The organism is Nocardia sp. NPDC001965 (assembly GCF_053594175.1).
The window spans coordinates 1-57,671 of sequence record NZ_JBSFDZ010000025.1 but is presented as its reverse complement, the minus strand read 5'-3'; the positions used below and the strand labels follow the sequence as shown (position 1 = coordinate 57,671).

Sequence of the window (57,671 nt, the reverse complement as noted above, 5' to 3'; positions counted from 1 at the left end):
GCGTCGAATACGGCAAGCGCTGAGACCCGGCCCGATCTCGTCCCGTCCCCGCCGGTTCCTTCCGGCGGGGACGGTAAACGCCTGACCCACGGTGCCCGTCCAGTCCGACCCCGTCGAACCCGCCGACGCGGCCCCACGCTCCGTCCCCGACGCCGCCCCCACCGCCGAGCTGGGCCGGCGGTGGTTCTTCGGGTCGGCTTTCGCCGCCTTCCTGCTGACCTTCCTGCAGGCCCCCGGTCTCACTGTCGCCGACACCAAATACGATCTCGCCGAGAATCCGCTCGGCTTCCTCACCCGCGCCGCCCACCTCTGGAGCAGCCAGGCCCCGATGGGCCAAGTCCAGAATCAGGCGTACGGCTATTTCTTCCCGCACGGCGCGTTCTTCGCCCTCGGTGATCTCCTGCAGCTGCCCGCCTGGATCACCCAGCGGGTCTGGTGGGCGCTGTTGCTGCTCGCCGGTTTCTGGGGCGTGGTCAAACTCTGTGAAACCCTCGGGATCGGCAGTCGCGGCTCGCGGGTCGTCGCGGCCGCCGCGTTCGCCCTCTCCCCGCGGGTACTGACCACCGTCGGCTCGATCTCCTCGGAGACCCTGCCGATGATGCTGGCGCCGTGGGTCCTGCTCGCCCCCGCCGCGCTCGGCACCGCCTACCGCCGGCACCGGCGCGGCGGAGCCCGCTCGCCCGCGGGTAGCGCCGTGGCATTGGCGCTGATGGGGGCAGTGAACGCGGTGGCGACGGTGGCCGCCTTCCTGCCCGCGTTGCTGTGGTGGGCGAGTTTCCGTCCCAACCGCACCTGGTGGCGGTTCACCCTGGCCTGGATTCCGCTGCTAGCGCTGGCGGTGGCCTGGTGGGCGGTACCGCTGCTGCTGCTCGGCCGGGTCAGCCCGCCGTTTCTCGACTACATCGAATCGTCCGGGGTCACCACACAGTGGGCTTCGCTGGGCGAGGTACTGCGCGGTACCGACAGCTGGACACCGTTCGTCTCCCCGGAGCGGATCGCGGGCGCGGTCCTGGTCACCCAGCCCGCGGCGGTGCTGGCCACCGGCCTGGTCGCCGCGGTCGGGATGGCGGGGCTCGCGCTGCCGTCGATGCCCTCCCGTGGGCGGCTGGTACTGATTCTCTGCGTCGGATTGACCGGCATCTGCGCCGGCTACGTCGGGCAATTGGGCGGACCGTTCGCCGAACCCATCCGGATCTTCCTCGACTCCGGTGGCGCGCCGCTGCGCAATGTCCACAAACTGGAGCCGCTGATCCGGCTGCCGCTGGTACTGGGCATCGCCCAGCTACTGGCCAAGGTGCCGCTGCCGGCATCGGTCCGTCCCGAGGTGTGGCGCGCGGCATTCGCCAACCCGCACCGGGACCGCCGGGTCGCGGTGGCCCTGCTGGTGCTCGCGGCTCTCGCGCTGTCCAGTTCGCTGGCCTGGACCGGCAAGCTCGCGCCGCGCGGCGCGTACGACAGGGTGCCCGCCTATTGGCAGCAGACCGCGGACTGGTTACACGACAATGCCGCCGATACCCGCGCGCTGGTCGTACCCGGCGCGCCCTTCGGCAGTCAGGTGTGGGGCCTGACCCGGGACGAGCCGCTGCAGGCGCTGGCCGAAACCCCGTGGGCGGTGCGTGACGCGGTTCCGTTGAATCCGCCCGGCACCATCCGGGCGATGGATTCGGTCCAGCGCCTGATCGCCGACGGTCGCCCGTCCGACGGACTGGCCGCCGCCCTGCGCGGGCAGGGAATCGGTGTCCTGGTGTTGCGCAACGACCTCGATCCGGACACCTCCCGTTCGACCAGACCGATGCTGGCGCACAGCGCGGTGGAGGGTTCGCCGGGCCTGCACAAGGTCGCCGAGTTCGGGAAACCGGTGGAAAACGATCCCGGCCGAGACGATTTCGTGGCCGACGCGGATCTGCGACCCGACTACCCCGCGGTGGAGATCTACCGGGTCGACGTACCGGCCCCGGGCGAACCCGCGGATGTGCGCGGCGGAACCGGTGCACCCGAACAATTCCCGGGTGCGTACACGGTTCCGCTCGAATCGGTTCCGGTGGTGCAGGGCGGGCCGGAGGTTCTGGAACGTCTGCACCGCGACCCCGCCACCTCGCACGAACCCACGCTGCTGGCTGCCGACGCCGCGGCGGCGGGACTACCGGCGAGCCCGGTCACGGTGACCGACACCCCGATGAACCGGGAAACCGATTTCGGCAAGGTCGACAACCACAGCTCCGCCCTGCGCGCGCCCGGCGACGAGCGCCGCACCCATAACCTGGTTCCCGACTACGACGTCCCGGGAGCCGAAACAGTGCAGGGCGGCTGGACCGGCGCGACCATCACCGCATCCGGTTCGGCGGCCGACGCCACGCAGATCGGGGGCGCTGCCCCCGGGAACTCGACGGCGGCCGCGGTGGACGGCGATCCGGCGACCGCCTGGATCAGCAATGCGGGCGAATACGCCCTGGGCCAATGGCTCCGGCTCGATCTCGACAAACCGTTCCGATCCGGATTGCTGCGCTTCACCACCACCCCCGCCGCCATCGGCGATCCGGTGAAATGGGTGGAGGTGCGGACCAACAACGGCAGTGTCTCGGCCCGCATCAGCGAACCCGGCGAACCGGTTTCGGTCGCGCTGCCGGTCGGTTCCACCGACTGGGTGAAGATCACCGCGATCCGCACCGAACGCGGCAGCACCGGCGGCCAGTTCGGCATCAGCGAACTGGGCCTGGACGACTACACCGTGCGCGAAGCCCCGGTTCCGGTCGATATCCGCCACCGGACCGTCCTGCCGCCGCCCCCGGCGGGCGCCGCCGTCACCGACTGGGATCTCGGTCAGGAATTCCCCGGTCGCAGCGCATGTTTCGACAGTCCCGACCGAGTCCGCTGCGCGAAAGGGCTGGCGCTGGCACCGGAGGAGCTGGGGCCGTTCGGGCGCACCCTCTCGGTTCCCGAGCCGGTCACCGTCGACCCGGTGCTCATGGTCCGCCCGCGACAGGGACCCGCGCTGGAGGCGCTGCTCACCGACCCGGCCCGGCCGGTGGCACGCGGTGCCTCCGATGTCGGCGACCTGCGCGGTTCCGCGTTCGCCGCCACCGACGGCGATCCGCGCACCAGCTGGACCGCGCCCGAGGACACGGTCCGTGACACGCTGGGACCCAAACCGTCCCTGACGATCGAACTGCCGGAACCCACGCTGGTGACCGGACTCGAACTGACCCCGTCCCTGGGCGGCCTACCCGCCGCGCCCACCTCCGTCACGGTGAATCTGGGCGACGGTCCGCAGGTCCGCGAACTCGAGGAACCCGACGAGGTCTCCCGGATCGATCTGCATCCCACGGTGACCGACCGGATCGAGTTGAACATCCGCAGCTGGGAATCCGTACTCGACCGGACCGCGCTCGGCTACCACCAGCCCCAGCCGCCCGGGCTCGCCGAGGTCGGCGTCCTGGGACCGCAGTATCCGCCGCCCGCCCCGGCGGACCGCACGGTGACCGTCGGCTGCGATAGCGGACCCACTGTCGCGGTGGGTGGTCGGCTGGTGCACACCAGCGTCACCGCCACAGTGGGCGAACTACGTTCCGGCAACCCGGTTCCCGCCCAGGTGTGTCCCGATCTGCCGCAGGACACCGAGGCGTTCCCGGCCACCGAACCCGGAGCCGTACAACCGGTCTCCCTCCCGGCGGGCGAGGTCGATGTCCTGGTCGCGCCGACCGAACTGTTCTTCGTCGACCGATTGCGTCTGGTGAACACCCCGCCGCCGGCCCCGTCCGCCGGTGCCGGCGCCCGGCTGCTGGCCCTCCCGCTGAGCACCAACGCCGGGTGGTCGGCCCATACCGCCGACGGCCGCGAACTCCGGCCGATCGTGGTCGACGGCTGGCGGCAGGGTTGGCTGTTACCGGCCGGCACGACCGGCCCGGTCACGGTCTCCTTCCCGATCGACAGCTGGTACCGGCTCGCCATCGGTGTCGGGCTGCTACTGCTGCTACCCCTCATCGCGCTCGCTGTTCCGCGGGGATCCCGGAGCCGCCCGGCCACACCCGCGCCGGGCGTGTGGTCACCACGGATACTCGCGACGCTCGGCCTGACAGCTGCGGCGACCCTGATCGCCGGGATCACCGGCACCGTACTCACCGTCACGGGTCTCGCGGCGCTACAGTTCGTGCCCCGGATTCCGCGACGCGTCCTCGCGGCGATCGCGGGCACCGGTACCGCTGTCTCGGCGGCCGCGCTGTCGACCGGCCCGTGGCGGATGCCGGGCGGTTATATGGGTGATTCGCTGTGGGTCCAGTTCCCGGCGCTGGTGGCGGTGGTGGCGGTCGGCCTGTCCGCGCTGCCGCGGATCAGGCGGGAGCCGGAAGCGGACGACGCGCCGCCGAACGGATGACCAGGGCCGCGACGAGAGTCGTGGTCACCGCCGCCACCGACGCGACCGTCGCGATCAGCTCGGTCACGCTGTTCGCCAGGGTCAGCACGAGGGTCACCTCCAGCACCAGCCCGGCCCAGGCGAGTCCGGCGAGCGCGGTACGTTTCACCGCGATGGCCGACAGCAGTGCGCCCTGGAGTACCGCCAGGATCGCGCCGTGCAACGCGAACAACCACAGCAATCCCTGGATCGGCGCGTAGTCCTGTCCCGCGAGCAGCGGGGCCAGCGGTGCAGCCACCGCCGCCCCCGCCACCGCGAACACCCCGATCCCGGACAGCACGGCGAGTGCCGACCGGACCGCCGAGCCCGACGAGGCCGGCTGCGCCATCCGCGGATACAGCACCACCCCGACCGCCTGCGGTAACCAGAACGCGATCTTGGTGGCGATGGTGCCCAGGGCGTATCGGCTCGCGTCGGTTTCGTCCAGCACGATCCGGACCACGATGAGATCCGCCGAGGACAGCGCCATCAACGCCGCCTGCACCTGCGCAGCCTGCAGCACCGCGAAAACCCCGGCGAGCCCGGCCGAGACGCTCGCCGCACCGTCGGGCACCGCCCCGGGGCCGTCCGCCGGTACCGGCCGGCCCGCCACCGTCCGGGCGTACACCGCGGCGGCGGCGATACCGCCGGCCGCGGCCCACAGCGCGGGGGTCGCGCCGCCACCGCAGGCCAGCACCACGAGCGCCGGCAGCACTTTGGCGATACCGGCGACCCCGAGCACCACGGCCAGCCCCCGGAAACGCCCCACCCCCTGCAGCACTCCCTGCTCGCCCGCCAGCACCACGAGCGCGGGCGCCGATCCCAGTGCCGCCGCCGATGCCGCGATGCCGACCTCGAGCACCGCGCTCACCACCGGCACCAGCACCACGACCGCCGCGGCCACCAGCAACGCGCACCGCAGGCGCAGCGCCCGGAGGGCGGAGATATCGGCCCCGTGTACGAGTTCGCGGGCCACCACGTTCTGCAACGCGAGCGCGGGCACCGCGCACAGCAGCTGCACCGCGAGCAGACTGGCGAATTCGCTGTAACCGGCCACGCCGAGCCAGCGCCCGGCCAGCAGCTGCAGCAGATAGCTCGCGATATTCGCGGTCATCGCCCCCGCGGTCACCAGGGTCATGTCCGCCACGGCGGGGAGACGGCGAACGAACTGCACGTGCGCAAGTGTCCCACCCGGCTCGGCACGGATACCGGTCCGCCCCGCCGCGCCGACCGGACGTAGGGTGACTGGCCGTGAGTGCGCAACGCGCAGGCCGGTGGACGGCACTGCTCCCGGCCGGATACAGCCTGCTGCTCACCCTCCTCATCACCGCCCCACTGCTGCGGCCGGGATACCTGCTGCTCCGCGATGCCGTGAGCACTCCGCGCTCCTATCCGACCGACGCCGCGCTCGGTCTCGGTGACGCCGCCCCGCGGGCGGTCCCCCAGGACGGGCTGCTCGCCGCGCTCTCCCCGGTGGTCGACGGCGGACTCATCGTGAAGGTCGTCCTGCTGGCCGCGCTGTGGGCCGCCGGCTACGGCGCCGCGGTACTCGTCCGGGAACTGCTCGGCGGCCCCGTCGTGGCGCAACTGGTCGCGACCACTCTCGTGATCTGGAACCCCTATATCGCGGAACGGCTTCTGCAGGGCCATTGGAGTCTGCTCGCCGGCTACGCCGCCCTGCCCTGGACGGCACTGGCCGCGTTGCGGCTACGCTCCGGCGGCGGCAGCCGGTTCGAGCGGGTCCGGAACTGGTCCGTCCTGGCCGGCTGCCTAGCGGCTGCCGGACTCACCCCCACCGGCGCCCTGCTGGCCGGAACGGTCGCCCTGCTGGTGGCGGGATGGCGGCGCGGTGCCGGAGTCCTGGCACTCGCCGCCGTTGCCAGCGCACCGTGGCTGGTCGCCACGGCTGCGTCCGGGGTCGCGGCCGAACCGTCCGATCCTGCCGGTGTCACGGCGTTCGCCGCCCGCGCGGAACCCTGGCTCGCCACGGTGGGCAGTGTGGCCGGGCTGGGCGGTATCTGGAACGCCGAGGCGGTACCGGTATCACGGACCACGCCGATCGCCGCTCTGGCGACGGTTCTGCTGCTGGTGATCGTCGCACTGGGTTTCCGGCGGGTGGTGGCGGCGGACGGCGATCCCGACCGCACCCGCGCCCGCCGAGTCCTGGTCGCGCTGGCCGGCGCGGCCGTACTCGGCCCGGCGCTCGCCGCGACCCCGGCCGGGCTGACCGCTATGAAGTGGCTGGTCGTCGAAGTACCCGGCGCGGGACTGCTGCGCGACACCCAGAAATTCGTCGCACTGGCCACACCCGGCTACGCCCTCTGCGCGGCCGCCGCGTGCCTCGGGCGGACCGGCCGCACCCGGAACAGCGCAGGCGACGACCCGGCCACCTCGGAGACCGCGACCGCCACCGATCCGGCACGCTGGTCACCGGCACTGGCCGCGCTGCTCATCGGCGCCCTCACTCTGCCCTTGCTCGACCTGGGCTGGGGCGTCGGCGGACAGCTGCGAGCGGTCCGTTATCCCGATTCCTGGCAAGAGATCGCCGAGCGGGTCGACGGACCCGGCGATATCGCGGTCCTGCCCGGTGGAATGTTCCGGCGCTTTCCCTACAGCGGTACCGCCCCGGTCCTGGACCCGGCACCCCGGATGCTGCCGCGCGATGTCCTGCAGACCGGCGCCTTGCCGGTCCACGATCTGACGGTGACCGGCGAAGGCGCTCGCGCGCAGATCGTGGAGGATCTGCTTCTCGAAGGCGGTCCGGCGGACCGGCTGGCCCAGCTCGGGGTCGGCTGGGTCCTCGTCGAACGGGATACGCCGGGCCCGCTCGGGAACTCCGCGGCGACCCTGGCTCAGCTGCGGCCGGTGCACAGCACCGGCGATCTGGTGCTCTACCAGGTCCATGGTGTGACGCCCCGCGCTGCCCCGGTGCACCGATCATTCGTGATCGGTGCGCATATCCTGTGGGTGTCGCTCGTGGCGCTGCTCGCCGTCGGCCTGTTCGGCGCTGCGCCCGACCGCGCCCGGCGCTGAAGCTCGAGTACCGGGTGCAGCTCAAGACGCGGCGGGGCCATCCCGATAGATGGTGCGGTTGCGGTGGACGTAGTCCAGTCGCTCGAGTGCGCCGTCGATGGCGTCATCGCTGAATCGGAGGTCTTCGAGAGCGCTGCCCATCCAGTCCGGCGTGATCCCGTCAGCGGAGTCGAGAACAGTCCGCGGGAACTGTTCACCGGCCCACTCGTCGATGAACGGCGAATAGAGCCCGAAGTCCGTACCGTCTTCCTCGTACTCTTCTCCGCTCCCGCGTAGTGGGTCCGGCGATTCGGGAAAGCTGTGGCCCAGGTCGTAGACGACCAGGTCGTCGTCGGGATGATGTTCGATGTCGCCGTCATGTCTGGGCCGGAAATTACCCTTGCTGCCGTCGGCATTGCCGATCAGAAAGTGCCCCATCGCGGTTTCGGCCCGCTGGACTTCGAGATAGGCCGTCGCGGACTTGCCCCGTTTCAGCGGAACGTACAGTTGCGCCATTCCGGGCCCATGAGGGCCGTCGACCAGCGCGCTGGGTGGCACGCGGGTGGGCGCGAGGCGCTCGAACACGCGGTAGCCGGCGACTTCTCGGATCGCCAGCTGGCCATTTTCGTGCGGAAGCCAGTTGTTGTCGCCATAGAACTCCTGATGCGACGGTTTGTAGATGTAGAGCACCCCGTCTGGGTCACGGGTGATCCAGACCCCGTTAGAGGTCGGTCGCAGCATGCCCGACAGCTCGTCGTCGATCGTCAGTCGACGTGTGCCGACATGACGTTCGAGTGGGCTCTGGGTGAACGGGCCGAACCTGTCACTGGGCGCGATCGCACCCCGCGCGCCCGGTCGCGACAGCGACCGCTCGTCGAAAAGCGCGCTGCCCACTCGCTCACCCTCGGGCAGATCTCGCGCCGAGGAGCGGAGTCCGAGACCGAGACTGTGCTGTAAGTGCGCGTATTTCGCGGCCGCCGCACTGGTGGCGCGTTCCAGACGCAGGGCGACGTCGTCGACGACGGCGGTCCACGGCCCGAGCCCACTCATCTGACTACTACCGATCCCACCGGTAGTCGACCGGCATCGCCGTCGGAGCGATCCACTGCCGTCGATTCGTGAGCTCGCAGATACCCGGCCATGTGCACCGACTCTTCACTCCCCGGGGCTTTCATCGACTACGGCGCAGTAACTCATCCTCCGTGGTTGCAGCACAGCTTCCAGGAATATCCGCCCCTCCTGCGGGGTGACCGGCCGCGACCGCCCACGCATTCGTAGCCCGCGGTCGAACCACTCCTGTGCTGTCGGGCAGCCGTCGGGCTCTTTCAGGATCAAGTCCACTGTTCCGGATTCGCGCAACCTGAACTCGGCTACACGTTCGAACGCCACGCCGACCAGTTCATAGACGGCGACCACCGACACTCGACTCTCGGTCACCCGGGGCAGCCTTCCTCGATCCGGTTCGCCGGTGGTTCGGTCAGGCTCCTACCGTGAGTTCGGCGGGCACCGAGGCAACCGGCGTTTCTTCCCCGGGCGAGATGAGTCCACTGACCCGCTCCCCCACCGCGGCCGCCGCCAGCACCCGGTGCACGCCGGCGGCGGTGTGCTCCCAGGAGAACTCGCGGGCGCGGGCGCGGGCCTTCTCGCCCATGATCGTGCGGGCGGCCGCGTCGTCCAGGAGCTCGCCGACGATCTCGGCCAGTTGATCGGCATCGTCGGCGAGTACGCCGGTCACCCCGTCGACAATCGAATCGGTGAGACCGCGGGAGGACCGGTAACCGACGGTCGGTACCCCGTGCTGGGCGGCCTCGATCACCGCCAGGCCCCAGCCCTCCTTACGGGAGGGCAGGACGTGCACCCACGCGCGGGAGAGCAGTTCGTGTTTCCGCCCCTCGTCGACGTGACCGTGGAAGGTCACCGCGTCGGCGATGCCGAGCGCCGCGGCCTGATCCCGCAGTTTGTCGGCCCACCAGCCGTCACCGATCACGTCCAGCCGGACTCCGGGGATCCGGGTCCGCAGCCGGGCGACCGCGGTGAGCGCGTCCTCGATCTGTTTGTGGGGAACGAGCCGGGACAACACCACCACCCGGGGTTCGGGTGAGCGCACGGCCGCGATTCCGGTGGGTACATGGGCGGGGACCGCTTCGGCTCCGTTGCGGACCACCGCGATCCGCGACTGTTCGACACCCAGCGTCGCCAACTCCTCGGCCGAGGGCAGCGAGACGGTGAGGTACTGGTCGGCCCGGTGCACCCGGGGCGAGAGCACCGATTCGATCCACCAGCCGATCCGCCCCACCAATCGGCCCGCCACCGGCCACTGCTCCCGGTGCCCGTGGTGGACCAGCACGATCGAGGGCACACCCGACACCAGCCGGGCGAAGAAAGGGATCCCGTTCTGCGTATCGATCACGGCTTCGGGCCGGATATCGCGCAGCGGTCCGAGGCCGACCCGGCCCAGCGCGATCGCGGCCAGCGCCCGCGGATACACCGAGAACCGGCCACCGCCCCGGCTGATATCGATACCGTCGATCCGCTCCCGCTTCGGCGCGCCCGGATAGCGGGCGGTACGCAGCGTCACCTTCACCCCGCGGGCTGCGAGTTGCGCGCCGACCTGTTCGAGGTACCGCTCGCTGCCGCCGCCCTGTGGATGACCGGTATCACGCCAGCAGAGCAGAAGTACTTCGCGCACGTGGGACTTCTCCGGTCGGCTCGGGTCCCGTGGACGGGACATGGGCATCGCGGTACACCTTAACGCTCGGGCGGGTCCGGCAAGTCGCCCACCTGCGTGTCCATTCGATATCGAAGACCGGTCACCGGGGTTTCCCGGCTGCGGAATCTGTCAGCTGTCACAATATGCGAGACTCGGCATCGTGCTCGACGCCGAGGAATCTCCTGTGGACCGGACAACGTCGGCGGCGGGCGGTGGAATCGTCACCGCGGCCCGGTCCCGTCGCGAGCCGGACGACTCCGCCGGTCCGGCCGCGCCCCGATCGAAGCCGAATCGTTTCCGGTTCGCGCGCCGGGCCACGGTGCGCCGGTCGCTGCGCCTGCTGCACAGTTTCCGGTTCGAGCAGACCGACCCCGCCCGGTTCTACGGCGGTATCGCCACCGACAGCGCCGATATGCTCGCCGATTTCTATGCCGATCTCACCGGCCGCGATCTCACCGGCGCCACTGTGCTCGACGTGGGCGGCGGCCCCGGCTATTTCGCCGACGAATTCGCTCGGGCGGGTGCCCGTTATATTCCGGTGGAACCCGATCCTTCGGAGATGCACGCCGCCGGTATCTCGGTACCGGCCGCGGTCCGCGGTTCCGGAATGGCCCTGCCGTTCCGTGACGACGCGGTCGATATCTGTTTTTCGTCGAATGTGGCCGAGCATGTACCGGATCCCTGGCGGATGGCCGACGAGATGGTGCGGGTGACCAGGCCCGGTGGGATGATCGTGCTCTCCTACACGGTCTGGCTCGGCCCGTTCGGGGGTCACGAGACCGGGCCCTGGCACTATCTCGGCGGGGAGTACGCGGCCCGCCGGTATCGGCGCCGGACCGGTAAGGAGCCGAAGAACCGGTTCGGCATCTCCCTGTTCGCTGTCCGGGCCGCCGACGGTATGCGCTGGTCGCGGCGCGCACCCGCGCACATTCGCGTACTCTTCCCGCGCTACCACCCACGATGGGCCTGGTGGCTGGTGCGCGTACCCGGCATTCGGGAGCTATTGGTGAGCAATCTGGTGGTGGTCGCGAGCAAACCCGGCTGATCTACAGCGCCACCTGGGCGCGGCTGCGCCCGATCCGGTGGCGCCAGCCGCTGCGGACCACCGGTTCGGCTCGAGTCCACGGGGATTCCTGAATCGCCAGCCCGACGGTTTCGAGGGTGGTGAGCCCCACCAGATCGGCCAGTCCGCCGACCATCGCCACCGCCTCGGCGGCCTGTATGGCCGCTATCGCCTGCTCTGTGGTCAGGGTCCGTCCCGGTAGGAAGGAAACGACCCACCCGCCGCTGCCGACGCTTTTCGCCTGATGGTCGGTCCGGTCGCTGGTCATCAACGCCCGATCGATCACTTGCACCGCCATGAACACCTCTCCCAATCGCGGGTATTCGGTTCGATGAATGGAGCGAGCTGATATCTGGCTAACATCATGCGCCTTCCAGCAACAAAACGCAATAGTGCGTTCGATGAAATACGTACCGGGAGGTCGGATTTCGGCTCGACAGCCATCTGAGACGATCCGGAACGGGAGCGTGATTCCACGAACGAATCCGCGAGTTCGGTTCGCGCACAGCGCAACACCCGCACAGGCCGAAAGTTTTTCACAGGCCGGTGTTTCCGCCGCGCAGAAACGCCGCGGGCGCGAAAGAACACTTATCGCAGACGATCTCGCGAGCCGCGGCGGAACAATTCGGGTAGCGAACTAATCGGTAGCCGGCAACGCACGCAGTACGGGCTGTTCACCACCGGTCAGCGGATCGTCGACCACCTCGACGCACCAACCGTCCGGAAGCGCCGATTGCAGCCGGCCCGCGACACGGTGCAGGGGTGTACTCACCGCGGTATCGGTGGAGAGTACCGGGGGGACATATCCGTCGGCCATATTCCAACCACCTCTCGAGGGTGATCGGCTCGGTCACGAACAGCTACGGGCATGAGCCGATCGGGCGTTTTCGAACGGTCCAATCGGGAGTGCGCGGTCGTGCGATCCACTACGCCTCCAGACTAGGGCACCCGACCTCGTCCGACACGCGCCCGTCCGGGCTGCGGCCCGGGCCGCAATACACCCGTGACCCGCGGCGAACCAGAGATTCGCCGCGGGTCACGGGTGGGAGTTCATGCACGTCACCCGGGCAGCACCCGGATGAGCGCGGTCGTCACTGCACGCGCTGTTTGAGCGCCTCGAACTCGTCGCGCACGCCCGAAGGCAGTTTGTCGCCGACGAACTCGAACCATTCCTCGATGAGCGGGATCTCGGACCGCCATTCGTCGACATTCACCGCGAGCGCGGCGTCGACATCGGCAGCTTCCACGTCGAGACCGGCCAGATCCATCTGGGCCGCGGTCGGCACATGACCGATCGCGGTGCTCTCGGCCTCGGCCGAACCCTCGATCCGGCCGACGATCCACTCCAGAACCCGGGAGTTCTCGCCGAAGCCCGGCCACAGGAAACGGCCGTCGTCACCGCGCCGGAACCAGTTCACGTAGAAGATCTTGGGCAGTTTCGCCGAATCGGCGTTCTTGCCCAGGTCGATCCAGTGACCCAGGTAGTCGCCCACGTGGTAGCCGAGGAACGGCAGCATGGCCATCGGGTCGCGGCGCACGGTGCCGACCTTGCCCTCGGCGGCCGCGGTCTGCTCCGACGACAGCGTGGCGCCCATGAACACGCCGTGCTGCCAGTCGAAGGACTCGGTCACCAGCGGCACCGTGGTCTTGCGGCGACCGCCGAACAGGATCGCCGAGATCGGCACACCCTGCGGATCGTCCCATTCCGGGGCCAGCGTCGGGCACTGCGACATGGGGGTGCAGTACCGGGAGTTGGGATGCGCGGCCAGCGTCTCGGTATCCCGCAGGTACCAGTCGTTGCCCTTCCAGTCGATCAGATGGTCGGGCTCGCCTTCCAGGCCCTCCCACCACACATCGTTGTCGTCGGTACGCGCGACATTGGTGTAGACGGTGTTACCGGCCTCCAGCGTCTCCATGGCGTTGGGGTTGGAGGAGCGGTTGGTACCGGGCGCGACACCGAAGAACCCGAACTCCGGGTTCACCGCGTAGAGGCGGCCGTCCTTGCCGAACCGCATCCAGGCGATATCGTCGCCGAGGGTTTCCGCTCGCCAGCCCGGCACTGTCGGCTGGATCATGGCGAGGTTGGTCTTACCGCAGGCGCTGGGGAAAGCTGCCGCGATGTAGTAGGCCTTGTTCTCCGGGGAGATCAGCTTGAGGATCAGCATGTGCTCGGCCAGCCAGCCCTCGTCGTGGGCCATGGCCGAGGCGATCCGCAGCGAATAGCACTTCTTGCCGAGCAGCGCGTTCCCGCCGTAGCCGGAACCGTAGCTCCAGATCTCGCGATCCTCGGGGAAGTGGGTGATGTACTTGGTGTCGTTGCACGGCCACGGCACATCGGCCTGGCCCTCGGCCAGTGGCGCGCCCACCGAGTGCAGCGCCTTCACGAAGGGCCGATCCGTGCCCAGCAACTCCAGCGCGGCCCGCCCCATGCGGGTCATCACCCGCATCGACACCACGACGTATTCCGAATCGGTGATCTCGACACCCAGCTTCGGGTCGTCGGCACCGAGGGGGCCCATGCAGAACGGCACCACGTACATGGTGCGGCCCTTCATCGAGCCCCGGTAGAGCTCGGTCATGGTGGCCCGCATCTCGGCGGGATCCACCCAGTTGTTCGTCGGCCCGGCGTCGGCGGCGGACTTCGAACAGATGAAGGTGCGCGATTCGACCCGGGCCACGTCGGAAGGATCGGATAAAGCCAGGAACGAGTTCGGCTTCTTCTTCTCGTCGAGCTTGCGGAACGTGCCCGCCTCGACGAGCTGGGTGGTGAGCCGGTCCCATTCCGCGTCGGAACCGTCCGCCCAGACGACTCGCTCCGGCTGAGTCAGTTCGGCGACCTCCTGAACCCAGGCGAGCAGTTCGCTGTGTTCGGTCGGCGCGGTGCCGTCGGATCCACGAAGACCGGGAATGGTCGCTGAGGTCATGAAATTTCTCCTGAAATGGGCGGCGAAGGTTGTCTCCGCCCTGGCCCTTGGGCCCGTGACCAGCGCGAAAACACCTAGCGCCACCATTGGCGGGTAAGGCCTCCGCAACGGTCCATCCTGTGCACCGCCGGATCGAGGCAGTGTACTCAGGGCGAAGCGGACGCCCAGGTTCCTGTCTAGAGGTTAACGCGGTATTGCGCCCCCTATGGAATCGGGTTGCCGATCAATAGGGGTGGACAAACTAATTTCCGGAAGCGGGTGTCCACTGCTCCAGTATCCGCCTGTCGCGGGCGCAGGCGGCGAGCCGGCCGGGTTGTCCGGTGGTGGCGCGGCGCAATGCCGTCTCCAGTTCGGCGACCCGGCGATCCACATCCACCATGCCCGCCGCCGCGGCCCGCACCATTTCGTCGGACAACTCGGATTCGGTCTCCACCAGCGCGGTCACCGCCCGCTGTTCGAGCTGGGCTTTCACATTCGCGACCGCGTCGACGACCCATTGCCGCAGATGATCGCGGTCGGCGAGCTGACGGCGGGCCCGCACCACCCACGCGGCGGCGCCCGCACCGAGCAGCAGCGTGACCGGGACGCTCGCCGCGTCGAGCGCCGGGACGAGCGCCAGTGGCGACACCATCAGGCGTCCCAACCCGACTCCCGCCGAGGCGCCCAGCACGATCATGAGGTGATCTTCGACACCCCCCTGTCTGGGTTGCGGATCAGGGCCGAGCGTGGGTGCGGGCTCGTACCGCAGGGCGGGCGCGCCCTGCGGTGGTGCCACGCTGGCGGGGTGCGCGGCGGCCGCCCGCACCCGCAGTTCGGTCAGCCGGGCGGCGATATCGCTGTCCACCGTCGCGGTCAGTTGCACGACGGCCTGCCGCAATCGCTCCGGGAAAGCCCGGCGGCCCGCCCGGTCCATACTGTCCAGTTCTGCGCGGGCCTCGGTATGCAGCGCCCGGACCCGCGAGCCGACCTGGGTGAGCAGATCGACCCGGGCCAGATTGATCTGCGCGCGCAGCGTGGACACCGCTACCGCGCGCCCCCCGTCGCGGTCGGCCAGCAACCGGGCCCGTTCCGCACGCAGCGACTCCGTCTCCGAACCCGACCGCAGCAGCGTCTCCTCCTGCGCAATGCGCTCCCGGGTTCCGGCGACGACCTGCGCGACCGCCGTCGCGCGGCGCGCACTCGCGGTCGCGTCGTCGGTGGTGAGCGCGATCAACCGGGCATGCAGTGCGGCGAGCCCGGACCGATCGAGCAGCGTCGAATCGGACCCGGTGCGGGCGGCCATCGCCAGACGAGCCGAAACCGGCACGATCTCGCAACCCAGATCCGCGGCGGCCAGCAGTTCGGCGCTGCGGTCGCGGACCAGCCGCCAGTCCTTGTGGGCGTGGGTGCCGTTCAGCACCAGCAGCACCCGGGCCCCCTCGGCGCTCAGCCGGCGCACGGTATCCAGTTCCGCGGCGCCGATCACCACCCCGGCATCCAGGATCAACAGCATCACCGTGCCCGGCACCGCGCTCACCCACGGATCGGCGGTCGGAGCGCTCAGTTCGACCCGCGGTTCGAGGCGGGTCAGCTCGGTGCGCAACAGCGCGGTGTTCGCATCGTCGGCGCCGATCAATGCGACCGCCGCGGCGGAGCCGGTCGCCGAGATCGTGCGCAGCAAGGCCATACCCTGCGGATTCCAGCGCGCCACCACCTCGGCGACCGGGTCGGGCAGTCCGGATTCCGGGGATACCTGCTCCGCGGCGGTTTCCGGAAGACCCACCGGTGCCTCCGTCGGGCGCCGGTCAGAGCCCGACACTGCTCATCCGTTCCCACATCCGGACATATCCGTTGTGGACCCGGACGGCCGCGCGGCGCGCGGCCGGCGACATCTCACCGGCCACCACCGCGCGCCACCGGACGGCACGCGTCAGGGCGTCGTCGGCATCCTCGGGTTCGGGCCGGGGGTAGCCCGCGGCCAGATGAGCGACCTCGGGGTCGACCAGACCGCCGCACAGGGCGAGCCATCGCGCCTCGTCGGTGTCCAGGTATTCGGTGATCAACGCCCGCGCCCGGCCACGCCCGTGCGGTACCGCGCGCGCCGCCAACCGGGTCAGGTCGTCGATCAGCGCGCCGGCCCGCCGGGATACCGCCTGCTGGTAGCGCTGTCCGAGCAGCCGCGCCACCGGATCGATCCCGCTGGCGGTGTGCAAGATCTGCAGCACGGTCGGCGGCGCGAGTTCCGGTTCGCGTTCCAGGGCGGCCAGTACGCAGGCGAGTCCGTACAGGTCCCAGTGTTCGAGCAATTCCGCACGTTCGGCGGTATCCGGGCCCGCGGTGGGGGAGACGAACGCCTCGGCGGATACCGTCGCCGCGCTACCGGATTGCGCCAACCGGCGCAGCAGTGCCAGGTCGGTTTCCCGGAAGGCACCGGAAACGGTCCGCGCGGCCAGCGATCCGACCACCGGGAAGGCGGGGAGGCCGAATTCCCGGCCGAACCGGCGGGCCGCCTCCACCGCGTCGGCCCAGCCGGTGCCGATCGCATCTGCCTTGTTCAGCACGAGGATCGTGCGTTCCGGGCGCAGCGACGCAAGAATTCGGCGGTCCCCCGGCGACGGGGTACTGGCCAGGACGTAGACGACGATATCGGCATCCAGCACCGGATCGGGGAACCCCGGTTCGTCCACCGGGGCGGTCTCCACCCCCGGCTGCAGGCCGAGCGCGCCGGCCACCGTGCTCCGCCCGGCCCGGGTGCGTCCGGTGATCTGTGCGCGGGGCAGGGTCCGCCAGCGCTGCACCGCCACCTCGATACCGCCGGCGATCCCCGCGTCCGCACCGTCGCCCATTCGGAGCGTGGAGATCAGCCGGTCCAGCGGATCCCCTGCCCCCACCTCACGCATATATCCGTCCGATCCCTCTACTGACGACACCCGCCCGCCCCCTTCTTCCGGTGCGCATTCTGTCAGAACCGGGGCCGCGACGCGGCGGACGCGGACCGAGTCCCTGCTACCAACCGGTAGCCCCTACCGGTCCGTTGCGGCCCGGAACCGGCCATGCTGGACAATAGAGCTGTGAACGACGCCGTGCACCCCAGCTCCGAGTCCGTTCCGGTCGCCCTCTCGGAAACCTCCGGTGATACCGGAGGGCAGCGGCGACGGCACGCCGGCTCCCGCCTCTACCCGCGGGTCACCAGTTTCCGCTCCCGGCGCGGTGCGCTCACCCCCAACCAGCAGAAATCCTGGGATCGCAGCTGGCCGGTACTCGGCCGCGAGGTCGCCGACGAACCGCTCGACGCCGACGCCTGGTTCGGCCGCCGGGCGCCGCTGGTGATCGAGATCGGCTGCGGCACCGGCACCGCGACCGCCGCCATGGCCCAGGCCGAACCGGATCTGAATCTCATCGGCATCGAGGTCTATCAGCCCGGACTGGCCCAGCTGGTCCAGCGGATCGAACGCGAGGAGATCGGCAATATCCGGCTGCTGCGCGGCGATGCGGTGGATGTGCTGGAGAACATGATTGCTCCCGGATCGCTGACCGGGGTGCGGGTGTTCTTCCCGGACCCGTGGCCCAAGGCCCGCCACCACAAGCGCCGCCTGCTGCAACCGGCCACCCTGGCCCTCATCGCCGACCGGCTGCGACCGGGTGGTGTTCTTCACGTCGCCACCGACCACGCCGGGTACGCGGAGCATATCGCCGAGGTCGGTGCGGGTGAGCCCCTGCTCATCGGGTTGAACGAGGCCACCGGCGGTACGAGCGCCGAGCACCGTGCCGCCGCGCCGATCGGATTCGAGCGGCCGGTGACCAAGTTCGAGAGCAAGGCACACACCGCCGGTAGTGCGATCAACGAGTTCATATGGGGCAAGATCGAATGATGAGCGTCAGTGAGATGGCCCCGGCCGGCGACGAGGTTGCCGGAAGTCTGCACGAATCCGGCGACGAGGCCGTGGGCCCGGAAGCCGACGGACTGCGGCGGGTCCTGCTGGTCTGGGACGCACCGAACCTGGACATGGGTCTGGGTGCCATCCTGGGCGGGCGCCCCACGGCCGCCTACCGGCCCCGTTTCGACGCGCTCGGCCGGTGGCTGCTGGCCCGTACCACCGAGCTCTCGGTCGGCGAGAAGCAGCGGCTGGAACCCGAGGCCACCGTGTTCACCAATATCGCCCCCGGAACCGCGGATGTGGTCCGGCCGTGGGTCGAGGCCCTGCGCAACGTCGGTTACGCCGTTTTCGCGAAGCCGAAGATAGACGAGGATTCCGATGTCGATTCGGATATGCTCGGCCATATCGCGCAGCGCACCCGAGGTGCGGGCCTGGCCGGGATCATCGTGGCCTCCGCCGACGGGCAGGCGTTCCGCGAGCCGCTCGAACAACTGGCCGACGACGGAATCCCGGTTCAGGTGCTCGGCTTCCGCGAGCACGCGAGTTGGGCAGTAACATCCGATACTCTCGAATTCGTCGACCTCGAGGACATCCCGGGAGTTTTCCGTGAACCGCTGCCGCGGGTGAGCCTCGACTCGCTGCCCGACGAGGGTGCCTGGCTGCAGCCGTTCCGGCCGCTGTCGGCGCTGCTCACCTCTCGCCCCGCACAAGGAGTCGCTTAAGTGTTCACCCGCTGGGGCGATCTGGTCTATCGGTTGCGATTCGCCGTCATCGGAGTTGTCGTCGCCGGGATGCTGGGCCTGGGGGCCTATGGTCTCGGGCTGGCGGACCATCTGAGCTCCAGCGGTCTGTTCGATCCGAACTCCGAATCCGTCAAGGCCGCCGAACTCTCCGACGGAGCGTGGGGGCGCGATCACCAGGCCGACGTGCTGGTGCTCTACACCGCGCCCGAGGGCCAGACCATCGACAGTGATCCGGCGTTCCGGGACAAGATCGTCGACAGCCTGAACCGGCTGCCCCGGGAGCATCCGGATCAGATCGCCAAGGTCAACGCCGCCTACTGGAAGACCGAGACCGGCGAGTCGCAGCCGTCGGTCTTCGGTTCCAAGGACAAGACCAAGACCTTCGCCTCCATCGCGATCGTCGGCGACAACGACACCGAGATGGTCCGCAACTTCCGGGCCGTCAAGGACGTTTTCGACATCGACGGCGTGAATGTGCAGGTCGCGGGCCTGCAGCCGGTATCGGGCACACTCAACGACACCATGGCGCACGACCAGAAGCGCATGGAGATGCTCGCCATCCCCGCGGTGGGCATCCTGCTGTTCTTCATCTTCGGCGGCGTGGTGGCCGCTGCCCTGCCGCTGATCATCGGCGGCCTCACCATCATCAGCGCCAACGGCATCATCATGATGCTCACGAAGTTCACCGAGGTGAACTCGTTCGTCGGCGCGGTGGTCTCGATGATCGGCCTCGGTCTGGCCATCGACTACGGGTTGTTCATCGTCAGCCGGTTCCGCGAAGAATTGGCCGAGGGTTACGACACCCGCGCCGCCGTCCGCCGCTCCGTGGTCACCGCCGGGCGGACGGTCGTGTTCTCCGCGACCATGATCATCGCCAGTCTCGGCGGCCTGCTCCTCTTCCCGCAGGGCTTCCTGAAGTCCATGGCCTACGGCACCATCGCCACCGTCGCGCTGGCCGCCCTGGCCTCGATCACCCTGCTGCCCGCCATGCTGAGTGTTCTGGGCAAACGGGTCGACATGCTCAGCTTCAAGCAGATCCGCAAGACCAAATCCGCCGAGGAGGTCGAGGCCAGTTTCTGGGGCCGGGCCACCACCTGGGTCATGCAGCATCCGCTGAAGATCGCCATCCCGATCTGTGTGCTGCTCCTGTTGCTGATCATCCCGGTGAAGAACCTCGCCTTCGGCGGTATGAGCGAGCGTTATCTGCCGCCGGACAACGCCACCCGCGTCGCGCAGGAAGAATTCGATCAGACCTTCCCGCTGCGTCAGTCCGATCCGATCCAGTTGATCTTCATCGGCGAGAACACCCGGTCCATCGCGAAAGTGATGAAGGAGGCCGACAAGGCCCCGGGCCTGGCCGACGCCTCCGGCTTCTCGGTTCCCTCCCAGTCGCCCGAACGCAAAGACCTCTTCCGCTCGAGCGCGACCCTGCTCGATTCGGAGAACTACGAACCGACAGTCGACTATCTCCGGTCGATCGAGGTCCCCGATGATGTGACCATGCTGGTCGGCGGTCAGCCGACACTTCAGATGGACAGTATCGACGCACTGCTGGACCGGATCCCGCTGATGATCGCCCTGGTGCTGCTGGTCACCACGGTGCTGATGTTCCTGACCTTCGGGTCACTGGTGCTGCCCATCAAGGCAGCGTTGATGAGCGCCCTGGGCCTCGGCTCCACCCTCGGCATCCTGACCTGGATCTTCGTCGACGGTCACGGCGCCGGACTGCTCAATTTCACCCCGCAGGCGATCATGTCACCGGTGCTGGTGTTGATCATCGCGATCATCTACGGCCTGTCCACCGACTACGAGGTGTTCCTGCTGTCCCGGATGGTCGAGGCCCGCGCCCAGGGCGCCTCGACCACCGAAGCGGTACGTATCGGCACCGCGCACACCGGTCGCATCATCACCGCGGCCGCGTTGATCCTGCTGGTGGTGACCGGCGCGTTCGCGTTCTCCGATCTGGTGATGATGCAGTACATCGCCTACGGCATGATCGCGGCGCTCATCATCGACGCCACCATCCTGCGCATGCTGCTCGTCCCGGCGACCATGAAACTGCTCGGCGACGACTGCTGGTGGGCGCCCGCCTGGATGAAACGGATCCAGCAGAAGATCGGTCTGGGCGAACCCATCCTGGCCGATGAGCGCCCCGGCGGCGGCGATGTGGTCGACCTGGTCAAGACCACCCCCGTCACCGATCCGGTCACCATGCAGATGCCGGCCATCGGCGCCGAGAAGCAGCGCAAGACGCCGGTACTCAAACGTAGCCGCGAGGAGATCGAGGCGGCCGCGCCCACCGCGCATATGCAGGCGGTGCCCAAGGGGCAGCGCAAAGCCGCCGACAAACAGACCCCGACCGCCGCGGCCGGCCAGGCGACAGCCAAACAGCAGATGCCCACCCCGCCGGACCCGACACGTCCGCGGGCGAACCCGCGCGCCGAGGGTTCCGGTGAATCCGGTCGTGGTACCTCCGAAGAGCTCGGTGGCCGCAGTTCGCGACCGTCCGCCGAGGGCAGTGGTCCGCAGCCCGCACCGACCCAGTCGCCCACCGAGGGCCGGCCGCCCCAGCGGAACCCGCAGCAGCCCGCGGGTGGTCCCGAGCCGGGTGCACCGGGCCGGCTTCCCGGGCGTGGTCCCGAACCGGGCCGTACGCCAGGACCGCGCAACGACTTCCGGCCCCAACCCGGGCGGGGCCCCGGTAACCAGCCCGGGCCCGGCCGCCCGCAGCCCGGACAACCCGGCCCGGACCAGCCCGCGCCCGACGCGCAGCGTGCACCCGGCACTCCGGGCCGTCCCCCGACGGGGTCGCCCCGGTCCGGTTTCGCGACTCCGAATGTGCGGGGCATGTTCGCCTCCGAGCCGACCGAGGACGGCGAAGGCCAGAACGCGAGCGGCCGCACCGTCTATCCGTCCCCGGCCGACGCTCCGCCGGTACCGCCCACCCCGCAGCAGGCCCGGACCGGCACTGCCCCCCGCCCGCAGCCGGACAGTTCACTGCGGATACCCGGCGCGCCCGGGCAGCCCGGCGGCGCGACCAGGCCACCCGCACCGCCGCGCCCCGCGGGGCCCGAAGGCCGCCCGCCCGGTCGCCCCGGGCCCGGCCAGCCCCCCGTCGGTAACCAGCCCGGACCCGGCCAGGGACCGGTGCGGCCACCACTGCCACCGCGGCGCCCCGGACCGGACGGTCGGCCCGGCCCGCTGGATGCGCGGTCGCCGCAGGATCAGGGGTCGCAACCGCGTCCGCTCCCCCGGATCCCCGATCCGGGTACTCCGCCCGGTGGGCCCGCCTCGGCCCTGCCGGAATTGCCGCGGCGGGTACCGGGAGCCCAGCCTCCGGCAGTGCCCGGCCTCTACCGGACACCGGAGCCGCCGACTCGGCCCGCCGAACGTCCGGCCCCGCGCGAGCAGCGGCCCGATAGTCTGGCTCAGCAGTCCGCCGAAGGGCCCGGCGCCCAGCAGAATCCGGACCCGCGCGAACGCAACAGCATCGAATCGTGGATGGCCGGTCTGCGGTCGGCCCGCCGCCAGCAAGCCGGTACATCGGCCGACGACAGCGGCCGGCACCAGCACGGCGAGGGCCGGTCGGTCAGTGTGAACGAGTTGCTGCGCCGACGCGAACAGGATTAGCCGTACAGGATCAGCGGCGCTCGGGTTTCACTGCCCGAGCAGTCGCCGCCAATGCGCCATGAAGGGTTGTTTGGCGGTGACCGATCCGAATCGGACCCGGCCGTGCACCAGCAGATGCAGCGGGCCGATCGGCGGACCACTGCGAACCTTGTTGTTGACACTGGATCCGACCAGTTCCAGGCCGTCGAGATCGACGGTGGCTTCCTCCGGCACCACGAGGGTGAGCGAACTCGCGTAGTCGTCGACCTGGATCTCCACCACCTGGGTGGTCATGATGGCCTGGGTGAAATCCAAGGTCACCCCGGACAACCAGCTGTTGACCCGCAGCATCGGACCGACCTGCCAGTTGCCCCGGCGGTTCACCCCGGATATACGCGGCCGGATGATCCCGCCCTGCACGACTCCCGCCAGCCCGGATCCGGTGGCGTCGCCGGGCTGTGGAAGCGGTATGGGCTTACCGTGGCCGGCCGGGCGCGCGGTGGTGGGTTCGCCGATCAACCGCACCCCGGGCAGATCGACGAGTACCGAATTCAGTTCGCCGCGGGTGCGGGAGGCCAGCGCGGTATCCATCCGCTCGGTGAACTCTCCCAGGGACAGCATCCCCAGCCCCACCGCCCGCTGCAGCAGTTGCCCGACGTGCTCCCGTTCGGCATCGGAAACACGCAGGTCCCGGTTGCCCACCTGGCCACCGGAACCCGCACCGTCGAAAACCGGATCGGGGCCGTTCATAGCTCCGAGATTACCCAGCGGCACCCGGATCCCGCATCAGGGCATTCCCGGATGCGGGGGTGGCGCGAGGTCACGGTCAGCCCTGCTCATCGCGGTTTTCCCGCCGGTCGGTGGCCGGGTCCGGATCGGGGCCGGAATCACCCCCGTGCGTATTCGGATCGGCGGTCCGGGTCAGCGGCAGCCGCCGCTGCGCTTCGGCGAGCAGGGCACCGATATCGAACCGGCCCAGGGTCTGGGGTCCGATCATGGCGTGGTCCCCGCCCTCCGGGGAATCCGGTTCGGCCACGTAGATCCCCTTCCGGTCCGGTGTCAGCTCACCCAGCAACTCCTCGGGATCCGCGGCGAGCAGCGAACGGATAGCGGTATTCAGCACCGCCACCAGTGGCACTGCCAGCAGACCGCCGGCGATACCGCCCAGCACCACACCCGCGGCGATCGCGAGTACCACAGCGAGCGGGTGGATCCGCACGGCGCGCCCGAGCAACAACGGTTGCAGCACATGCCCCTCCAGCTGCATCACCGCGACGATGATGCCGAGCACGATGAGCGCGGTGACGAATCCTTTGGTCACCAGGGCGATGAACACCGCCACGAAACCGGCCAGGAACGCGCCGATGATCGGGATGAAGGCGCTGATGAACACCAGTGACCCCAGCGGCAGCGCCAGTGGTACGCCCAGCAGCGCCAGCCCCGCACCGATTCCGATCGCATCCACCGCGGCGACCACGACAGTGGCCCGCACGAAACCGACCAGCGATCCGAAACCGAGTTCGCCCGCGGTGCGCACCCGTTCCCGGTGTGCGGTCGGTACCACGCGGGTGACGAAATGCCAGATCTGGTCGCCGCTGTACAGCAGGAAGATGAGGATGAACAGAGTGAGAAAGGTGCCCGTCAGAATGTGCCCGATCATGGTCGCGGTGGTGAGGGCACCACTTGTGAGCGTGTCCTGATTGGACTGGATGGCCCGGACCGTCGCATCGCCGGCATTGCGGATCTGCTCGTCGCTCAGATGCATCGGACCGTTGATCGCCCAGTCCTGGACCTGATGAATGCTGTTGGTGAACTCGTCCGACAGCTGCGGCACACCCACCACGAACTGCTCCACCACAAAGGTCACCACCCCGGCGACCAGCCCCAGCGATCCGAGCAATGCGACGAAGACACCGAGCCCGCGCGGCACCCCGCGCCGCTGCATCCAGTCCACCAACGGCGCGAGCAGCGCGGCGGCCAGCATGGCGATGGACAGCGGGATCACCACGGTGTCGAGCCGCCGCACCGCCGCCGCGAGCACCCCGATCAGGGCGAAGATCACCAGCAGCCGCCAGGCCCATTCCGCGGTCTGCCGGACGATGGGGTGAACGGCGTCGGCGGCAGATGGTTTCGGCTCGGTCACCCGGCCGAGCCTAGTCACGGCTGCCGGAAGGTTGCGGAGGTACACCGACCGCGTACGACCGGACGCCGACCACACCGGTCCGCCGAACGGCTTCGGCGGTCCACCTCACCGCCGATCCTGCACCGGTTCGATCCCCAACAGCGCAGCTCTGTCGATAACCCGACCCGATTCCAGATCGATGTCGAACTCGGACGGGGCGGCACCGCACCTCGCGATCATCGCTGAATCCAGGAGAGTCACACACGGTCACACTCCCAGGACAGGAGCAAAGATCATGCGGTTGCGATTCCTCGGTAAAGGCGGCTCAAATGTTGGAGAGTGCCCCTCGCTGTACGCCAGCGACCAGGACACATACGTTGTTCAGGGCTGGGTCACCGGCCAGGCGGAAACCGTGGAGATTCCACACCTGCTGACCGGTTTCGCGGAGCCGGATACATTCATCGGTGCCACGATGACCGACACGGGACGGGGAACGTTCACCCTGACCGGCCGCCCCGTCACAGAGCCTGGCACGCTGGCACAGCTCGAATTGGCTGACGGTGAGACGGCAATCGAAGTGCCGAAGCTGGAGAGGAACTACTACGGTGCTGCTGATGCAAGCTGATCCGTACCCGGATCTTCTCCGGTCGTGCGCACGGGAAGCATTCCATCTCGAGGTCCGCGACTCCTACGGCGTGGCCGTCGAAACGGCTCCGCTACAACGGTTCCTCTCCGGTGAGCAGGATTTCGACCTCGAATGGTTCCGTCCGTGGCAGTCGATAGTCGAGGAAGTGACCTCACGCGGTGTCGGTGTTCGCCGGGTGCGAGTGGTCTCCGAACCGCTGACCGACTACCACCGCTGGTCGCTGACAGTCACTCCGGAGAACATCAGGGCGGGAGAAGACATTCGGTACTTGCCGCGGCACGTGGCCGAACAGGTGCCGGCCGAAGACTTCTGGCTGTTGGACGATGAACGAGTAGCGTTCCACACCCGAGATCCCGAAGGTCGAGGGCTCGGGGTAGCGGTCACAACCGAGGCGTGGATCGTCGGCTATTGCGTCGAGATCAAGCGGCACATGTGGGAGCAGGCCATACCATTCGACGACTACGCGGCGGCCGGCTCGCCGAAGTGACCGACTCGGTTCATGAGCAGCGTGTGGCGCTCGGCAAACGCCTCCGTGAAATGCGGAAGGATGCCGGCCTCACCGGACGCCGGCTGGCCGAGTTGGCGGGCTGGCACGAGTCGAAGGTGTCCAAGATAGAAACCGGAGACCGTAGCCCGACCGAAATAGACCTACACCAGTACTGCTCCCACGCCGGTACCGGCGACCAACTCCCGGATCTCGTGGCGACCGTTCGCAATATCGAGGTTGCCCACCTCGAATGGCGGCGAGTGCTCAACGCGGGGACCAGACGCCGACAGGAACGATCGATATCTCTGGCCGAGCAAACCAGGTTGATGCGCATTTTCGATCCTTTGCTGATTCCGGGCATCATCCAGACCTCCGAGTACGCCCAGGCAGTGCTACGCCGAGGTGTCGAGTTCTATCGGATACCCGACGACGTCGACCAAGGCGTATCGAAGCGCCTGGAACGGCAGCAGGTCTTGTATCGAGGCGACCATCGGTTTCACATCCTGATCGCCGAACAGTCGTTGTCGACCACCGTCGGCGGCAAGTCGGTCATGATCGGCCAACTCGACCGGCTTCTTGCGGTCATCGGACTACCACGGGTCCTGCTCGGAATAGTTCCATCCGAGTCGGAATGGCGATCACCGGCAACGAACTTCGTCATGTTCGATGACCGGATGGTCCTGGTCGAGGCGATATCAGCAGAACTGACCGTCACTCAGCCGCGCGAGATCGCTCTCTACCATCGCGCATTCGAGACGCTTGCCGGTCAATCGGTAACCGGCTCGGCTGCCAGGGAACTCATCCGCGCAGCGCTGGAACGGCGACACACTCGACCCTGATCGACGCGGCGCGGACAGCCCTACCCTGGTCCCGGGTACTCGCGGGTCTGCCTCACTGTCTTCCATGGTTCGGATCGGAGACAGCACTGAATCGCGCCGACGCCCAGCGAGTGGTTTCGCGACTCGATAACGTGGCGGGGGCTCTGCGCTGGTTTCGGTCCTCGGATTATCGAAGATCGCACTGCGATATCTGCGGTCACTCCTTGCCGCGGCTTTTCGTCGACAGTCCCCGGGTGAGGCTCGCCCCGGGTAGTGAACACCGAGCAGGCGCGAGGTCAAGGGTCTCTCCTCGGGCGGGGCCGGGCGTCGGCGCACGTCGCCGCAACCCCGGGAGCACAGGACGGTCGGCCCCGGACGCTAGATTGGTACACGTGTCAGCGCCATTGGAAGCGGTCAAACAGACCATGCATACGCGCTGGCCCCTGTACCTGACATCGATGTTGCTCGCGAACGCGTTCGGTGCCGTGCTGGTGTGGGCATTCATCCAGTACGGGTTACCGGTCCCCGAGGGGCAGGAACCCGGTACCCGGCAGGTCGGCCTGCTGGTCCCGGCCGTCGTATTTCTCGCCGGCGGTTTCCTGAGCGTGGCCGCCTCGGCCCTGATGTTGCGGCCGGTGATGCGCTGGCAGGTCCGCGGCGGACCGCCCAGCCGCCAGGAGCAGATGGCGGCCCTGCATGCGCCGCTGCGGCAGGCGATCCTGCATCTGGCCCTCTGGGTACTCGGCGGCGGCGTCCTCGGCGCGGCGATAATCTCCGAGACCCCGGCGCTGGCCGGTGCCGTCATCATCACCGAATGCATGGCCGCGACCATCGTGTTCGGTTTCACCTACATGCTCGGTGAACGTATTCTGCGCCCGGTCGCCGCCGAGGCTCTCACGGCGGGCCGTTTCGACCACACCCTCACGCCCGGCGTCGGCACCCGGATGGCGATGACCTGGGGGATGGGCACCTTCGCCCCGACCATCGCGATCGTGCTGCTGTGCGTCACCCAGATCTCGTCGGATGTGAAATTCTCGGCGCAGTCGCTGGCCGTATCGATCCTGCTGCTCTGCGGGGTGGTGATCATGCAGGCACTGGCCCTGTCCATGCTGACCGCGTCCAGTATCTCCGATCCGGTCCGCCAGCTCAGCCAGGCCATCGACCAGGTGCAGAACGGCGCCCGCGACGTGCAGGTGGAGGTTTTCGACGGCAGCGAGATCGGGCTGCTCCAGGTCGGTTTCAACCGGATGATGGAGGAGGCGGCGACCCGGCAGCGGCTCCAGGAACTGTTCGGCCAGCATGTGGGTGCCGAGGTGGCCCAGCGTGCCCTCGACTACGGCACCGAACTGGGTGGGGAAACCCGATTCGTGGCAGTGCTGTTCGTGGATATGGTCGGTTCCACCGCGACGGCCGCCGAACACCCGCCCACCGAGGTGGTCAGCCTGCTCAACGAATTCTTCCGGGTGGTGGTCGATGTCATCGACCGCCATCACGGCTTCGTCAACAAATTCGTCGGTGACGCCGCCCTCGCGATTTTCGGCGCCCCCCTGGACCGGCCGGACGCACCCACCGCCGCGCTGGCGGCCGCACGCGATCTGCGCGAGGCCTTGCGGACGGTCTCCGGATTGGATATCGGTATCGGAGTTTCCGCCGGATTGGCGGTCGCGGGGAATATCGGTGCCGCCAACCGCTTCGAATACACCGTGATCGGTGACCCGGTGAACGAGGCATCCCGCCTCACCGAACTCGCCAAGGACCATCCGGGCCGGGTACTGGCCTCGGGTTCGGCCCTGTATTTCGCCGAGGACGGCGAGCAGCGGCACTGGACCGCGGGTGAGGAAGTGCAGTTGCGCGGCCGGCGACGCAAGACGCGGCTGTCCTGGCCTCGCGAAACCGTGGAGTAGATCCGCTTGCTGTGGTATCGGAGCAGGCAGCCGACTGCGGCCGGGGGTGTCCATTAGGCTGGGCCCCGTGACGGCCAACGGTGATGCAGCGGGCACTACCGCTGTGCCTCCGGCCGGAGAGGCGGAGCCCACCGGGAACCGCAACCGGAAATTCCGCCGGCTCAAATGGGCTGCCGTCTCGATCGTTCTTCTCGTGTTGATCGGCGAGGCTTTCTATCTGTGGCCCCGATTACACGAATCATGGCAGAAACTCACCGAAATCCATTGGGGCTGGGTGGCGCTGTGTATCGCGGCGCAAGTGCTGTCCATGACCGGTTTCGGACACGTCCAGAAACAGCTACTGCGCGCCGGTGGCGTCGAGGTGAGCCAGCACCGATCGGTGTCGGTGGTCTACGGCGCCACCGCCATGTCGGTGACCCTGCCCGCCGGTCAGGTGTTCTCCACGGCATTCACCTACCGGCAGACCCGGCGCTGGGGAGCCAGCCCGGTGGTTGCCTCCTGGCAGCTGGTGTTCTCCGGGGTCGTCTCGGCGGCGGGCCTGGCCCTCATCGGGGTGCTCGGCACCGTCCTGGCGGGCGGCCGGGTGGGTCCGGTGAACCTGATCGTCTCGGTGGCCATGGTGGTGGCCCTGGTCTGGGCGGGAAATTACGCGTCCCGGCATCCGGGCACCCTCGAAGGAGTACTGCGCCGGGCGCTGGTCCTGGTCAACCGGGTGCGCAAACGCCGGCCGGATACCGGTATCGACAAGCTCCGGGAAATGCTCGACCAGGTCGAATCGGTGAAGCTCGGCACCCGGGACGGCGCGTGGGTCACCTGGTGGGCGGTTGTCCACCGGCTGGCCGATATCGCCTGCCTGGGCGCGGCCTGCTATGCCATCGGCGGTGATCCGCGGTGGGCGGGGCTGCTGATCGCGTTCGCGGCGGGTAAGGCTGTCGGTTCGATCCCCTTCGCGCCGGGCGGGATCGTCTATGTGGACGCGACGCTGATCTACAGCCTCACCGCGGCCGCCGGACTGCCGGTGGAGCAGGCCGTCGCCGCGGCGTTCGTCTACCGGCTGGTGAGTTTCGTGCTGATCGCGATCATGGGCTGGATCGTGTTCGCGTTCCTGTTCCGCACCCGCAATGCCGAGGACGACGAATACGAGAAGGAGTTCTCGCAGCGCAATGCCTGATCGGCGGGTCCGCTCCGCGGGTACCCGCAGGCTTGCGCCGAACCCTTCGCTGCGGCCGTGCGCGGGCTGCGGATGGGCTTCGCCCAGCTGGTCATATTAGGCGTACCTCCGCCTTCGCTGCGGCCGTGCGCAGGCCGCGGATGGGCTCCGCCCAGCTGCACCAATTAGGCTCGTCGGGGTGAAGTGGTTCGTAGCGATCGCCGTCGATCTCGTGCTGGTGGTGGTGTTCTGCGCCATCGGACGCCGCAGTCACGACGAGGCCGTGCTCACCGGTCTGCTGCACACCGCCTGGCCGTTCGTGGCGGGGCTGGCGGTGGGCTGGGTCGCCGCGGTGGCGCTCGCGCGCCGCCCGGCCGGTGCCGGGCCGTTCGACGGTTCCGGCCTGTGGCCCACCGGTGTGGTGATCTGGCTGTGCACCCTGGTGTTCGGCATGCTGCTGCGCGTAGTGGCGGGTCAGGGCACCGCCTTCAGTTTCATCGTGGTGGCGGCGGTGGTGCTGGCATTGTTCCTGCTCGGCTGGCGGGTGGCCGCGGGGGCGATCAGGTCCTGATCACCCGACCGCACCCGCTGCTCATTCGTCCGGTTTGGCGAGCGCCTGCAACATCCGTTCGCCCATCCGGACGACCATATCGCCGCTGTCGACGTCTGCGATATGGATCGCGAACGTCAGATCACCCATACTCGCGATCAGCCAGCCGTCGTCGCCGGCCTTAGCCGAGAACCCGGCGACATCACGGAATCCCCGCAGTCGCGCCATCTGCGGGGCGTTCATCCCGTCGCGCAGCGCGGCGCGCAGCGCGGCGTCGACCGGGCCCGGCAGTGGTCCCATCGGGGCGTCGGTTTCGCTGGGCCGGCCGCGTTCGAGCATCGGCGGGCGGACGGTGCCGTCGGTGATGGCCGCGGCCGCGATGGCCATCCCGAAGGGGCTGACCAGCAGCGCGTCCGAACCACCGCCCTGGCGAACCGGTTCGGCGCCACCCGCGCCGGCCGGGCGGCCGGTCACTTCCTCCAGCCCGGGAACCCGGAAGTCGACCCCGACACCGAGCATGGCGGCCGCCTCGATCACCTCTTGTTCGGTGACGGCCTCGGGCGCTTTGCCCTTGGCGGCTCCGGCCGCTTTCCGGAACAGATCGATGGTGCCGCCCGCCGGGTACAGACCGGTGAAGGCTACCGGCCCCTGGGCACTGGAGTAGTTGTTCTGCGCCGCCGCGACGACCGCGCCGGTGGAGGGCTGGGTGACGACGATGGAGGCGGGCGAACCGACGCTGACCACCGCGTCCTCGGCGGCACGCTGCAACCGCTGGTCCATCGTCCCCGCAATATCGGGACCGGCCGGGCCCTGGTTGCCGGCCAGCTGTTTGACGAACCGCCCGTTCTCGAACAGTTGTACGGCCCAGCCGGAGTGCTGGTCCTGGCTCTGTTCCCAGACCTTCTTCATGGCGTCGAGCATCGGCGAGAAGATCCGGCGATCGGTGACGACGAGCCGCGGCTCCTGTTTCATCACCACGCCCGGGATCGGCGCCATCCGCGGTTCCAGAATCGCGAAATCACCCTCGCGCAGGCTGACCGCGGTGATGGGCTTACCTCCGGCCGCGGCGAGGTCTTCCCGCAGCGAGGCACCGGTGATGAGGGGAGCCACGGGTTCGATGGCACGGGCCAGCGCGTCGGTGGAGGCCACCTGGTCGGGCATCCGGGTGGGATCGAGTTCGACGACGTTGATGGTCTGCTGAGCCATCAGGGGCTTACCGACATTGTCGACGACCTTCGGCGCCGGGTCGGGGGTGGTACGCACCAGCTGTACGGTGCGGTTCTGGCTGAGCTCGGGCATGACCACGGCCGGGTCCCAGGAGATCCGCCAGCCGTTGGCGAGTTTGCGGACGTTGCCCTGAAGACCGTACTTCCAGTTCTTCTGCTCGCCGAAGCTCCAATCGACGTCGAGGTTGAAGATCCCGGATTCGGCGTCGAGCGCGATGAATTGCGCTTTCTCGTAGTCGACGGTCCCCGATTCGAGACCCTCGAACATTTGCCGGAGGGTTGCCGAAGCTGCCGAGGGGTACGAGGTCAACTCAGCCGCCCCGGCATAGTCGTGTTCGTCGAGTCGTTGGGTGAATCGGTCGACGACCGTTTCGGGTCCGGCCGATTCGGTCCCGGTCCCGCACGATCCCATCGCGATTGCCAGCGCCGCCACCCCCGTAAGGGCCATAGCGCCCCGGAAGCGAAAGCGGCGGGATCCCCTCACGTCCATGTCGCCCACTCTTCACTCTTGTCACACCGGTAACAAGACAACCGTACCTGAAAAATGCCTGCTTGCGAGTCATCGCAAACCCGAAAACGTACTCGTGACCACCGTGTGCAGTTGTGGCCGAGCCCAACTCGCCGCACAGCGGACCATGATCAATTATCGGGGCGCCCGAGAACACCCGGCGACGCTACGCTACCGATCGACCAGAAGCGGTGCGTCGTGACCCCGCAAGTCCGCATTCATCGAAGAGATACCCGCTCACGGTAGCTCAGAATCATCCCCGCGCGGGTGAGGTGTCGGTAGGGTTGCTGCCATGTCCGACGGCACCCTCCCGCAAACCTCGAGCAGCCCGATCCTGGTCCTCAACGGCCCGAATCTGAATATGCTCGGCACCCGGCAACCCGAGGTGTACGGGTCGGAAACCCTCGACGATGTAATCGAATTGTGTCGTCGGGCCGCGGCTGCGCACAGCCGGGAGATCGCCCATTTCCAGTCGAATTCCGAGGGCGAACTGATCGACCGCATCCACGGGGCATACGGGACCGTGTCGGGGATCGTGATAAACCCCGGCGGGCTCACCCACACCTCGGTGGCACTGCGCGACGCACTGGTCATTCCCGAGGTGCCGATCGTCGAAGTACACATCAGCAATGTGCATGCCCGCGAAGAGTTCCGCCGGCACTCCTATGTGTCGCCCGTCGCCGACGCGGTGATCGCCGGGATGGGCGTTCAGGGCTATGCCGCGGCGATCGAATTCCTGCTGACCCGCCGGGCGTGAGCTGCCCGGCCCGCGGTTCGGCGTTCAGTTCGCGGCTTCGATCCGGAAAACGGGGAAGCCCGGAGCGATAGCCGCGAGTTCGGCGTCGGTGGAATCCTTCGTGATGCCCTCGAAGAACCGGCCGACCTCCCAGCCCCAGCGCTCGAGGTAGAGCCGCAGCAGCGGGACCTTGTCCGCGTCGCGGACCTCGATCGCGGTGAATTCCTCGATCCGCCGGCCCAGCCGCAATTCACCGCTACCGGCGACGCGCAGGTTACGCACCCATTGGGTGTGCCCGCGCGGCGCGACGAGGTAGCGCTGCCCGTCCGCGGCGGTCATGAGGTTGACCATGGTCGTCCGCCATTCGCCGGACTTACGTCCGCGCACCGCCAGCAACCGGGACCCGGCGACGCTGATCCCGAGCTTGGGCAGCAGGTTGGCGAGCCGGTTGAAGATCGGGTCGAAACCGGTGGGGCCGAGGTAGCGGGTCGTCAGATCGGTCATTGCATTCTCCTTTGTGAGCACTGCTCTCTGTTGTGAACAACAATCGCACATCCCCGCGACTAAGTCAAGAGCAGTGCTCTCATTTTTCTTAAGCGCAGGTCAGTGCCGATCTCGAGCCATACGTGGAACCGGATATCGAACGCGATTTCCGCGCGGCCCGCCGAACCCGCTACCGGCCACCCCTTTTTCTGACACGGTGGTCGAGAGCCCGGATCCCCGCGGATATCGGGCGCACGCTGAAGCGAATGGCGGAGGAGAGTGGCATGCGAGCCGCAGTTTTCCACGGAACCGAACCCCGACTGGTCATCGAGGACATCCCGGTACCGGTCCCCCGGCGAGGCGAGGTCCTGCTGAAGGTCACCGCCTGCGGGGTCTGCCACACCGATCTGCACGTACTGCGCTCGGAGGTCAAGTTCCCGGCGCCCGCTGTACTGGGCCACGAAGTCTCCGGCGTGGTCGAACAGCTCGGCGACGGCGTCGACAACATCACCGTCGGCGACAACGTGGTGTGCAGTTTCATCATGCCCTGCGGCGACTGCCGCCACTGCGTCCGCGGCGCCGAGGATCTGTGCGAGAAATTCTTCGCCTACAACCGCCTCGGCGGCACCCTCTACGACGGCACGACCCGGCTCGCCCGCGCCGACGGCACGCCGCTGGCCATGTACTCGATGGGCGGACTCGCCGAATACTGCGTGGTACCCGCGTCCGACGTCTTCACAGTGCCCGACGATGTGGGCCTGGAAGCCGTATCGATCCTGGGATGCAGCTCGTTCACCGCGCTCGGCGCCGTACACACAGCCGAACTCGGCCTCGGCGACCGGATCGCCGTCGTCGCGGCCGGCGGGGTGGGATCCTCGATCGTCCAATTCGCCGCGGCGGCCGGGGTCGCCCAGATCATCGCCGTCGACATCAGCGACGAAAAACTCTCGGCGGTAACGAAACTCGGCGCCACCCATACGGTCAACTCCCGGACCGAAGACGCCGCCGCCCGGGTCCGGGAACTCACCGGGGGACACGGTGTCGATATCGCCTTCGAGGCCCTCGGCAGTGCCGCGACCTTCACGACCGCACTGGACGTGCTCGACGACGGCGGCCGGGCCGTCGTGGTCGGGATCGCGCCGGCCGGATCCACCGGAACGATAGACCTGGCCCGCCTGGTCCGCCGCAAACTCCAGATCCGCGGCTCCTACGGCGCCAAAGCCCGCACCGATATGCCGGCGCTGCTCCGGATGGTCGCGGCGAATACGGTGCGGCCGCAGGAGGTCATCACCCGCCGCTACTCCCTGGATGAGGCCGACGCGGCATACGGCGCGCTGGCCCGAGGTGAGATCGTCGGCCGGGCGATCATCGAAATGGCTTGAGGCACCGCGCCACCGACCACCGCGCCGCGCGGATCAATGCGAAAATTCACGGCCGACCGAGTAACGTCGAGCCATGCCGACGGAGGTCCGCAACAACACCGCACTGGAACGCTTCGAGATCACGGTCGACGGCGCAGTCGCGGGATACACCGAATATCAGGACACCGGCGGCGAGCGCGCGTTCGTGCACACCGAGGTGGACCCACGTTTCGACGGCCGGGGCTACGCCCGGGTCCTGGTGGAGGGCGCGCTGAACGCCACCCATCGTGAAGGGCTGGGCGCGCTCCCGATGTGCCGGCAGGTCCAGCATTTCATCCAAACCCACCCGCCGTACCTGTCGATGGTGCCGCACTGGGCTCGTGACCGGCTCGGCATGCCGCAATAAGACGCGCGGCTACCCATCGGCGTTGCGACAGTCCAGCGCCTCAGAGACAACCCCGTCCACAAGGTAGGCAACCCCTAGGTAGACGCGCGGCTACCCATCGACTTTGCGACAGTCCAGCGCCTCAGAGACAACCCCGTCCACAAGGTAGGCAACCCCTAGGTAGACGCGCGGCTACCCATCGACTTTGCGACAATCCAGCGCCTCAGAGACAACCCCGTCCACAAGGTAGGCAACCCCTAGGTAGACGCGCGGCTACCCATCGACTTTGCGACAATCCAGCGCCTCAGAGACAACCCCGTCCACAAGGTAGGCAACCCCTAGGTAGACGCGCGGCTACCCATCGACTTTGCGACAATCCAGCGCCTCGGAAACAACCCCGCCCACAGGTAGGCAACCCACCAGAGACGCGCGGCTACCCGTCGATCGATGCGACGGTGCGGCGCCATGGAGGCAATTCCAGCCACGAGCAGATCACCCGACAGGTTCGACAGCGGACGCACTGCCCCGTCGGCTGTGCGGCCCCGCGCTCGGAAACCTCCCCGCGAACAGGTGGACCGGCGGGGCTGCGCAGGCGTGCTCAGTAGGCAGACACGGCACCGTCCAGGGCTTCCTGTAGGTCGGCGCGGACCAGCCGGGCTATCTCCGCGGGTCGTGCCGGGAGGTCGGTCCGTGGTACCCCGAAGTGGAAGCTCGCCGATTTCACCTCCTCCTTCGTCGGTGGCACCGCCGGATCGGCCCGTTCGCCGTAGCTCAGACCGAGGCTGACCAGGGCGGGCCGGGTACCGAGTTTGGCTGTCCGGAAAGCGATGTGCCCGATACCGGTGCCGACCGGCTGTACCTGCGCCGGATCGATTTCGTTGCAGGTGCCCTCCGGAAAGATCGCCAGGCTGTCACCGGTGGCCAGGCGTTCGGCGCAGATATCCATCATCCGCTGACCGGCCGCGTTCACCGCCCGCAGGCCGTGATCACGGCCGCGGAACACCGGGATCCCGCCCATCATGTCGATCCGGCGGCGCAGCGTGACCTCCTCGAACAACTCGTCCTTGGCCAGCACGCGGGTACGTCCGATGATCGGCCGCAGTTCGCTGCGCCAGGCCGCGGCCGCGAGCGTGTAGGGGTCCAGCTGGGACAGGTGGTTGACCGCGATCAGCAGCGGGGTGCGGGAGCGGATCAGCGCGTGGATCGCTTCCCTGGCCCCGGTCGCGTAGCCGACCCGCGGCCGGTAGCGCCGGCCGAGCAACGCGTATGCGCCCATCGCCTGCAGCCGGTTCTGCCGGTGCAGGCGATAGAAGTCGTATACGTCGTCACTGTTGTCCAGGAGCACCTCGGGAGGTCGCATACGGCTGACTCTACGAGCCTGCGGCGGTATGTCCAGACGGCCCGGAAACGGCCGCCGAGTGAACTCTGTACGAAGTGAACCGTCGATCAGAGCGGCACAGTCGGGCAATAACTGCGATGATGGCCAGGTGGCGCAGGCAGATGACCCCGATGATCGCAAGACCCGGGGCGGCCGCGGTGACGGGCACGAGCCCGAACCTGGTCGTCGCGGTAACCGACAGGGTGAGCAGACGGTGCGGGCCGGTACGCTGCTCGTTTCCTCGACCGAACTGGCCGAGCCCACTTTCCGCCGCACGGTGGTCTACATCATCGAGCACAACGACGCCGGAACGCTCGGGGTGGTACTGAACCGGCCCAGCGATACCCCCGTTCACGATGTGCTTCCGCTGTGGGCGGAGTTGTCCGCGCAACCGCACACGCTGTTCGTGGGCGGACCCGTCAAACGGGACGCGGCGCTGTGCCTGGGCACGCTCCGGGTAGGCGCGTCGATCGACGGGATTCCGGGCCTGCGGCGGGTGGACGGCCGAGTGGTGCTGGTCGATCTGGATGCCGATCCGGACCTGATCGGCCCGCTGGTCGAGGGCGTCCGGATTTTCGCCGGATACGCGGGCTGGACCTTCGGTCAGCTGGACAGCGAGCTCGCCAACGACGACTGGATCGTGGTGTCGGCTCTGCCCAGTGATCCGATCGCCGGTCGGCGCACCGATATGTGGGCCCAGGTCCTGCGTCGGCAGCCGTTGCCGCTGTCGCTGCTGGCCACCCATCCGATCGAGGTCGAACGCAACTGACGACGCCGTGATCCCCGCCGGTGGTCCGGGCGGTTTCGGTGAGCGGTGTGCACGGCTCGGGCGAACCAGCGCATGACAACCACCGGCACGCCGCCTGCCGGGACCGGACCGGAACCCGGCGACCGCGGATTCCGGCGGAACGCGCGCCGCCGGCGGATCAGATATCGAGTTCTTCGACAGGGGCATGCTCGGCGATATCGCCGACCCGCCGGTACAGCGGATCGGGGATCTTGTCCTTCAGCTCCTCGACGGTGTCGACAATGGTGAGCACGTAGTCGCCCCAGTCGTGTTCGATCCCGAGCATGCGGCGCCAATTATTCAGGTCGCGCAGCCAGTTCTCGGATTCGGGATAGTCCGACCAGTTCGCGTACTGCTCGTGCAGTACGAATTTGCCCTTGCGACCTCGGAACACGCGTAGATGCTCCATCCGCTCCTCGCCGGCGTCCCGGTGCTCGACGAGCAGGGCCCCCTGGAATCGCACCTGGCGGGCGCCGTTGTGACCGACCCGCAGCACGATCTCCTCGAACCCCTCGAGTCTGCCCTCCTCCAGTTCGATGAAGCGCCGGAGCGCGGTGACCACTGCACCGGACAGATTCCCGCCGACCAATTCCTGCGCCCGCCGGAACAGTGGCAGATCGTCGTCGGCGACGTAGATGGTCTTGTTCGGCATGAACCGACTATACGTAGACATATACGTATATACAAGATCTTGGGGACCCGCGTTCCGCGCCGCCGTGAGTCACGCCGATCACCCCCCTTACGGCCTACCTATTGAACGTGCCGTTGAATAGCGGTACGGTAGGTGGTGTTCCGATAAAGCACTCCGAACAATGCGACTCATCGCAGAAGCCGCACCGGAGCGCGACCGAGTGAGGACCCACCGATGAACCGAAATCCCGAACAGCGCACCCGCCGCCTCGCCGCGCGAATCGCCGCCATCGCGGTCATCACCCTCGCGCCACTGGCGATCAGCGCCGGCCCCGCCCTCGCCGATCCCGGACAGGCGGCCCAGATCAGCGATTCCCACGATTCCGGCGACAGCTTCGGCGATAGCAGCAGCTGGAACGGCAACGATGATTTCGGCTGGGACGACAACGGGAACTACGGCTACACCGACCACAACCGGCAGAACTACGACGGATACGAGGACCACCTCAACAGCGGGGGGAACGAGTATCCCGACCGCGACTCGCACAGCAACTTCGACAGCGACCGCGGCTACGACCAGCCGGCCGACTGGGACCGGGAGAACAACGGCGGCGGCTCCCCCAGCCCTGCGGTCTGGAACGTGCCCAACCCCTACATCCCGCCGCCGACCCCGAGCCTGCTGCCGCAGGTCCAGCTGCCGGTCCTGCCGCAGCTGCCGTTCGCGCTGCCGGGTCTGCCGCCCCTTCCCTGAGCGACAACCGACACCTGAACAAGTTGCCGTTGAATAGCGGTACATAAGAAGGCGAGTCGTTATCGACAGCGAACCGGGGCAGCACGGCAGCCCGCCCGGCAGGCGGGCGGCTTCGTGGATCACCTCCGATCGAAGCCGCGGCGCCGGACGGCGGCATCGCGCACCGGCTCCCGAAGCGCCGGTAGGTGGTCGTGACTCTTCCGGTACCCGTTCGATCAGCCCGGACGGAACCGCCGGAACAGTCCGGCCACCGAGGCGAGGTATCCGGATCGGGGCGGAGGCCACGGGATACCGCATTCGCGGGCAAAACGCCGGGCATCGGCCGCAGTTCCACTCTTCGGCCGGTCCCGCGCCCACTCGACGAAACGTGCGGTGAAATCCGGGCCGGTGGCGTACACCAGTTCGGGACAGCGGGTCGCGACTTCCCGGGCTCGCTTGTGCCGCAGTGCGTGCGCCGCCGCATGGACCGCCGCGGGATCGAATCCCGGCGGAACCGCCGCCCCCGCGACCAGCGCGCGGACCAGCGCGGCCTGCCGGTCCGCCAGCCCCGGGGCCTGCCCGTCACTCACCGCGAATCCGCCCGGGCGGCAGCGGTGACCGGGGCGCGGGCTGCGGCATCGGCGATGGCGTCGAGTTCGTCGAGCAGATCGTGGGCAGGTGGATAGTTACCGTCCCGCTCGAGCATGAGCGGAACCGGATGATCATGTGCGAACTCGGCGACCAGCGCGAGCACCTCGGCGGGTACCGGATGCAGGTGGGTGTCGTGATAGTGCCCGCCGGATTCGTGACCACCGGCGATATGGCAGTAGGCGATCCGCTCGGTCGGCAGGCGCCCCAACTCGGTGCGCGGGTCACGACCACGATTACGCGCGTTCGCGTACACATTGGCGATATCCAGCAACAGATACACCCCGGTGCGTTCGACGATCTCGGTGAGGAATTCCGATTCGCTGAATTCGTCGTCGGGCCAGTCGAACAGCGCGGCGATGTTCTCCACCGCCAGCGGTACGTCTGTTCCGGCCCGGGTACGGAGGATGTTCGCGGTCAGCACCTCGAGCGCTTCCCGGCTGCGCGGAACCGGAAGCAGATGACCGGCCTCGACACCGTCGGCCCGCACGAAGGCGATGTGCTCACTGATCAACGGTGCCGCCACCGCCCGCGCACAGGCCGCCAGATGTTCGATCCGGCGGCCGTCGACCGGTTCGGCGCCGCCCAGCGACAGCGAGATCCCGTGCGGGACAACTGCGATTCCCCGGTCGCGCAGAGCCATCAGCTCGGCCGGAACCTCGATCCCGCCGCGGCCGCGACCGAGCGATTCGGCAACCACCTCACAGAAGCCGAGGCCGTCCAGCCGATCTATCAGACCGCAGATCTCCGGGCGCCAGCCGATTCCGAGGGCGGCTTCGGGTAGCGGGCCGGTCACCGGTCAGCCACCGCAACCTCCGCCACCGCATCCCCCACCGCCGCAACCACCACCACTGTCGCCCCCGCCCGCATCACCACCACCGGAATCGCCACCGCCCGAGACCCCCTCGGCGCCGTAGCCGCCCATGGCGGAGTTCAACGCCGGATCGAGCAGAACCAGTGCGTGCACACCGAACAGGGCCACGGCCAGACCGGCGGCCGCGGGACCGTAGGTCGCATAGGACGGTGAATTGCCCGGCCGCAGGTACCGGCCGGCGGCAGTGGCCTCCGCCAGCGCGGCCCGGCCCGCCGGGGTGACCCGCACCGGCGCCACGACCCGCCACCAGGCGATGCCGAGTGCAACCAGTACGAAGATCAGGAACAGCACCGGATTGCCGTTGAACAGCCCGGTGACCAGCCGGGCCACCCCGAAGAGGCCCACCACCAGGATCGGCAGGCCCGCCTCACGCAGCTGTTTCGTGTACCGGCGGTCGGCCAGATAACCGCGATCGACGAGGACTTTGCGCATCCGATCCAGTTCACCGCGTAGCCGATGGGTCACCAGGGTGATCCCCTGTCCGGCATCACCGAGCCGATCACGCACCGCGAGCGTGAACGGGTCGAGCGCGGCCGTCGCCGTGACCGGCCCGACCGGTCGTCCCCCGGTATCTATGAGATCGTGACTGCGCAACAGCGCGACCGAGGCCATCACCGCCCGCCGGTCACTGGTCAGCAGACCGAGCTCGGGGGCGGTCAATTCCCCGGCCGGGGCGGGAGCGGACGCGGTGACGATCCGATGCCGCAGCCACACGCCGGTCAGCACAGCGGCGATCGCGAAAGGGATATAGATCAGCAGGAACCCGGGACCGGAGATACCCCAGGTATCTCCGGCGAGCAGCGCTGATTCCGCGCCCGCCCATCCGACAGTGTGCATACCCACCTCCGGCTCCGCACGATATTGAATCCAGTATCCGGACCGAATCCCTCGCCCGCCACGACGATTCGGTAGCCGGACCGTCGACTGTGCTTCCGCAGACCCGCTCGGAGCGGCGAGCCGGGGCGCGGTCGGCCCCGGCCACCGGAACGGACCAGCCGAAATCCGCGCGGCGATGCGCCTCGGTCGCCGTGGTGCCCCAGGCGCCCGTGCGACGCCCGATGGTTCGCTCGTCTCGGGCGGCGCCGCGAGTTCCAGGGCGCAGGCCAGGTCACGGCCGGCGCAGCCCGCCCCGGAGCGAAGTCGCCACCGACCTCCGGACACGGCGGCGCAATACCGCTGAGTGCCCCCGTGGATGCCTAGGGTCGGGGACCATGAACACTGCCCGTAGGAGATCGACCGTGAGAAGGTCCGGCTCGCGCATGGGGCCGGGCAGTATCGTACGACGCCGTTTCGGGCGGCCCGGGTTCGGTCTGGTGACATTCGCGCTGGTGGCGGGGCTCACGCTGGTATCCGCGCCGGTACACGCCGAACCCACCGGCCCGGATGTCTCGTCCTGGCAGCACGGTGGCGGACGGCCCATCGACTGGTTCTCTGTCCGCGCGGCCGGCCACCATTTCGCCATGGTCAAAGCCACCGAGGGCCTGGACTACGTCAACCCGTTCTTCATTCAGGACAGCCTGCAGATGCGGGTGGCCGGAATGGCCCGCGGCACCTACCACTACGCTCGCCCCGAACTTCCGCCGGAACCGCAAGCCGCCCTCTACTCGACGATCGTGCTCGGCCAGAACGGTCCACTGGACCTGCCGCCGGTACTGGATATGGAGAATTCCGGCGGCCTGGCGCCGGGTGCCCTCATCGACTGGACCCACCGCTACCTCAACACCGTACAAACGTTGACCGGCCGAGTGCCGATCGTCTACACCTATCCCAGGTTCTGGCAGACCGCGATGGCCGACAGCGATCAGTTCCACCGCTACCCGTTGTGGATCGCCGACTACCGTGACCGGGCCGAACCGGAAGTACCCGGTCGCTGGCCCGCCTGGACGTTCTGGCAGCAGACCGACTCCGGCTCGATCCCGGGTATCCACGGCAATACCGATGTGAACGTGTACAGCGGCGCACAAGGCGATTTCGCCCGTTTCGCCCGGATGGGCGGGCTCACCGGTAGCGGATAGCCCGTACGCCGCCGCACTCCGCGGACAACACCCCGACCGAGCTGTGGCTGAACGCCCCGACATGGGACGCGCACGGCCGGAGCGGAAGCGGAGGTACGCACAACGCGCACGGCCGAAGCGGAGGCGGAGGCGGAGGCGGAGGTACGCCTAGACCCCGATCCGGCCGCCCCCGGACTTCCAGACCGCCACCACGGCCGGGCGCGGCTGGCTCGTCCCACCATCCGGCCAGTGCGAAGCCGGCCGATCCACCGACGCATCGTCGGTTTCGCCCGGATGCTGGACACACACCATGACCCGTTCCTCGGTGATCACCGGACCGCAGGTCTCGGCACCGACCGGGACCGACAGGAACTGTTTGGTCTCGCCGCGCCGATCACCGTCGAGCACCACCGCGAACAGTCCGTCGTTGGCATCCAGCGCGTTACCGTCGGTGCTGATCCACAAGTTGCCGTACGGATCGAACGCCAGGTTGTCCGGGCAGGAGATCGGGCTGACCTTCGTCTTGTCGTAGCCCGCGAAATAGGTGTCGGCGGCGGCCGGGTCACCGCAGACCAGCAGCAGGGTCCAGGTGAAGGCGGTGCCCGCGTGGTCGTCGGTGAGTTCGAGGACCTGCCCGTTCTTGTTCTTGTTCCGCGGGTTCGCCTCGTCGACCGCGGGCTTGCCGTCGGTGCCGCGCTTGTCGTTGTTGGTCAGCGCCACATACACCTTGCCGGTTTTCGGGTTCGCCTCGAAATCCTCGGGCCGGTCCATCTTGGTGGCACCCACCTTGTCCCCTGCGAGGCGGGTGAACACCGCGACTTCCTCGGCGGTCATCCCGTCCACCAGCGATTCCCCGCGACCGTCCGCGGCGGTGCGCAGAATCGGGATCCACTGCCCGGTCCCGGTGAATCCCTGGTCGGAGGGCACGGTGCCGGAGCCGTCGATCCGGTCGGGGTGATCGCCGGTCAGTTTCGCAACATAGAGGGTGCCGGCGTCCAGGATGGTCATATTGTGGCGGCGGCTCGCGGCGCCGGTACCCGCTTCGATCTTGCGTGCGGATACGAATTTGTACATGTAGTCGAAGCGTTCGTCGTCACCGCAGTAGGCGACGACCGTGCCGTCCGCGGCGACATGGATATTCGCCGCCTCGTGTTTGAACCGGCCCAGCGCCGTGTGCTTGACCGGTGTGGACGCGGGATCCCACGGGTCGATTTCGACCACCCAGCCGAAACGGTTGGATTCGTTGGGCTCGGCGGCGATATCGAACCGTTTGTCGAATTTCTCCCAGTAGTGCGGGGCGTCGGATTCGCCGATGCCGTAGCGCTTCAACCGGGCGGCCGATACCGGATCGCCGGCGCTGCCCATGAAATAGGCGTTGAAGTTCTCCTCACCGGAGAGCACCGTGCCCCACGGGGTCACGCCGCCGGAACAGTTGTTGACCGTGCCGAGCACCTTGGTACCGGTGGGATCGGCGGTGGTCTTGACCAGTGGACTGCCGGCCGCCGGGCCGGTCAGCCGGAATTCGGTGGTCGCGGTGATCCGCCGGTTGTATTTCCCGAACGCGGGCGCGAGCCGGCCGGTCCCCGGTTCACCGTGCACTTCGACCACGGACAGGCCGTGCGCGGCCATCGCGATCTCGACCTGTTCCCGGGTGATCGCCTCGGGCCGGTATCCCGCGAACATGAACTGTTCGGTCGTGTACTCGTGATTCACCACCAGCAGGTATTTTCCCGGCTGCCCCTCGATCGGCAGCAGTCCGGCGAAATCGTTGTTGTAACCGAACTGCCTGGCCTGCGCGGCCGGGGTCTGGCGGAAGAAATCGAACTCGGGCGCGTCCTCGAACAGCGGATCACCCCAGCGGATGACCACGCCCTGCTCATAGCCTTCCGGAACGACCAGCGCGTCCTGTGTGTTCGGTACCACCGGCGTGAACCCGGTTCCGGTGCCCTCGGTGCTCGCCGTGCTCCCGACCTCGGTGCCCTCGCCGCAGGCGGCGAGTGCGCTCGCCGCGCCGATCGCGACCACTGCGGCCGCGCTGCCCTGCAACAGGCGCCGCCGCGAGATCCCGGCGACGATATCCCCGAAATAGGTGTTCGACGAGGTATTGGGCACCTCGTGGAAGCAGGCGTTGCCGCACTTGTACTGGCAGGTGACGCGCGCCCGCGACCCGGCCGGGTCGTGGGCGACGAAGAGCGCAAGAGGTTTCACAGTTACTCCTGTTCCGGGCTGAACGCACGCACGCTAGCCGACCCAGGCGAGTCCCAGGAGTACTACGGATTAACGACTGTGTTCGTCCGGCAGCGCGGACCGGCGCTCTCGCGACCCCGCGGACGATCATCCGACCGCGCAGTCGATCAACGACCGCCGACTCTCTCCTACGCCGCGTCGAACAGGTCCCAGCCGTTGCGGCGGCCGCGACCGCCGATGCCGTACCGCGGCCGGTTGTCGATTCGGGGTCGCCCGCCCCGCTCAGGCGACGATATTCACCAGTCGACCCGGTACCACGATCAGTTTGCGCGGGGCCTTGCCGTCGAGCAGGGCGGCGATCTTCTCGTCGGCCAGCGCGGCCGCTTCGATCGCCGCCTGATCGGCTTCCACATCGACCTGGATTCGACTGCGGACCTTACCGTTCACCTGGATCGGATATTCGACGGTCTCGGCGGTCAGCAGTGCCGGATCGGCCACCGGGAACGGTCCGTGCGCCAGGGAGTGACTGTGCCCCAGCCGCTCCCACAGTTCCTCGGTCATATGCGGGGCCAGTGGCGCCAGCATCAGCACCACCGGCTCCACCGCCGACCGCGGCGCTCCACCCGGATACGCCTTGGTCAGGTGGTTGGTCAGTTCGATCAGTTTGGCGCCGGCGGTGTTGTCGCGCATGGCTGCCAGGTCCTCGTCGACGCCGGCGATCGTCCGATGCAGCAGTCGCAAGGTCTCGTCGGCCGGATTGTCCTCGGTGACCCGGGTCGCGCCGGTCTCCTCGTCCACCACCAGACGCCAGACCCGCTGCAGGAACCGGTGCGCGCCGATCACGTCCTTGGTCGCCCACGGCCGGGAGGTGTCCAGCGGACCCATCGACATCTCGTAGAAGCGGAAGGTGTCGGCGCCGTACAGATCACAGACCTCGTCCGGGGCGATCGCGTTCTTCAGCGATTTGCCGATCTTGCCGTACTCCTGGTTCACCTCGACCTCGGTGCCCGTGGCGTCGGTCCAGTAGAAGCGGCCGGCGCGTTCGGTCACCTCGGCGGCGGGGACATAGGCACCGCGCGCGTCGGTATAGGCGAATGCCTGGATATAGCCCTGGTTGAACAGGCGGCGGTAGGGTTCGCTACCGCTCACCTCGCCCAGATCGAACAGGACCTTCTGCCAGAACCGGGCGTACAGCAGATGCAGCACCGCATGCTCCACCCCGCCCACGTACAGATCCACCCCGCCCGGATCGTCGGCACCGTGCTCGGCGGTCCGCGGACCCAGCCAGTAGGTCTCGTTCTCCTTGGCGCAGAACTCCTCGGAGTTGGTCGGATCGGCGTAGCGCAGCTGGTACCAGGAACTACCCGCCCAGTTGGGCATCACATTGGTATCGCGGCGGTAGGTGCGCGGACCGTCGCCCAGATCCAGTTCCACCTCGACCCAGTCGGTGGCCTTGGCCAGCGGCGGGGACGGTTCGGAGTTCGCGTCGTCGGGATCGAAGGTGACCGGTGCGAAATCGTCCAGCTCGGGCAACCGCACCGGCAGCATCGATTCCGGCAGCGCGTGCGGGGCACCGGTTTCGTCGTAGACGATCGGGAACGGCTCACCCCAGTACCGCTGCCGCGCGAACAGCCAGTCGCGCAGTTTGTACTGCACGGTGCCCGCACCGTGGCCGTCGATCTCCAGCCGCGCGATCACGGCGGCCTTGGCATCGGCGATGTTCAGTCCGTCCAGGTAGCCGGAGTTGATCGCCGGCCCGTCGCCCGAGTATGCCTCCCCCTCGAAATCCGCGGGCGGCTCCACGGTACGGATGATCGGCAGACCGAAAGCGGTCGCGAAATCCCAGTCGCGCTGATCCTGGCCGGGCACCGCCATGATCGCGCCGGTGCCGTAACCGCTCAGGACGTAATCGGCGATGAAGATCGGGATCCGCGCACCGTTCACCGGGTTGGTGGCATACGCGCCCAGGAAGACACCTGTCTTCTCTTTGTTCTCCTGCCGCTCCAGATCCGATTTCGCGGCGATGGATTTCCGATAGGCCGCCACGGCTTCGGCCGGGCTCGCGCTACCGGCGGTCCAGCGCGGATCGGTGCCGTCCGGCCAGGCGGCCGCCGTCAACCGGTCCACCGCCTCGTGCTCGGGGGCCAGCACCATATAGGTCGCGCCGAACAAGGTATCCGGTCGCGTGGTGAACACCTCGACATCACCGGCCGCAGTGCCGAACTCGACCCGCGCGCCACGCGAGCGGCCGATCCAGTTGCGCTGCATGGCCTTCACGTTCTCCGGCCAGTCCACCCGATCCAGATCGTCGATCAACCGGTCGGAATAGGCGGTGATCCGCATCATCCACTGCCACAGCCGCTTACGGAACACCGGGAAATTGCCGCGCTCGCTGCGGCCGTCCGCAGTGACCTCCTCGTTGGACAACACCGTCCCCAGCCCCGGACACCAGTTCACCACCGAATCCGTCTGGTAGACCAGGCGATAGGAATCGAGCACCGCATTGCGCTCGGCGACCGACAGCGCCGCCCAGTCCGCACCGCCCGGCGCCGGGCGGGCCCCCGCCGCGAACTGCTGCTCCAGCTCCCGGATCGGCCGGGCGCGACCGGCCTCCTGGTCGTACCAGGCGTTGTAGATACGCAGGAAGATCCACTGCGTCCACTTGTAGTACTCGGGATCGGTGGTCGCGAACGAACGCCGCCGATCGTGCCCCAGCCCCAACCGGTCCAGCTGCCGCTGCATGGTGGCGATATTGGCTTCGGTGGTGTCGCGCGGATGCGCTCCCGTCTGCACCGCGTACTGCTCGGCGGGCAGGCCGAACGCGTCGTAACCCAGCGCGTGCAGCACATTGCGGCCCCGCATCCGGTGGTAGCGGGCGAATACATCGGTGGCGATATAGCCCAGCGGATGGCCGACGTGCAGCCCCGCCCCCGACGGATACGGGAACATGTCCTGAACGAACAGCTTGTCGGCCGGCACCTCCCCGGCCAGCGGACCGACCGGATTCGGCGCATAGAAGGTGCCGCGCTCGTTCCAGCGCTCCTGCCACCGCCGCTCGATCTCCCCCGCGAGCTCGGCGGTGTACCGGTGAGCCGGCGTGTCACCGGCGCGACCCTGGGGTGCGCCGTGGTCTACCGAGCCCTGCCCGGCCGTCTCGGTTGCGCGGGAGTCCTGCACGGTCCTGCCTTCTCTAGCTGCTGATGGGGAGAATTCCGTCGCCCAACAGCCTAGGACGTACGCCCTGACAAGCCCAAAAAGGTATGGAGTCGACAGGCACGAGTGACCGCGATCACCCCCGCCCCGCGGTCGACAACCGCAACGCAGGCAGGTTCGGCCGGACACCACACGCCCGACCACGGACCGAAACGCAGGGCGTGCAGTGTCCGAGAACCCGGCACCGACCGGGTAGCGAACCACCCCCGGACCGGTCGAAACACACCCATGCAGACCCGGATGGTCGACATTCGTGCGTCGGGGCCCGCCCCGGTCCTGGAGCGACGAGCCGACCACCGGAGTCGAAATCCCGAGCCACCCGAGCCCGACCCGCCACGACGCCGAACGCCAGGCCCACCACAAAGGCGGGGCCCGCCCCGGTTCTGGAGCGACGGAGCGGGGGAGCGAAGCGGAGGAGCGCAGGAGTGAAGAACCGGGGTCACGAGGGCCCCGCCAGCCCCGCCGCAGGCGGGCCGATAAACACAGCTATTCTCGTCGGGTGTTCGTTGTCGCAATTCTCCTGTTCGTCCTGGCCGTGGTGGCCCTGACGACAGGTGTGCTCGGCCTCGTCGGCCGTCTTCCCGGCAACCGCTATGTCGGGGTGCACACCGAGGCCGCGCTGCGCGATGAGACCGCGTTCCGGACCGCCAACCGGGTGGCCGCCCCGACCTCCATTGTCGCGGGCGCGCTGTTGGCCGCGGGCGCGCTGGTGGTGCTGGCCGCCGGTGGGCTGATCGCCGTGGTGGTGACCGCCGCGGTTCTGGTGATCGCCCTGTTCACGCTCGGTGCCGGCGCGAACGCGGGTGCGCGGGCCGCCGAGGCGATTGCGCCGCCGCCGCCGGCGACCGGCGGATGCGGCGGGTCCTGCGGCGGTTGCTCGCTCAAGAGCACTTGCGAACCCGCGGCCTCGCAGCCGGCCTGACGGTCGTTCAGCCCAGCCAGTCCAGCACCGAGGCAGCTGTCCAGGACTGCTGCATACTTCCCAGCGGTTCGCCGGTGAACGGTTCGTAGTATTCGGCGAAACTGCCGTCGCTGGCCTGCCGTAGCGCTTCGGCCCGCAACATGTACGAGCGTTCCGCCCAGCCGCGATGGGCGAACACCCAGGAGAACAGCCAGCTCATCACCGGCCATACCGGGCCCCGCCAATATTCACGCGGCCGGAAATCCTTGGATACCGGCGAGGTGGAGGGCGGTAGCGCGTAGCGCAGATCCGGGTGTCCGCAGAAACGTGGGCCCTCGAACAGCCGCAGCAGGTTGCGTTCGGTGGCGCGGGGCAGGCCGCCGCTGATCAGGGGCGCGAACATGGCCAGTGTCTCGGTGGTGATCCAGCGTTGCAGCCGGGTGTCGTAGTCGCGGGCCGCTCCGGTGCGGGCGTCGGTGGTGGCGATCACCCCGGCACGGAATCGGTCGGCCCAGCCGAAGAGTTCCCGGGTATCGGATTTGGCCTGGTGGTATTCCTCGCCGATCTGCCCGAGTACTTCGCAGGCCAGGGCGAAGATCGCGGTCACGAATACGTCCTCGACGGCGAAGTCCATCGCCGAGCTCAGCGCGTCGTCGTCGTAGCGGGCGCGGCGCATCTGTTCGACCAGCCACAGGTAGCGGTCGTATTCGCGGTCGGTGGGTCGCTGGGTGGGGTCGGCGACGACGAGGAGATCCTCGCGCCGAAACGGCGGCAGGTCACCGGGCACCACGTTCGCGTAGGCCCGGTCCCAGCGCGGCGAGTTGTCCATTCCGGATTCCCAGCCGTGGTACAGCGTGATGCGGCCGCTGCCCAGGGGGTCGCGGGCGTGGGCCAGCCAGCGATGCCAGCGCACCAGATCGGCCCAGCGCCGGTTGAGGAATTCCTCGGCGACCGCGCGGGTGCTGCGGCCGTGGCGGCGCGAATGATCCAGGATCCGCTGGACCGCGATGGCGTGGACCGGCGGCTGGGTGATTCCGGAGGTGTCGGGCCCGTCCGGCGCGTTGGCTGCCAGCAGCCGGCATTCCCAGCGGGCCGGACCGGGAAAGTACCCGTCCACGCCGTTGGCGAAGACGATGTGGGGGATCATGCCGTTCTTCCACTGCGCCGAGAGCAGGGTGTCGAGTTCGATCACCGCGCGCTCCACGCTCAGCGGTGCCAAACCCACCGCGACGAAGGCCGCGTCCCAGCTCCACATATGGGGATACAACCGCGGCGCCGCGCTGGTCATGGTCCCCAAATCATTGCCGCGCAGCAGGTAGGCCGCGCGGGCGGCGAGCTGCGTGGGGGTGAAACCTGGGTGCGCCATCTCTATATCTTGCTGCTCGGGACCGGGGACACGCAGTACTGGTGCGTGTGAACGCAATATCTACCCAGTCACGGTTTCGCTCCGGTGTGCGCCGTATTTCGCGCGCGCTACACGAACGTGCCGAAACCGCGCAGTGCGGGTGTGGCCGTCGTGCGGTGTGGTACGCACTATCGGGCGGGTCCGGGCATCGACAACCCGGACACCGAGGTGCGCGGGACGATATGAGGAGTGGCCGATATGCAGCAGGAAGCGGACGCAGCCCGGGACCGGCCGGTGGCGCTGATCACCGGCGCGGGCCGTGGTCTCGGCGCAGCGATCGCCCGGGAGCTGGCCGCCGACCACCGGCTGCTGCTGGGGGCGCGGACCGCCACCGGACTGGAGTCGATCCTCGCCGAACTCCCGGGAGCCACCGGGTGGCCGGTGGACCTGACCGATTACGCGGGGGTCGCGGACGCGGTGCGATCGATCGACCGGCTGGACGTCCTGGTGCACAATGCCGGGATCGCCGATCTGGGCACCATCGCCGAATCCTCGGTGCGGCAGTGGCGCGAAACGCTCGAGGCCAATCTGATCGCCGTGGCGGAGCTGACCCGCCTGCTGCTGCCGGCCCTGCGGGCGGCCGACGGTCATGTGGTGCTGATCAATTCGGGTGCGGGCCTGCGCGCCAATGCCGGTTGGGCGTCCTATGCGGCCAGCAAGTTCGGCCTGCGCGCGTTCGGGGACGCGCTCCGGCTGGAGGAGCCGTCACTTCGGGTGACCTCGATTCATCCCGGCCGCATCGATACGGATATGCAACGGGCGATCGTGGCCGGGGAGGGGCACGCGTACGACCCGGCCCGGTTCCTGCGCCCGGATACCGTCGCCCGCACCGTCCGGACCGCGATCGACACTCCGCGCGACGCCCATCCCACCGAGATTGTGCTGCGTCCCCGGTGACATCCCGCTGGCCCGATCGCCTCGTCGTCCGGCCCTGGACGCCGGACGACGCACGACGTGTCGCCGGGTGGCGGTACGGCGGCCCGTGGCAGGTCTACGACCTGGCCGAAGACGTGCTCCCCAGCGTCCCGGGCGAGTATCTGGCCGTGGCCGCCGCGGACGACGATTCGCTGATCGGTTTCTATTGCACCGGCGTCGAAGCACGGGTGCCGGGTCTGCCGGCGGAGTTCGGGGTGGTCGATCTCGGCGCGGGCCTGGATCCCGTCTGGGTCGGCAAGGGTTACGGCGCGGGTTTCGGATCCGCCGTACTCACCGAGCTGCGCAGGACTCATCCCACTTCCGTGGTGCGCGCGGTGGTCCAGTCGTGGAATGTCCGCAGCCTGCGACTGCTACGGAATCTGGGCTTCCTGGAATCGGGCCGGCACACCTGTGTGCAGAACGGACGATCGGTCGAGTACGTGGTGGCGCTGCTGCCGGTACCGTGATCCACCCGCACCCGGTACGGCCCCCGTCCCCGGATCCGGCTCGCTCGATATGGCGATGCGAATCGAATTGCGCGCCAATACCATCGGTTCATGGGAGCAGGGGAGAACAGCACAGGACCGAACCGCCGCGCGATCGTGGCCGCCGCCACCGTGGCCGCGGCGGGCCTCGGTGCCGGGGCCGGGTTCACGGTGGGCAGGACGGACCGCGAGGAAGGACCGGCGACGGCCGAGGGTTCGTTCACGGTGGTCGACCGGCGCGGTAAGCAGCGGTTCCTGCTGGAATCGGCGAAACCGCGATCGTATTCGGCGGCAGAACATATCCGGCCCAGGATCGGCAGGGCCCGGACGCGAGCTACCTGATCTTCAACGACGAGAACGGTGACGAGAAGGGCGGCATCATCGCCGCGAGCGAGGGCGCGCAGATCTCATTGGACTACCCGAACGGGGATGCCGTACATCTGCGCGTGCAGTGGCAGGACCGGTCCGGCGGCGCGAAATCGGCCATGCGACATATGGGAGACCCGACCGTTCCGCTCGAACAGGCAGTGCATCCCGACGGGGTGATCCTGGCCACCGATACCGAGCGGGGCGCGGCCCTGATGCTGTGTGACCAGCAGGGTCGCCCGCGAATCCGGTTGCAGGTGGCGCCGGACGGAACGCCGTCGATCGCGATGCCCGACGAGGAGGGCAAAGTGGTCCGGCAGCTCTGACGCCGACGCGGCGGCGGACGCGAGACAACGTCCACCGCCGCGAAAGCAGAAGTCCGGCAACTCGTCCGGTGCGGTCAGTGCTCGTCGTAGTGTCCGTTGTGGGCGGCGTGCCGATGCCCGTCGTGGATGTAGTCGACGTGATCGCCGTGCGGAACCGCGACATGGCCGCAGCCCTCCCCGTGCACATGCTCGTGCGATGCGGCGTGTTCGGTGTGGCTGTGGGTTTCGCATTCGTCGAAGTGCCCCTCGTGGGCGCGGTGCAGATGTCCGTCGTGGACATAGTCGACGTGATCGCCGTGCGGAACCGCGACATGGCCGCAGTCGGGCCCGTGCACATGGGTATGTTCGGTGTGCTGATCGTGTGCCGCTGTCATCGGTGTTCCCTCTTTCCTCGAAGCGGTTGCTTTTCTCGAAACGGTCACCTGGAACTACGCACTCGAATACATTACCAAGTGCGCATCAATGCAGGTAGCTACGCATGCGCCGACCCTTGATAGCGGGGCGGACCCCCGGGTGCTTCCCAACACTTCCCCGCACTGGCAAACCCTGACAGATACCCGAATCATCCGACCTTTAAACGCGTTTCGGGAATTTTTTGCGATGTTCGGGTGTCTTTCGAGTACCAACCGCGTAACCTCGGTGTAGTTCGAAACCGACGGGCAACAGCCTTTATGCCCGGCGGGTGTAGCTGCGCGTCAGTTCTGGCTGGTATCCCACTGGCAATTCCGTGATGAAGATCGGACACGAGACCTCATGATGATCCGCAAGATCGTTGCGGCCGTAGTGCCGCTGCTCGCCACCACAACCGTGGGCGCGGCGGTCGTGCACGCAGAACCCGCGACCCCCGAAATCGGCTACCGCGCCGAGCTCATCGGTGACAAGGTGGTCACCACCCTCACCAACGGTACTTTTGATATCGACGGCGAAGTGGTCGATATTCTGGACAATTCCGGCGCCACCGTCGTCTCGCTGCCCCTGGCGGTTCGCGAGGGCGCGACCGAATACCCGCTTCCGCACGCCGTGCGCGACGGGAACCGAGTGCTGGAACTGACCGCCGTCAAGGATGTGGCGGCGGCCCGGCCCGCGGCGCAGCCGGTGGCCTCACCACAAGAGAACTACTCGGCGCAGAACAACTTCGCCTCACAGTTCGGTCTCGCCACCGCCATCGGCGGCTTCATCGGGACCGCACTCGGCGCTGTCGTAGGGCTGATCACCTGGGCCGGCGGTCCGGTAACGGGCATACCCGGAATTGTTACCGCCGCTGCCATCGGTGGCATCATCGGCACCATCGTCGTAGGCGGCCCGACGCTGATCATCGCCGGTATCGATCTGGTCAACACCTTGACCGCCGCCCCCGGCACCACGCAGTGGGCGCCGCGTCAGCAGGTGCAGTCGACGAACTGATCGCCGTCACGGATCGGAAAACACGGGTCGGTGACCCGGTCCGCGGTGCTCGACAACGAAAGGCGCCCGGTCTGCATCGCAGACCGGGCGCCTTGTACATCTGCGGTCAGGCGATACCGCTGACCGGTTCCGGGTTGATCTCATCGCGCCAGGCGAGCGCCTCGCGCACCTGGGTCAGGTCGTAGTCCGGGCCGTTGATACCGACTGTGAACAGGGTGGCGCCGGCCTTCAGATAGTCCGGGGCCTTGTCCGCGCCCGGCCAGGCGACCGAATGCTCGATCTTGTCCGGTTCGGTACCCACCCGCGCGCAGTGCTCCTCGAGCACCTGGCTCTTATGCGTGAAAACATCCAGTTCGCCGAAGCTGTGCCAGATATCGGCATATTCGGCCACGAGCCGCAGCGTCTTCTTCTCCCCACCACCGCCGATGAGAATCGGGATCTCCCGCTCCGGCTGCGGGTTGAGTTTCGCCAACCGGCCGGTGATCCGCGGGAGATATTCCTTGAGCAGGTTCAGGCGGCTGCCCGCCGTACCGAAGTCGTACCCGTACTCGTCGTAATCGCGTTCGAACCAGCCCGACCCGATGCCCAGAATCAGCCGGCCGCCGCTGATCCGATCGACGGTTCGGGCCATATCGGCGAGCAGGTCCGGGTTGCGGTAGCCGCCGCCGGTGACCAGTGCGCCGATCTCCACTCGTTCGGTCTGCTCGGCGAACGCGCCGAGCATGGTCCAGCATTCGAAATGCGCGCCGTCGGGGTCCCCGTACAGCGGATAGAAGTGATCCCAGTTGAACACGATGTCCACACCCGCGTCCTCGGCCCGCAACACGGCATCGCGGATGAGTCCGTAGTCGGGCGCGTGCTGGGGCTGGAGTTGAACTCCGATCCGAACCGGTCGGCTCATCTTGTCTGACTCCTCGTCGTCGGGTGATATCCCGGATCCGAGGCTACCGGGGTATCGGGCGCCCGGCCCGGTGACAGCGGCCCCGGGCGCAATCCATCGCCGGTGGTCGATGGATTACCGAATTCCGTTCCGGCATGGATTGCGTAACAGATGAATACACGGCTTTTTCAGGCGTTTTCGTTGAGTAGCATTTCGACCGCGTCTCGTTGTCACGACCTGCTCCCGGTCGGCGATCACGCACAGAAGGAGGCTCCGCCCATGCCTGTGTGCACGACTCGCGACAAGGTGAACATCTATTACAAGGACTGGGGCAGCGGTCGCCCGGTTGTATTCATCCACGGCTGGCCGCTGAACGCCGATGCCTGGGAAGACCAGATGAAATTCGTGGCCGACAACGGCTACCGCGGTATCGCCCACGACCGGCGCGGCCACGGCCGCTCGGATCAACCGTGGAACGGTTACGATTTCGATACCTTCGCCGACGACCTGAACGATCTGCTGACCGGTCTGGACATCCGCGATGCCACGCTGGTGGCACACAGTATGGGTGGCGGAGAGCTCGCCCGGTACATCGGCCGGCACGGCACCGGACGGGTGCACTCCGCGGTATTGCTCTCGGCGATACCGCCTTTGATGATCAAGAACGAGAATAATCCGGAAGGCGTGCCGGACAAGGTTTTCGAAGAGATAAAATCCGGAATTCTGAACGAGCGTTCGCAATTCTGGAAGGACACCTCCGAGGGATTCTTCAGCGCGAACCGACCCGGCAACAAGGTCACTCAGGGCAACCGCGACGCATTCTGGTTCATGGCCATGCAGGAAAGTATCCAGGCCGGCGTGAAATGCGTCGACGCGTTCGCCTACACCGATTTCACCGAGGATTTGCGGAAGTTCGATATTCCCACCCTGGTGGTACACGGTGACGACGACCAGGTCGTCCCGATCGATGCCACCGGCCGCAAAACCGCGGAGATCGTGCCGGATTCGACGCTGAAGGTGTACGAGGGCGGCTCGCACGGGATCGCACTGGTTCCCGGCGACAAGGAGAAGTTCAACGCCGATCTGCTGGAATTCCTCGGAAACTGACAGCCGTAGCTCGCGGACCGCGTTCCCACGGCCCGGGAACGCGGTCCTTTGCGCTTTCCGGAGAGCGGCAATCGGCCATTTCCGAGATAACGGCAGGTCAGCGGATTTCTTCCCGACTGAAACGCCGACCCCGCCGGACACCGGGCATTCAGGAGAGGGTTTGTCTACCGTTTCGCTGTACCGCTTCAAACCGAACGATCACGGGAGGTTGGACAGTGGCAAACAGCGTTCGTGCCGCAATGGTCGCCGCGCTGGCGGCGGCGGCCGTCACCGGACCCGCCGCGGCCCACGCACTCGCGGCACCCGACACAGATCCCGGTACCCATGTGAACTACCGGTCGGGCGACGGTGACCACACCCGCCTGATCCACAACGGCGACGAGCGCGGCGCGGAGTCCTCGACGTCCCGGCCCCCGTCGTCCACCGGCGACAGCGGACAGTCCGGTTCCGGAAGCGTGGGCGAGAGCGGACAACAATCCGGCGACACCTGGTCCGACCCCAGCGGTAACCAGTCGTCCGGTGGTGATCGACCGGACTCCAGCAGCTCGGGCGACAACCGGCAACAACCCGGCAGCGTCGGCACCGACCAGCAATCACAAACCGGCCAGGACAGCACCTACCCCGGATGGGGCATCGGCCGGCAATCTCGAGCCGACCAGTATCCCGGCACCTACCCGGGGTGGAGCACCGACCGGCAATCACAAACCGGTGGCCCGAACAGCTCGGGCGACAGCCGGCAACAACCCGACGGCGTCGGCACCGACCAGCGATCACAAACCGGCCAGGACAGCACCTACCCCGGTTCAGGTGTCGGGAACAGCCGAACCGATACCGGCGAGCCGGCGCCGTCCGGTTCCGTGGACAGTCGACAGTCCCGATCCGGCAGCATCGACAGTCAGCAGGAGCAGAGCGGACCTACCCCGGACAGTCAGCAGCCGAGTCGGAGCAGCGATTCGAGTGGGTCGGTGACCTCGCCCTACGAGATGGAAGAGCGCCGATAGCCGGACCGGGCGGCGGTCGAGGACGCCCGGTAGCCGGCTCTACCGGACCGGCGAAGACGGCAGGGCCCCACGGATCCCGTGGGGCCCTGCGGCTGCTGTCGGCCGAGCCCGGAAGCGGCGGTTCACGCCCGCTACCGGGCCGGACGAGACAACCGGGACGGGGTCAGTCCCGGACGAGCGCCATCAGGTTGTCCAATGACCGCGCCGAGGGCAGACCCAGCGCCCGCTCGGCGACGGTGCCGGCGCGCACCGCGGACAGTCGGCCCTCCACATTCAGGTCGAATTTGAGGGTGAGTTCGTCATCGGAGAGCGGGTTCGCCGGACCACCACGATTGTGGTCGATCCGCGCCTCGTGCCACTGCCCGTCCGTGGTCCGCACCCGCAGCACGGCCGGGAACTGGTGCGGATAGATCTCGTCACAGCGGTCGTCGCTGCGGCTCACCACGAGAGCGGCCAATTCGAGAGTGCGCGGATCCCGAGCGGCCGCATCGGTGAAATCGGCATGGCCCAGCCCCAGCCCGGAACCGCCGAGCAGCGCCCGCGCCACCGTGTAGGGACCCGAGAACGCGGCGTGATAGCCGGATTCGGGCGCGGCCTTGGCCGCGGGCGGTTCGGCGATGGTGCGCAGCACCGGTTTCGGCACGCCCAATTCGATCTCCACGATCCGGTCCGGATCGAGCCCGCCGCTGCGCAGCGCGCGGGCGGCATCGATACCGGCGTGGGTGAAATGGTTGCACGGATAGGGTTTGAAGAAGATCCCCGGAAGCTCCCAGTGCTCGCCCAGCCGGTCGACGACCTTGGCCGTATCGGCGCGGTCCCCGCAGAAGGCGTGCAGGAATCCGAAGCGGCCCTCGATCACGGTCGGCGGCCCGGTGAGCCCGTGCCGGGCGAGTTCCGCCGCAGTCACACCCGAATGCGCGGCCCAGCCGCAATGCGCCCGTTTGACCGTGCCGCCGGTGCGGTTGGCCTCCAGCAGACCGGCGCCGAAACTGGCGGCGATACCCATCGCGTCGGCGATACCCTCGGCGTCCAGGCCGTACAGCATCGCCGCGGCGGCGGCCGAGCCGACGGCGCCGCAGATGGAGGTCGCGTGCTGGCCGCGTTCGAAGAATTCGGAGTTGCCGAGTTCTTCGTCGTAGCCGCCCATACCGAGGCGGACCGCGATCTCGATACCCGTGCCCGCCGCGTCCAGCACGGCGGCGCCGGTGGCACCGGTGGCCTCACCGACCGCGAGAGCCGCCGGGACCACCGAGGCGGAGGGATGCAATACCGACGGCAGATGGGTGTCGTCGGAATCCATCGAATGCGCGAGGGTGCCGTTCACCAGCGCGGCGGTCGCCGCGGGGAACCGCTCGCCGGTGCCGATACCGGTGGCGGCGGCGGCACCGGCCCAGCCGCGAGCCACTGCCGTAACGGCCTGCGCCGAGGGCTGGCCGTGCGCGGCGACGGAATTGCCGAGTACGTCCAGCACGCGTCTGGCCACATCCTTGCGGAGTTCCTCGGAAAGCCCCGCGGTCCGGGTGTGCTCCGCGAGAGCGGCGAGCCGGCCGACGACGGTACCGGTGAAATCGTGCCGGCCCGGGCCCGACCCGCTCACGCTGTCTGACCGCGGCGCGAGCGGGGGCCCTGCGAGGTCACGCTGCGCTGCCTTCTCCGGGCCTGACCCGCTCACGCTGTCTGACCGCGGCGCGAGCGGGGGCCCTGCGAGGTCACGCTGCGCTGCCTTCTCCGGGCCTGACCCGCTCACGCTGTCTGA

At 68.2% G+C, this 57,671-nt stretch carries 51 protein-coding genes (1 of these 51 running past the window's edge); 27 read left to right on the top strand and 24 right to left on the bottom strand.

Annotation, left to right across the window (positions count from 1 at the left end; translation table 11 throughout):
- Both ACWCPQ_RS26785 and ACWCPQ_RS26780 read left to right on the top strand, forming a co-directional pair.
- Positions 1–23, top strand: the end of a protein-coding gene (locus ACWCPQ_RS26785; RefSeq protein WP_449903731.1) for a DUF2613 domain-containing protein. It extends 148 nt beyond the left edge of the window; the window shows 23 of its 171 coding nt (coding positions 149–171); its start codon lies off the left edge, out of view; its stop codon occupies positions 21–23.
- 146 nt (positions 24–169) lie between these two features.
- Entirely contained in the window at positions 170–4,372 is a 4,203-nt protein-coding gene (locus tag ACWCPQ_RS26780) for an alpha-(1->3)-arabinofuranosyltransferase (protein WP_449903800.1), read from the top strand.
- Here the strand turns inward: ACWCPQ_RS26780 and ACWCPQ_RS26775 are convergent.
- Complete coding sequence (locus ACWCPQ_RS26775; protein WP_449903798.1) at positions 4,329–5,504, bottom strand: polysaccharide biosynthesis protein; 1,176 nt, start codon at positions 5,502–5,504, stop codon at positions 4,329–4,331. The two genes, ACWCPQ_RS26780 and ACWCPQ_RS26775, sit on opposite strands and share 44 nt — an antisense overlap.
- Before the next feature lie 137 nt (positions 5,505–5,641).
- Between ACWCPQ_RS26775 and ACWCPQ_RS26770 the strand changes: the two genes are divergently transcribed.
- A complete protein-coding gene (locus tag ACWCPQ_RS26770) occupies positions 5,642–7,423 on the top strand; it encodes a hypothetical protein (protein WP_449903728.1) in 1,782 nt (593 codons plus the stop codon).
- A 21-nt stretch (positions 7,424–7,444) separates the two neighbouring features.
- On the opposite strand, the gene ACWCPQ_RS26765 is transcribed toward ACWCPQ_RS26770, so the two are convergent.
- The 3 genes from ACWCPQ_RS26765 to ACWCPQ_RS26755 form a co-directional block, all read right to left on the bottom strand.
- Complete coding sequence (locus tag ACWCPQ_RS26765) at positions 7,445–8,296, bottom strand: hypothetical protein (RefSeq protein ID WP_449903726.1); 852 nt, start codon at positions 8,294–8,296, stop codon at positions 7,445–7,447.
- Positions 8,297–8,557: 261 nt separating this feature from the next.
- On the bottom strand, positions 8,558–8,839 hold the full coding sequence (locus tag ACWCPQ_RS26760; protein ID WP_449903724.1) for a hypothetical protein: 282 nt from the start codon (positions 8,837–8,839) through the stop codon (positions 8,558–8,560).
- Positions 8,840–8,879: 40 nt separating this feature from the next.
- A complete protein-coding gene (locus tag ACWCPQ_RS26755) occupies positions 8,880–10,091 on the bottom strand; it encodes a glycosyltransferase family 4 protein (RefSeq protein WP_449903721.1) in 1,212 nt (403 codons plus the stop codon).
- 340 nt (positions 10,092–10,431) lie between these two features.
- On the opposite strand from ACWCPQ_RS26755, the gene ACWCPQ_RS26750 reads away from it, so the two are divergent.
- Positions 10,432–11,157, top strand: coding sequence for a class I SAM-dependent methyltransferase (locus tag ACWCPQ_RS26750; protein WP_449903796.1), 726 nt, complete (start codon positions 10,432–10,434; stop codon positions 11,155–11,157).
- A 1-nt stretch (position 11,158) separates the two neighbouring features.
- Here the strand turns inward: ACWCPQ_RS26750 and ACWCPQ_RS26745 are convergent, their stop codons facing one another.
- The 5 genes from ACWCPQ_RS26745 to ACWCPQ_RS26725 form a co-directional block, all read right to left on the bottom strand.
- Positions 11,159–11,473 (bottom strand): hypothetical protein, encoded by a 315-nt coding sequence (locus ACWCPQ_RS26745; RefSeq protein WP_449903719.1) that lies wholly within the window; start codon positions 11,471–11,473, stop codon positions 11,159–11,161.
- A gap of 339 nt (positions 11,474–11,812) precedes the next feature.
- Positions 11,813–11,992 (bottom strand): hypothetical protein, encoded by a 180-nt coding sequence (locus ACWCPQ_RS26740; RefSeq protein ID WP_449903716.1) that lies wholly within the window; start codon positions 11,990–11,992, stop codon positions 11,813–11,815.
- Between the two features lie 274 nt (positions 11,993–12,266).
- Entirely contained in the window at positions 12,267–14,099 is a 1,833-nt protein-coding gene (locus tag ACWCPQ_RS26735; protein ID WP_449903714.1) for a phosphoenolpyruvate carboxykinase (GTP), read from the bottom strand.
- Between the two features lie 241 nt (positions 14,100–14,340).
- A complete protein-coding gene (locus ACWCPQ_RS26730) occupies positions 14,341–15,861 on the bottom strand; it encodes a hypothetical protein (protein WP_449903712.1) in 1,521 nt (506 codons plus the stop codon).
- Positions 15,862–15,883: 22 nt separating this feature from the next.
- Entirely contained in the window at positions 15,884–17,008 is a 1,125-nt protein-coding gene (locus ACWCPQ_RS26725; RefSeq protein WP_449903710.1) for a hypothetical protein, read from the bottom strand.
- Between the two features lie 123 nt (positions 17,009–17,131).
- Between ACWCPQ_RS26725 and trmB the strand changes: the two genes are divergently transcribed.
- From trmB to ACWCPQ_RS26710, 3 genes are read left to right on the top strand one after another with little or no spacing between them, the layout of a single operon-like run.
- On the top strand, positions 17,132–17,950 hold the full coding sequence (trmB, locus tag ACWCPQ_RS26720) for a tRNA (guanosine(46)-N7)-methyltransferase TrmB (RefSeq protein ID WP_449903708.1): 819 nt from the start codon (positions 17,132–17,134) through the stop codon (positions 17,948–17,950).
- The gene (locus tag ACWCPQ_RS26715; protein WP_449903706.1) at positions 17,950–18,678 is read left to right on the top strand and encodes an NYN domain-containing protein; all 729 of its coding nucleotides are present in this window, start codon (positions 17,950–17,952) and stop codon (positions 18,676–18,678) included. The genes trmB and ACWCPQ_RS26715 overlap by 1 nt, the downstream gene beginning before the upstream one ends.
- Positions 18,679–22,329 carry an MMPL family transporter gene (locus ACWCPQ_RS26710; protein WP_449903704.1) on the top strand — a complete coding sequence of 1,217 codons (3,651 nt, stop codon included), beginning with the start codon at positions 18,679–18,681 and terminating at the stop codon, positions 22,327–22,329.
- A 27-nt stretch (positions 22,330–22,356) separates the two neighbouring features.
- Here the strand turns inward: ACWCPQ_RS26710 and ACWCPQ_RS26705 are convergent, their stop codons facing one another.
- Positions 22,357–23,010 (bottom strand): DUF1707 SHOCT-like domain-containing protein, encoded by a 654-nt coding sequence (locus ACWCPQ_RS26705; RefSeq protein ID WP_449903793.1) that lies wholly within the window; start codon positions 23,008–23,010, stop codon positions 22,357–22,359.
- Between the two features lie 124 nt (positions 23,011–23,134).
- Complete coding sequence (locus ACWCPQ_RS26700) at positions 23,135–24,451, bottom strand: AI-2E family transporter (RefSeq protein ID WP_449903702.1); 1,317 nt, start codon at positions 24,449–24,451, stop codon at positions 23,135–23,137.
- Between the two features lie 274 nt (positions 24,452–24,725).
- Between ACWCPQ_RS26700 and ACWCPQ_RS26695 the strand changes: the two genes are divergently transcribed.
- The 6 genes from ACWCPQ_RS26695 (at position 24,726) to ACWCPQ_RS26670 (ending at position 30,006) form a co-directional block, all read left to right on the top strand.
- Positions 24,726–25,055 carry a hypothetical protein gene (locus ACWCPQ_RS26695; protein WP_449903700.1) on the top strand — a complete coding sequence of 110 codons (330 nt, stop codon included), beginning with the start codon at positions 24,726–24,728 and terminating at the stop codon, positions 25,053–25,055.
- The gene (locus ACWCPQ_RS26690; RefSeq protein ID WP_449903698.1) at positions 25,045–25,563 is read left to right on the top strand and encodes a DUF6879 family protein; all 519 of its coding nucleotides are present in this window, start codon (positions 25,045–25,047) and stop codon (positions 25,561–25,563) included. The genes ACWCPQ_RS26695 and ACWCPQ_RS26690 overlap by 11 nt, the downstream gene beginning before the upstream one ends.
- Positions 25,560–26,402 carry a helix-turn-helix domain-containing protein gene (locus tag ACWCPQ_RS26685; protein ID WP_449903696.1) on the top strand — a complete coding sequence of 281 codons (843 nt, stop codon included), beginning with the start codon at positions 25,560–25,562 and terminating at the stop codon, positions 26,400–26,402. Before ACWCPQ_RS26690 ends, ACWCPQ_RS26685 begins: the two co-directional genes overlap by 4 nt.
- Before the next feature lie 404 nt (positions 26,403–26,806).
- Positions 26,807–28,285, top strand: a complete 1,479-nt coding sequence (locus tag ACWCPQ_RS26680; protein ID WP_449903790.1) for an adenylate/guanylate cyclase domain-containing protein — start codon at positions 26,807–26,809, stop codon at positions 28,283–28,285.
- Between the two features lie 67 nt (positions 28,286–28,352).
- Positions 28,353–29,456, top strand: a complete 1,104-nt coding sequence (locus ACWCPQ_RS26675) for a lysylphosphatidylglycerol synthase transmembrane domain-containing protein (protein WP_449903695.1) — start codon at positions 28,353–28,355, stop codon at positions 29,454–29,456.
- Between the two features lie 178 nt (positions 29,457–29,634).
- Positions 29,635–30,006 carry a DUF3054 domain-containing protein gene (locus ACWCPQ_RS26670; RefSeq protein ID WP_449903693.1) on the top strand — a complete coding sequence of 124 codons (372 nt, stop codon included), beginning with the start codon at positions 29,635–29,637 and terminating at the stop codon, positions 30,004–30,006.
- A 21-nt stretch (positions 30,007–30,027) separates the two neighbouring features.
- On the opposite strand, the gene ACWCPQ_RS26665 is transcribed toward ACWCPQ_RS26670, so the two are convergent.
- Positions 30,028–31,623: an NTF2-like N-terminal transpeptidase domain-containing protein gene (locus ACWCPQ_RS26665; RefSeq protein WP_449903787.1), complete on the bottom strand. Its 1,596-nt coding sequence runs from the start codon at positions 31,621–31,623 to the stop codon at positions 30,028–30,030.
- Between the two features lie 388 nt (positions 31,624–32,011).
- Between ACWCPQ_RS26665 and aroQ the strand changes: the two genes are divergently transcribed.
- Entirely contained in the window at positions 32,012–32,476 is a 465-nt protein-coding gene (gene aroQ / locus ACWCPQ_RS26660) for a type II 3-dehydroquinate dehydratase (protein ID WP_449903691.1), read from the top strand.
- A gap of 24 nt (positions 32,477–32,500) precedes the next feature.
- On the opposite strand, the gene ACWCPQ_RS26655 is transcribed toward aroQ, so the two are convergent.
- Positions 32,501–32,959 (bottom strand): nitroreductase/quinone reductase family protein, encoded by a 459-nt coding sequence (locus ACWCPQ_RS26655; RefSeq protein WP_449903689.1) that lies wholly within the window; start codon positions 32,957–32,959, stop codon positions 32,501–32,503.
- Between the two features lie 263 nt (positions 32,960–33,222).
- Between ACWCPQ_RS26655 and ACWCPQ_RS26650 the strand changes: the two genes are divergently transcribed.
- Together ACWCPQ_RS26650 and ACWCPQ_RS26645 are read left to right on the top strand one after the other, a co-directional pair.
- Positions 33,223–34,320 (top strand): zinc-binding dehydrogenase, encoded by a 1,098-nt coding sequence (locus tag ACWCPQ_RS26650; RefSeq protein WP_449903687.1) that lies wholly within the window; start codon positions 33,223–33,225, stop codon positions 34,318–34,320.
- 73 nt (positions 34,321–34,393) lie between these two features.
- Positions 34,394–34,705, top strand: a complete 312-nt coding sequence (locus ACWCPQ_RS26645) for a GNAT family N-acetyltransferase (RefSeq protein ID WP_449903685.1) — start codon at positions 34,394–34,396, stop codon at positions 34,703–34,705.
- Between the two features lie 577 nt (positions 34,706–35,282).
- Here ACWCPQ_RS26645 and ACWCPQ_RS26640 read toward each other — a convergent pair.
- Positions 35,283–36,044, bottom strand: a complete 762-nt coding sequence (locus tag ACWCPQ_RS26640) for a lysophospholipid acyltransferase family protein (protein WP_449903683.1) — start codon at positions 36,042–36,044, stop codon at positions 35,283–35,285.
- 127 nt (positions 36,045–36,171) lie between these two features.
- Between ACWCPQ_RS26640 and ACWCPQ_RS26635 the strand changes: the two genes are divergently transcribed.
- Positions 36,172–36,831, top strand: a complete 660-nt coding sequence (locus ACWCPQ_RS26635) for a YqgE/AlgH family protein (RefSeq protein WP_449903680.1) — start codon at positions 36,172–36,174, stop codon at positions 36,829–36,831.
- 157 nt (positions 36,832–36,988) lie between these two features.
- Here the strand turns inward: ACWCPQ_RS26635 and ACWCPQ_RS26630 are convergent, their stop codons facing one another.
- Positions 36,989–37,501 carry an EXLDI protein gene (locus ACWCPQ_RS26630; RefSeq protein ID WP_449903679.1) on the bottom strand — a complete coding sequence of 171 codons (513 nt, stop codon included), beginning with the start codon at positions 37,499–37,501 and terminating at the stop codon, positions 36,989–36,991.
- Between the two features lie 213 nt (positions 37,502–37,714).
- On the opposite strand from ACWCPQ_RS26630, the gene ACWCPQ_RS26625 reads away from it, so the two are divergent.
- Positions 37,715–38,230 carry a hypothetical protein gene (locus ACWCPQ_RS26625; protein WP_449903677.1) on the top strand — a complete coding sequence of 172 codons (516 nt, stop codon included), beginning with the start codon at positions 37,715–37,717 and terminating at the stop codon, positions 38,228–38,230.
- 215 nt (positions 38,231–38,445) lie between these two features.
- On the opposite strand, the gene ACWCPQ_RS26620 is transcribed toward ACWCPQ_RS26625, so the two are convergent.
- The 3 genes from ACWCPQ_RS26620 to ACWCPQ_RS26610 are packed head-to-tail and all read right to left on the bottom strand — an operon-like array spanning position 38,446 to position 40,568.
- On the bottom strand, positions 38,446–38,799 hold the full coding sequence (locus tag ACWCPQ_RS26620) for a hypothetical protein (RefSeq protein WP_449903675.1): 354 nt from the start codon (positions 38,797–38,799) through the stop codon (positions 38,446–38,448).
- A complete protein-coding gene (locus ACWCPQ_RS26615; protein ID WP_449903673.1) occupies positions 38,796–39,653 on the bottom strand; it encodes a DUF692 domain-containing protein in 858 nt (285 codons plus the stop codon). The genes ACWCPQ_RS26620 and ACWCPQ_RS26615 overlap by 4 nt, the downstream gene beginning before the upstream one ends.
- 3 nt (positions 39,654–39,656) lie before the next feature.
- On the bottom strand, positions 39,657–40,568 hold the full coding sequence (locus ACWCPQ_RS26610; protein WP_449903671.1) for a TIGR04222 domain-containing membrane protein: 912 nt from the start codon (positions 40,566–40,568) through the stop codon (positions 39,657–39,659).
- A gap of 422 nt (positions 40,569–40,990) precedes the next feature.
- Here ACWCPQ_RS26610 and ACWCPQ_RS26605 point away from each other — a divergent pair, with 422 nt between their 5' ends.
- On the top strand, positions 40,991–41,746 hold the full coding sequence (locus ACWCPQ_RS26605) for a glycoside hydrolase family 25 protein (protein ID WP_449903784.1): 756 nt from the start codon (positions 40,991–40,993) through the stop codon (positions 41,744–41,746).
- 147 nt (positions 41,747–41,893) lie between these two features.
- Here the strand turns inward: ACWCPQ_RS26605 and ACWCPQ_RS26600 are convergent, their stop codons facing one another.
- Both ACWCPQ_RS26600 and leuS read right to left on the bottom strand, forming a co-directional pair.
- The gene (locus tag ACWCPQ_RS26600) at positions 41,894–43,933 is read right to left on the bottom strand and encodes a PhoX family protein (RefSeq protein ID WP_449903669.1); all 2,040 of its coding nucleotides are present in this window, start codon (positions 43,931–43,933) and stop codon (positions 41,894–41,896) included.
- Positions 43,934–44,194: 261 nt separating this feature from the next.
- Positions 44,195–47,089, bottom strand: coding sequence for a leucine--tRNA ligase (gene leuS, locus ACWCPQ_RS26595; protein WP_449903666.1), 2,895 nt, complete (start codon positions 47,087–47,089; stop codon positions 44,195–44,197).
- 535 nt (positions 47,090–47,624) lie between these two features.
- Here leuS and ACWCPQ_RS26590 point away from each other — a divergent pair.
- Positions 47,625–48,047 carry an SdpI family protein gene (locus tag ACWCPQ_RS26590; RefSeq protein ID WP_449903663.1) on the top strand — a complete coding sequence of 141 codons (423 nt, stop codon included), beginning with the start codon at positions 47,625–47,627 and terminating at the stop codon, positions 48,045–48,047.
- A 7-nt stretch (positions 48,048–48,054) separates the two neighbouring features.
- On the opposite strand, the gene ggh is transcribed toward ACWCPQ_RS26590, so the two are convergent.
- A complete protein-coding gene (gene ggh, locus ACWCPQ_RS26585) occupies positions 48,055–49,392 on the bottom strand; it encodes a glucosylglycerate hydrolase (protein ID WP_449903660.1) in 1,338 nt (445 codons plus the stop codon).
- 237 nt (positions 49,393–49,629) lie between these two features.
- Here ggh and ACWCPQ_RS26580 point away from each other — a divergent pair, with 237 nt between their 5' ends.
- The 4 genes from ACWCPQ_RS26580 to ACWCPQ_RS26565 all read left to right on the top strand — a co-directional run bounded on the left by ACWCPQ_RS26580 (position 49,630) and on the right by ACWCPQ_RS26565 (position 51,523).
- Entirely contained in the window at positions 49,630–50,328 is a 699-nt protein-coding gene (locus ACWCPQ_RS26580) for an SDR family oxidoreductase (protein WP_449903658.1), read from the top strand.
- Complete coding sequence (locus tag ACWCPQ_RS26575) at positions 50,325–50,813, top strand: GNAT family N-acetyltransferase (RefSeq protein WP_449903655.1); 489 nt, start codon at positions 50,325–50,327, stop codon at positions 50,811–50,813. Before ACWCPQ_RS26580 ends, ACWCPQ_RS26575 begins: the two co-directional genes overlap by 4 nt.
- Positions 50,814–50,903: 90 nt before the next feature.
- The gene (locus ACWCPQ_RS26570; RefSeq protein WP_449903653.1) at positions 50,904–51,173 is read left to right on the top strand and encodes a hypothetical protein; all 270 of its coding nucleotides are present in this window, start codon (positions 50,904–50,906) and stop codon (positions 51,171–51,173) included.
- A 68-nt stretch (positions 51,174–51,241) separates the two neighbouring features.
- Complete coding sequence (locus ACWCPQ_RS26565; protein ID WP_449903651.1) at positions 51,242–51,523, top strand: hypothetical protein; 282 nt, start codon at positions 51,242–51,244, stop codon at positions 51,521–51,523.
- A 74-nt stretch (positions 51,524–51,597) separates the two neighbouring features.
- Here ACWCPQ_RS26565 and ACWCPQ_RS26560 read toward each other — a convergent pair whose 3' ends face one another.
- Positions 51,598–51,897, bottom strand: a complete 300-nt coding sequence (locus ACWCPQ_RS26560; protein WP_449903650.1) for a hypothetical protein — start codon at positions 51,895–51,897, stop codon at positions 51,598–51,600.
- Positions 51,898–52,276: 379 nt separating this feature from the next.
- Here ACWCPQ_RS26560 and ACWCPQ_RS26555 point away from each other — a divergent pair, with 379 nt between their 5' ends.
- Positions 52,277–52,927 (top strand): ammonium transporter, encoded by a 651-nt coding sequence (locus ACWCPQ_RS26555; RefSeq protein ID WP_449903648.1) that lies wholly within the window; start codon positions 52,277–52,279, stop codon positions 52,925–52,927.
- Positions 52,928–53,033: 106 nt separating this feature from the next.
- Here the strand turns inward: ACWCPQ_RS26555 and ACWCPQ_RS26550 are convergent, their stop codons facing one another.
- Positions 53,034–53,828, bottom strand: coding sequence for an LLM class F420-dependent oxidoreductase (locus ACWCPQ_RS26550; protein ID WP_449903645.1), 795 nt, complete (start codon positions 53,826–53,828; stop codon positions 53,034–53,036).
- Positions 53,829–54,086: 258 nt separating this feature from the next.
- Between ACWCPQ_RS26550 and ACWCPQ_RS26545 the strand changes: the two genes are divergently transcribed.
- Positions 54,087–54,914 (top strand): alpha/beta fold hydrolase, encoded by an 828-nt coding sequence (locus tag ACWCPQ_RS26545; protein ID WP_449903643.1) that lies wholly within the window; start codon positions 54,087–54,089, stop codon positions 54,912–54,914.
- A gap of 215 nt (positions 54,915–55,129) precedes the next feature.
- The gene (locus ACWCPQ_RS26540) at positions 55,130–55,915 is read left to right on the top strand and encodes a hypothetical protein (RefSeq protein ID WP_449903641.1); all 786 of its coding nucleotides are present in this window, start codon (positions 55,130–55,132) and stop codon (positions 55,913–55,915) included.
- 163 nt (positions 55,916–56,078) lie between these two features.
- Here the strand turns inward: ACWCPQ_RS26540 and ACWCPQ_RS26535 are convergent, their stop codons facing one another.
- Entirely contained in the window at positions 56,079–57,512 is a 1,434-nt protein-coding gene (locus tag ACWCPQ_RS26535) for an MmgE/PrpD family protein (RefSeq protein ID WP_449903639.1), read from the bottom strand.
- Positions 57,513–57,671 lie beyond the last annotated feature (159 nt).

Excerpts from the sequence above, each read along its gene's own strand:
- ACWCPQ_RS26580 (WP_449903658.1), top strand. The coding sequence starts at position 49,630 with ATGCAGCAGGAAGCGGACGCAGCCCGGGACCGGCCGGTGGCGCTGATC.
- ACWCPQ_RS26555 (WP_449903648.1), top strand. The coding sequence starts at position 52,277 with ATGATGATCCGCAAGATCGTTGCGGCCGTAGTGCCGCTGCTCGCCACC.
- ACWCPQ_RS26645 (WP_449903685.1), top strand. The coding sequence starts at position 34,394 with ATGCCGACGGAGGTCCGCAACAACACCGCACTGGAACGCTTCGAGATC.
- ACWCPQ_RS26690 (WP_449903698.1), top strand. The coding sequence starts at position 25,045 with ATGCAAGCTGATCCGTACCCGGATCTTCTCCGGTCGTGCGCACGGGAA.
- ACWCPQ_RS26550 (WP_449903645.1), bottom strand. The coding sequence starts at position 53,828 with ATGAGCCGACCGGTTCGGATCGGAGTTCAACTCCAGCCCCAGCACGCG.
- ACWCPQ_RS26545 (WP_449903643.1), top strand. The coding sequence starts at position 54,087 with ATGCCTGTGTGCACGACTCGCGACAAGGTGAACATCTATTACAAGGAC.
- ggh (WP_449903660.1), bottom strand. The coding sequence starts at position 49,392 with ATGGCGCACCCAGGTTTCACCCCCACGCAGCTCGCCGCCCGCGCGGCC.
- aroQ (WP_449903691.1), top strand. The coding sequence starts at position 32,012 with ATGTCCGACGGCACCCTCCCGCAAACCTCGAGCAGCCCGATCCTGGTC.
- ACWCPQ_RS26655 (WP_449903689.1), bottom strand. The coding sequence starts at position 32,959 with ATGACCGATCTGACGACCCGCTACCTCGGCCCCACCGGTTTCGACCCG.
- ACWCPQ_RS26740 (WP_449903716.1), bottom strand. The coding sequence starts at position 11,992 with ATGGCCGACGGATATGTCCCCCCGGTACTCTCCACCGATACCGCGGTG.
- trmB (WP_449903708.1), top strand. The coding sequence starts at position 17,132 with ATGCTGGACAATAGAGCTGTGAACGACGCCGTGCACCCCAGCTCCGAG.
- ACWCPQ_RS26715 (WP_449903706.1), top strand. The coding sequence starts at position 17,950 with ATGAGCGTCAGTGAGATGGCCCCGGCCGGCGACGAGGTTGCCGGAAGT.
- ACWCPQ_RS26745 (WP_449903719.1), bottom strand. The coding sequence starts at position 11,473 with ATGGCGGTGCAAGTGATCGATCGGGCGTTGATGACCAGCGACCGGACC.
- ACWCPQ_RS26630 (WP_449903679.1), bottom strand. The coding sequence starts at position 37,501 with ATGCCGAACAAGACCATCTACGTCGCCGACGACGATCTGCCACTGTTC.
- ACWCPQ_RS26610 (WP_449903671.1), bottom strand. The coding sequence starts at position 40,568 with ATGCACACTGTCGGATGGGCGGGCGCGGAATCAGCGCTGCTCGCCGGA.
- ACWCPQ_RS26695 (WP_449903700.1), top strand. The coding sequence starts at position 24,726 with ATGCGGTTGCGATTCCTCGGTAAAGGCGGCTCAAATGTTGGAGAGTGC.
- ACWCPQ_RS26625 (WP_449903677.1), top strand. The coding sequence starts at position 37,715 with ATGAACCGAAATCCCGAACAGCGCACCCGCCGCCTCGCCGCGCGAATC.
- ACWCPQ_RS26570 (WP_449903653.1), top strand. The coding sequence starts at position 50,904 with ATGGGAGCAGGGGAGAACAGCACAGGACCGAACCGCCGCGCGATCGTG.
- ACWCPQ_RS26680 (WP_449903790.1), top strand. The coding sequence starts at position 26,807 with ATGCATACGCGCTGGCCCCTGTACCTGACATCGATGTTGCTCGCGAAC.
- ACWCPQ_RS26735 (WP_449903714.1), bottom strand. The coding sequence starts at position 14,099 with ATGACCTCAGCGACCATTCCCGGTCTTCGTGGATCCGACGGCACCGCG.
- ACWCPQ_RS26605 (WP_449903784.1), top strand. The coding sequence starts at position 40,991 with ATGGGGCCGGGCAGTATCGTACGACGCCGTTTCGGGCGGCCCGGGTTC.
- ACWCPQ_RS26775 (WP_449903798.1), bottom strand. The coding sequence starts at position 5,504 with ATGACCGCGAATATCGCGAGCTATCTGCTGCAGCTGCTGGCCGGGCGC.
- ACWCPQ_RS26650 (WP_449903687.1), top strand. The coding sequence starts at position 33,223 with ATGCGAGCCGCAGTTTTCCACGGAACCGAACCCCGACTGGTCATCGAG.
- ACWCPQ_RS26640 (WP_449903683.1), bottom strand. The coding sequence starts at position 36,044 with ATGCGACCTCCCGAGGTGCTCCTGGACAACAGTGACGACGTATACGAC.
- ACWCPQ_RS26665 (WP_449903787.1), bottom strand. The coding sequence starts at position 31,623 with ATGGGATCGTGCGGGACCGGGACCGAATCGGCCGGACCCGAAACGGTC.
- ACWCPQ_RS26560 (WP_449903650.1), bottom strand. The coding sequence starts at position 51,897 with ATGACAGCGGCACACGATCAGCACACCGAACATACCCATGTGCACGGG.